Here is a 57,220-nt window from a genome sequence, read left to right as displayed (position 1 = left end):
GAACCCGGCCAGCAGGCCGAGCACCACGCCGATGACGGTGGTCAGGAGGGTCGCGGAGACGGCGATCAGCATCGAGATCCGCGCCCCGTAGGCGATCCGGACCAGGATGTCGCGGCCGTTCTGCGGTTCCACGCCCAGCCAGTGGTCGCCGCTGATGCCGCCGAGCGACCCCTTGGGCAGTCCGCCCAGGTCCTTGTCGACGGCCGCGCTGTCGAAGGTGTCCGGGCCGTGGCCGGTCAGCGTGCCGATCAGCGGCGCGCACAGGGCCATCAGCATGATCAGGACGAGAAACGCGGTGCTGAGCACGGCCCCGATATCGCGCCGCAGTTCGCGCAGCACACGTCGTGCGGTGCCGCCGGGCGGCGCGGCGCCGGTCGACGCCGAGGGCAGTTGCGGCTGCGCCTCGTGGAGGGTGGTGGTCGCCATGCGGGCTACTTCTTCGGGTCGGCGAGGCCGATGCCGACCAGGTCGATTCCGCCGCTGAACGAAATCGAGGTGTGGGCGCCCGCGATATTGCTGCCGACCACCAGCACGGTCTTGGTGTAGTTGAGCGGCACGATCGGGGCGAGCTTCATGATCTCGGCGTCGAGCTTGCCGTAGGCCTCGTTCTGTGCCGTCTCGTCATCCATCCCCGCGATCTCGTCGATGCGCTTCTGGATCTTCTTGTCGTCGAGCATGGAGAGCACCGAGTTGCCCTTGGCTGAGATGAGCCGTCCGTCGAACAGCGGCGGCAGGAAGGTGGTGCCGCCCGGCCAGTCCGGGCACCAGCCGGTGAGCGCCGCGTCGTGCTGCTGCGAGGGCGTGCCGATGACCTCGTAGAAGGTCGAGGTGTCAATGGTGTTGATCTTCACCTTGATGCCCACCCGCTTCAGCCCCTGCTGGACGGCCACCGCCACGGCCTGCTCGGTGGCGGCGGCCCGGGCGTCCACGGTGAGAGTGAAGCCCTTGGACTGGCCGGCCTCGGCCAGCAGTTTGCGGGCGGCGGCCGGATCGCCGGTGCCGTCCTTGGAGGGATACACATCCGTGGCATCGCGGCCGGGAATCGACGGGGGCTGGATGGAGGTGGCCGCGGTCGCCAGGGTGGAGCCGCCGAGCGCGTCCACCGTGGTCTGCTTGTTGACGGCGTACTCGATCGCCTGGCGCACCCGGACGTCCTTGAGCGGCCCCTTGGTGGTGTTCAGGCTCATGTACGTGGTGCAGCCTGTCACATTGCCGAGCGTGCGCGGCTTGAGCTGCGGGGTGCGGAGCCGGGCGATGGTGGCGGGCTGCACCATGGCACCGATGGCGTTGATGTCCTTGCCCTGACCCGCTATCAGGCGCTCGTCCATGGTGGCCGGGTCGAGTCCGAAGGTGAAGACGAAACCGTCGGGGCGGGCGGCGCGCACCGGGTCGGAGGAGCGCTTCCAGTGCTTGTTGCGGACGAGTTCCAGCGTGGCGCCCCGCCGGTAGCTGTCCACCTGGTACGGACCGGACGCGATCGGCTTGGTGTCGAAGGCGGCCTTGGCGCCGGTGCCCTTGGGGAAGGGGGTGAAGTTCGGCTGTGCGACCACGCTGGAGAACTGCGGGTAGGACTTCTTGAGATGGAAGACGATCGTGCGATCGTTCGGGGTCTCGATGGTGTCCAGATCGCCGGACTGGTAGGGGCCCTTGTAGTCGGCGGGTGCGGCGATGACCTGCTTGGCGTACGGCGAGCCGATGCCCGCGTCGGGATCCCATGCCCGCTCCACGCCGAACTTGACGTCCTGGCTGGTGATCGGGGCGCCGTTCTGGAAGAACAGCTCCTTCTTGAGGGTGAAGGTCCAAGTCTTCTGGTCATTGGACGGGCGGCCGGTGTCGGTCGCCAGATCTCCGACGATCTTCGTCCCGTCGCTGTGCGGACCGGCCGCCTCCCGGGTGGTGAGGGTGCGGTAGACCAGACGGTAGAAGTTGTTGACCCCGCCGTCGAAACCGCGTGCCGGATCGAGATGCGAGTAATCGGCCTTCCCCAGGACGTGCACGGTGCCGCCGGTGGCGGGGTCCGCGGTGGGCTTGGCCTGGCCGGAGGCGGCGGGGCCACCTCCGCTGCAGGCGGTGAGGGTCAGGGGAATGGCGGTACAGAGGGCGGCGCAGGACAGGACAGCTCTTCTCATGGCACCTTCTCCGGAAGTGAGGGAGGGCGGACAAGGGACGTACGCAGGGGGACGTACGCGTGGGGGGAGATACAGGCAGGGGGATGTACAGGCGGAGGGATGTACAGGCAGGGGGGGTGATCAGGTGTTTCTGATCCACACCCGCATGGGGCCGGGCTCTCGGTTGCCCCATGCGAAGTACGGGACGAGGGTCAGCTCGGCGGTGTCGGTGTCGGGCCGGTCCTGTTGCGGACCGGTCGCGAGCACGGGGTACAGCTCGAGTGAGGGCGGCGGCGCGACATCCGCGGTGATCCTGATCAGCGGCGCCCCCGCCAAGGCGCCGTCGGATTCCGGGGCGGCGACGGTCCGGGCGGCCGCGATGTGCTCGGCGCCGATCAGCACATCGTCGACTCCGGCCGTGCAGTCCTGCTGCTCCACGCAGTAGACCAACGGCCCCCGGGCCACCGCGACCGTGCCGCGCGTCGCGTCCAGGTAGGGATGGGAGACATGGCCGCGGACCGGCATGGGCAGGCTCAGCCGCAGTTCGTCGCCCGGGTGCCAGCGGCGCTCGACGCTCAGCCAGCCGTCCGCCACGTCCCCGGCCACAGCCTCTTCGACCACCGAGCCCACCGTGAGCCGGACCCGCCCGGTGTCCGCCCAGCCGGGCACCCGGAGCGAGATCCGGTACGGCCGGTCGGGCGCCCGGCGCACGGTGAGCCGCACCTCGCCGTCCCACGGATAGCCGGTCACCATGTCCAGCGCGACCTCCTCCCCGTCCACACCGGCCTCGGCGTACCCCGCGACCAGCAGCTCTCCCTCCCGCTCCGCGACGAGGAAGTCCGCGAGCTGGGCCATCCAGCGCACCACGTTGGGCGGGCAGCAGGGGCAGCCGAACCATGCCTGGCGCAGCGGTTCGCCGCTCTCCTCGGCCCCGCTGCGCTGCTCGTGGTCGGGGCGCCGCTGCAGCGGGTTGTCGTAGAAGAAGGCGCGTCCGTCCGCTGACAGGCCTACGGCGAACGCGTTGTACAGGACGCGTTCCAGCACGTCGGGATAGCGGGCGTCGCCGGTGGCCAGGAACATCCGCCAGGCCCACTGCATGGTGCCGATGGCCGCGCAGGTCTCGCTGTAGGAGCGCTCGGAGGGAAGTTCGTAACGGTCACCGACAGCCTCGTCGGAGTGGCGGCTGCCAAGACCTCCCGTCACATACAGCTTGGTGGCCACCATGTCGTCCCACAGCCGCCGCAGCGCGTCGAGCAGTGTCCGGTCGCCGGTCTCCCGGAACACATCGGTGGCGCCCGCGGCCAGGTAGACCATCCGCACCGCGTGTCCGGTCACCGACGGGAGTTCGCGCAGCGGCAGATGGTCCTGGAAGTACGCGGAGCCCATGCCCCGCGATGGCACGGTGCCCCGGCCGCGGCGGTCGACGAACAGCCGGGCCTGGGTCAGATACCGCTCTTCGCCGGTCTCCCGGTACAACTCCACCAGGGCCATTTCGACTTCGGGGTGGCCGCAGACCGCATCCTCGCCCCGCGGTCCGTAGCGCTCCACCACCAGATCCGCGAAGCGTACGGCCACGTCCAGCAGCCGTCTGTCCCCGAGCTGCCGGTGCGCGGCGACGGCGGCCTGGATGAGGTGACCGAGGTTGTACATTTCATGGCCCCAGGAAAGGTCTTCCCAGGGGGCCTTGGCACAGTCGGGGTCCTGGAAGAAGGAGTTGAGGTAGCCGTCCGGCGCCTGGACGCGCTCCAGCAGGTCCACGGTCTCCTCGTAGAAGTCCCGCATCGTCTGCCGGCCGCCGTCGTCGTCCGGCAGCGCCAGTTCGTAGACCAGCCCCTCCAAGGTCTTGTAGAGGTCGGTGTCCAGGAACGGGTACCGCCCGCGATAGGGCGTGGTGCGCCGCTTCTCCTCGGGCACCTCGGGCAGCAGTCGGCGGAGGTTGTCGAGATTGCCCGCCTTCCTCAGCTGCTCGAGCGTGTGCGGCGCGGTGGCTTCGCGGTTGCGCCGCTGCCAGTCGGCCAGCAGCCCCCCGGTGATGCGCACACGTGAGCCCCGCAGGGGCGCCACGGTCTGGTGACCCATCCGTCCTCCAGTGACATGTAGCATTGCACTGCACCATAAACAGAGTCTCGCGCCCTGCCAAGAGTCGTACGGAAGGGAAACTTCCGTACCCGGCGCCGGTCTGTTTCATCGGACGGAGTGCGGGGAACTCGCTCGGTCACACCAGCGCCTCATCACGCGTTCGGCCTCAGCTGCGAGGTTTCCGCACGTCACAGCTGTGGAGAGGCAGGCCGCCATGACCCTGATCCGGGCTTCGGTCGACATCGATGTGCCGGTCCATATCGCCTACAACCAGTGGACTCAGTTCCCCCTCTTCCCCCGCTTCATGGACGGGGTGAAGCGCGTCGACCGGCCTCAGTCCAGCATGACCCACTGGGTCACCAGGATGTACGGCGTCACCCGCGAGTTCGACGCCGAGACCGTGGAGCAACGTCCGGATGAGCGGCTGAGATGGCGCTCGCTGGAGCATCCCGAGCGTTCGGGCCGCTGGAGAAGCAGACCCAGGCACGTCGGCCGGGTGGAGTTCCAGCCGCTCGAAGGGGACCGCTCCAGGGTGACGCTGGCGATGTCCTTCAAACCCAGCGGAGTGATGGAAAGAGCCGGCGGTGGCCTGGGCATCGTCCGCCGCCATATCCAGGGCGAGCTGGAGAACTTCAAGGAATTCATCGAAGAGGAGGGGAGCGAGACCGGAAGGTGGCGCGGCGCGATCAAGGACGGCTATGTGCAGCCCGAGTCCGGACAGGAGCGCCCACAGGTTCCGAACTGGCCGTGCGGCTGATCCGGCGCAGGCCGACGAAAGGTGCACCGCGATGGAGGACCCGAGGACCGCGGACGGGCAGGATGACAACGCGACGGTGACCCCGCCCAAGACCTGGGCCGTCGGTGTCCCCGGGGTGGCGAACGCGCTCAAGTACTCGCTGAGCCAGACATCGCCCCGGCGTACCGCTCTGACGCTGCTGAATATGAATCAGGTGAAGGGTTTCGACTGCCCCGGCTGTGCGTGGCCGGAGCCCGAACCGGGGATGCGGCACAGAAACGAGTACTGCGAGAACGGCGCCAAACACGTCAATGACGAGGCGACGACACGCCGTATCACCGCAGAATTCTTCCGCCGGTATCCGGTCTCGGAACTCGGCCGCCGATCCGATCAGTGGCTCAATCAACAGGGGCGGCTCACCGTGCCGATGGTGAAGCCGCCCGACGCCGACCACTACGAGCCGATCAGCTGGAGCGGTGCGCTGCAATTGATCGCCGATGAGCTGCGGGGGCTGGATTCGCCGAACGAAGCGGTCTTCTACACCTCCGGACGGGCCAGTAACGAAGCCGCCTTCGTCCTCCAGCTCTTCGCCCGCGCCTTCGGCACCAACAATCTTCCCGACTGCTCCAATATGTGCCATGAGTCCAGCGGCGCGGCGCTGTACGAAACGCTGGGCATCGGCAAGGGAGATGTGAGCCTGACGGATATCTACCACGCCGATCTGATTTTTGTGGTGGGGCAGAATCCGGGCACCAACCATCCGCGGATGCTCTCCGCGCTGGAGGAGTGCAAGCGCAGGGGCGGCCGGATCGTCGCGGTGAACCCCCTCCCCGAGGCCGGGCTGATGCGCTTCAAACACCCTCAGAAGCCCCGCGGCGTGATCGGCCGCGGCACCCCCATCGCCGATCAGTTCCTCCATATCCGCCTCGGCGGCGACCTCGCCCTCTTCCAAGCCCTTGACCTACTGCTTCTGGAGGCCGAGGAAGCCGCGCCCGGTACGGTGCTCAACCGGAACTTCATCGACTCCCACACCAGCGGCTTCGCCGAGTTCGCCGAACACCTCCGCCAGACCGTCTCCTGGCCGGATGTCCTCGCCGCTACCGGGCTGGCCCGCGGCGAGATCGAGGACCTGCGCGATCTGGTGCTGCGCAGCGGCCGGATCGTGGTCTGCTGGGCGATGGGGCTGACCCAGCACAAACACAGCGTTCCCACCATTCGCGAGGTGGTGAACTTTCTTCTGCTGCGCGGGAACATCGGGAAGCTCGGGGCCGGCGTATGCCCGGTGCGGGGTCACAGCAATGTCCAGGGCGACCGGACCATGGGAATCTGGGAGCAGATGCCGCAGGAATTCCTGGACGCGCTGGAAAAGGAATTCTCCTTCACCCCGCCGGCCGCGCACGGCTGGGACACGGTGGCCTCCATCAAGGCCATGCTCGACGGCCGGGCGAAGGTCTTCCTCAGCCTGGCCGGAAACTTCGTCCGGGCCACTCCCGACAGTACGGTCACGGAGCAGGCGATGCGCCAGTGCCGGCTCACGGCGCATATCTCCACGAAGCTGAACCGCTCACACGCGGTCTGCGGCCGAACCGCGCTCATTCTCCCCACCCTTGGCCGCAGCGAACGCGATATCCAGGCGGGCGGGGAGCAGTTCGTCACGGTCGAGGACTCGATGAGCGAGGTGCACGCCTCCTGGGGAAAACTGGAACCCGCCTCCAAGCATCTGCTCAGCGAGGTGACGATTCTCAGCAGACTGGCCCGGCGGACCCTCGGCGACAAAGTGCCGGTCTCCTGGGAGCGCTTCGAGACGAGTTACGAAACGATCCGGGAACACATTTCCCATGTCGTGCCGGGTTTCCACGACTTCAACGCCCGGGTGATCAAACCTGGCGGCTTCAGACTTCCGAGCCTGGTCGACGAGGGAATTTTCGTGACCGCGACCGGAAAGGCAATGTTCACCCGCAATGAGTTCGAGATGCTGAAGGCACCGGAAGGGCATCTCATCCTGCAGAGTCTGCGCTCCCACGACCAGTGGAACACCGTCCCGTACACCTCGAACGACCGCTACCGCGGCATCCACGGCTCCCGCCATGTCGTCTTCGTCAACCCCGCCGATCTGCGTGCGCTCGGTCTGAAGCAGGACGACCGGGTCGATCTGGTGAGCGTCTGGCAGGACGGGACCGAGCGCCGTGCGGAAGACTTCCAAGTGGTCGCCTACCCCACGGCGCCCGGGTGTGCCGCCGCGTACTACCCGGAGACCAACGTCCTGGTGCCGTTGGACAGCATGGCGGACATCAGCAGGACGCCGACGTCGAAGGGGGTCGTGGTCCGTCTGCTCAGGCGGACATGAAGTCGCGCACCGCCAGCGCCCGGTCCACGACCCGGACGTCGCCGATCCAGCCGTTCATGACCTGGTCGATCTTGGTTCTGCGGATAGACGGCCCACTGGAGCGCATGGCCGTCGGACAGCGAGAGGGTGACCACCGGCTCATCCGTGTCGCCGCCCTTCTTTCCCGCATCGCCGCTGCGGCCCCGCCGGCTGAGCAGCGCCGACCAGGCGTTGTGCCCGCTGTCCCAGTCGGCGATAGCGGAAGGACGCCTCCACCGGCGCCGAGTGGATGCTCTCGCCGTCGAAGAGGTACTGGGTGTCCGGCATGACGGCCACGGTGAATCGCGGGCTGTCGGCGTCGGGGCGCCAGGCGGGGGCCTGTTCGGCGGCCGGTTCGGCGGCCCCGGCGGGCGTCGCCTCAAGACCGGTGATCGCCACGCCCGCGCCGACGAGTCCCGTGGTGCGCAGGAAGGTACGGCGGCGGGTTCCGGTCTGCGGCTCACTGAACTGATCGGGTCTTCTGCACATGGCGCTGCTCCACGCGGTGGTACGGGGGTGATGGAGCGCACGCTATGAGCCGCGGGAGTGCGAACACAGGAAGGTGGTCGATAACGGACGGGGAAGTGCATATGAATGCCCCGGTGGGCAGCCGCGGTCAGAAGTGGTCCACGTCGACGACTGCTTGGGCGAAGGCCGTGGGCGCCTCCTGGGGGAGGTTGTGGCCGATGCCCTCCAGGGTGCGGTGCTCGTACGCGCCCGTGAACCTGTCCCGGTAGGTGCTGCCGTTGCCCGGCGCGGTGAAGGGGTCGCGTTCGGGGTCGAGGGTGATGGTGGGCACCTCGATATACGGCCGGGCGGCGAGCCGCTTCTCGAAACCGTCGTAGCGGCGCTCACCGTCGGCGAGACTCAGCCGCCAGCGGTAGTTGTGGATGACGATGTCCGCATAGTCGGGGTTGTCGAAGGCCGCGGCCGTGCGCTCGAAGGTGGCGTCGTCGAAGTCCCATGTCGGCGAGACGGTCTCCCAGACCAGCCTGGTCAGCTCGAGGCGGTGGGTCCGGTCCTCCATGGCCTGCCGGCCTCGTTCCGTGGCGAAGTAATACTGGTACCACCAGGTGTGCTCGGCCTTCGCCGCGATGGGCGCGAGGTTGGCCTTGAGGTTGGTGATGAGGTATCCGCTCACCGACACCAGCGCCTTGCACCGCTCGGGGAAGAGCGCGGCGATGATGTCGGCGGTGCGCGAGCCCCAGTCGAAGCCGGCCAGCACCGCCTTCTCGATCTTGAGGGCGTCCATCAGGGCGATGATGTCGAGGGCGACGGCCGACTGCTGGGCGTTCCGGAACGTGCGGTCCGAGAGGAAGCGCGTCGTGCCGTGGCCGCGCAGATACGGCACGACCACCCGATAGCCCTCCTCGGCCAGGAGCGGAGCGACGTCCACGAAGCTGTGGATGTCGTAGGGCCAGCCGTGCAGACAGATGACCGCGGGGCCGCGCGCGGGGCCCAACTCGGCGTAGCCGACATCGAGCAGACCGGCCCTGATCTGCTTCAGCCGGGGGAAGGCGGTATGCGTACCGGGCACGGCCGCGGGCACGGCCGATGTCGCGGCCTGGTGCGGTGCGGCGGCGTTCGGTGTGGCGGCGGAGGCGGCCGGGAGGCCCAGCGGGCCGGTCAGCGAGGCCGCCGCCGCGCTCGTGCCCAGGGCCTTGCCGAAGGTACGCCTGTTGATCATCTGGAAGCCTCCGCGTCGTCCGGTGTCGGCCTGCTGTCGCAGGAGATCCGCGGGATGACTGTCGCACAGGTCGCGTCACCGGTCAAACGGGTGACGCGATTCCTGCCGTGGAGGCCCTGTCGGCGGCGGTCACAGGGCGACGGTCTTGTACTCGACGTACTGGGCGAGCCCAACAGCCCCGTACTCACGGCCGATCCCGCTCGTCTTGTAGCCGCCGAACGGGCCGTCGAAGGCGATGGGCGCGCCGTTGACGGTGACCGTGCCGGTCCGCAGACGGCGGGCGACGTCGAGCGCGCGGTCGTGGTCGGCGGACCACACCCCACCGGAGAGGCCGTACGCCGAGTCGTTCGCGATCCGTACGGCGTCGCCCTCGTCGTCGTACGCGATGACGACGAGCACCGGGCCGAAGATCTCCTCCTGCGCGATCCGCATCGAGTTGTCGACATCGGCGAACACGGTCGGGGTGACGTAATTGCCCCGTTCGAGCCCCGGCGGGACCTGGGGGCCGCCGGTGACGAGTCGGGCGCCTTCCTCGATGCCGAGTTCGATGTAGTCCCGTACGCGCTGCTGCTGATCGCGGCGGATCATCGGGCCGATGAACGTGTCGGGGTCGCCCGGGTCGCCGACCTTGAGCGATTCCACGAGGTCCTTGAGCGCGGCGACGACCTCTTCGTACCGGCTGCGCGGCGCCAGGATACGGGTCTGCGCGATGCACGCCTCGCCGTTGTTGAGCAGGGAGGCGAACTTGAGCCCCCGCACCGCCGCCTCGACGTCGGCGTCGGACAGGATGACGGCGGCCGACTTGCCGCCCAGCTCCAGGCTGAACCGCTTCAGCTGCTCGCCCGCGATGGAGGCGATCCTGCGGCCGGCCCCGGTCGAGCCGGTGAACGCGATCTTGTCCACGCCGGGGCGTGACACCAGGTACTCACTGGTCTCCCGGTCGGCGGGCAGCACGCTGATCACCCCCTCCGGCAGACCGGTCCGCTCCAGCAGCTCGGCGAGGAATCCCATGCTCAGCGAGTTCTCCGGGCACACCTTGAGGACGACCGTGTTACCGGCGAGCAGCGCAGGGGTGATCTTGGCCATGGCCGCGGAGAACGGAGAGTTCCACGGAATGACGGCGGCCACGACCCCGATGGGCTCGCGGCGCACCACGCTGCGGGTGGGGGAAGCGGGGTCGGAGGGCGTCAGGGCCTCCTCCCAGCCGAACTCCTCGGCCGCCTTGAAGTAGGCGCCCGCCTGCCGGGTGAGCCCTGACTGCCCGGCCCGGGTGAACCATCCGGCCGAACCGTTCTCGGCGGAGATGAGCGCGGCGACCGTCTCGGCGTCGGCCTCGCGCAGCGCGTTGAGCCGCCGGACGGCCGCGATCCGCTCCGCCGGCGTCGTACGGGGCCAGGGACCCTCGTCGAAGGCGGCGCGGGCGGCGGCCACGGCACGGTCCACATCCGCGGGCCGGGCCTGGGCGGCGCGCCCGATGAGCGCCTGGTCGTGCGGTGAGCGGATGTCGAGCAGTTCCGGGCTGCTCGGCGCGGTCCAGGAACCCGCGATGAAGAGTCGGTCGTAGGTGATCATGCGTTCACTCCCGAGGGTCCGAAAGGGGCACTCCAGCTATCTGTCACTCAAATGTAGCACTTAGGGCTTGTATGGCCTCGACGACGAGGCACTACCTGGGCTAGGTTCCACATGCCGGGCTATGCTCACCCCGTGAGAGCAGACGCAGCACGCAACCTGGAAGCCGTCCTGACGACCGGGGCGCGCATGCTCGCCATCGATCCGGCCGCGAGCATCGCCGCCATCGCCGCCGAGGCCGGCGTCGACCGACGTACCGTCTATCGGCGGTTCGCCTCCCGTGAGGAACTGCTGGCGGCCATCTACGAGGCGCGTTACGAGGCCGTCGCGCGGGCCATCGAGGATTCCAGGCTGCGCGAGGCCCCCGTCGCCGTGGCCCTGCACCGGTACGTCGAAGGGATCATCGGCGTCAATCGCACATGGCCCGTGGAGCTCACCCGGTTGCGGGCCGACGAGACGATCCGCGAACGGCGCGACAGCCTGATCCGGGAGGTCGACGCCTTCCTCGAGCGCGCCGCCGCCGAGGGGCTGCTCCGCGCGGACACCCCTGTCGCCTGGGCGAGTTCGCTGCTGCCGCAGCTCATGCACCTGGCCGCACAGCAGCTGCCCCAGCTCAGCGACGCCCAGGCCGCCGACATGGTGGTCGACACCTTTCTGCGCGGGCTCGGCGGGCGGTAACCCGCACGGCAGCCCGCGCGGTAACCCGCAGTCGCCGCGCCATCACCAACACACTTCGGCCCCGGCCAAACGGTAATTCCGAATACTTGGAACGGGCAGCCGGTACGCACCCCGTACTGGAGCTCAAGGCCCGCCCCCGCAGGCAGAGTGCTCTTCATGTGAAAGGTAGTCGGATGCAGCAGGCAGTGCCGGAGGTCCCGCTCACCATCCCGTCGATGATCACGAGTCGGGCCGAAAAGCTGTTTGCCGGCCGGCCGGTGGTCAGCCGGGTCGGGGAGGGCCTTCACCGCTCGACGTGGGGCGAAGTGGTGGAGCGGGCCAGGCGGTTGGCCGGGGCGTTGCGGGAGCTGGGCATCCGGCCGGGCGACCGGGTGGCGACCTTCGCCGGGAGCACACACCGGCACGTCGAGACCTATCTCGCCGTACCGTCGATGGGCGCGGTGCTGCACACGGTGAACACCAGCCTCCCCGCCGAGCAGGTCGCCTACATCGTGGACCATGCCGACGACTCGATCGTGCTCTGTGACCGCAGCCTCCTCTCCGAGTGGCGGCCGGCCGAGAAGCAGCTGAGCCGCCCGCGACGCGTCATCGTCCTGCCGGACTCCACCGACACCTCTCGGGACGGAGACGCGCTGGACTACGAGGCGCTGCTCGCCGCGGCGGAGCCGGTGGAGAGCTGGCCGGTGCTGGAGGAGAGCGCCCCGGCCCACACCAGCTATACGACCGGTACGACCGGGCGCCCCAAGGGCGTGGTCTTCAGCCACCGCAGCACCGTTCTGCAGAGCTTCTGCACGGGCCTCACCGACGCGGAGGGGCTTTCCTCGTCGGAGACCCTGCTGGCCCTGGTGCCGTTGGGGCTCAGCCAGGTCGGGCTGCCCTTCGCCGCCGCGCTGCACGGCTCGGCGCTGGTGCTGCCGGGCCGTGATCTGACCCCGGCCGGGGTGTGCGAGCTGGTGGAGAAGGAACGCCCCACCGTGGCCGTCGGGTTCGGCGCCGCGCTGACCGGGCTGCTCGGCCACTGGCGGGCCCAGCACCCGGACCTGTCGTCGCTCAAGCGCATGGTGTGCGGCGGCTCTCCGGTCGCCCGGCCCATTTCGCGCGCGTTCGACGAAGAGGTGGGGTTCCCGATCGTCCAGGTCTTCGGCATGACCGAGACCAGCGGCCACGGCAGCTTCAGCGGGCTCCCCGCGGAGGTGGGCGACAGCCCGACCGAGGAGACCCGCGGGTACTACGCGACCTCACAAGGCCGTCCGCTGCCGCTGGTGGAGATGAGGATCGCCGACGACGCCGGGACGGAGATGGCGCGGGACGGCCACACCATGGGGGAACTGCAGGCGCGTGGCCCCTGGGTCGCCCGTGAGTACTCCCGTGAAGGCGCCCAGCCCGACAAGTTCATGGACGGCTGGCTGCGCACCGGTGATGTGGCCGTCATCGACGAACTGGGCTACATCCGCATCGTCGACCGGATGAAGGACCTGGTGAAGTCCGACGGCGAGTGGATCTCCTCGCTCAAGCTGGAGGAGCAGCTGCTCAACCACCCCGCCGTGGTGGAGGCCGCGGTCGTCGCGGTCCCCGATGCCAAGACCGGAGAGCGTCCGCTGGCCTGTGTGGTGCTCCGTGCGGAGGACGGCGAGTCGGTGACCGGAGACCAGTTGCGCGAGTTCCTGGCCTCCCGGGTCGCGGCCTCATGGATCCCGGACACCATCGAGCCGGTCGCCGCACTGCCCAAGACCAGCATCGGCAAGATCGACAAGAAGACCCTGCGGGCGCGGTACTCCGAGGGCACCGCCTGAGGTCGCACACACATCAGCCGCACAGAAGCCGAGAAGAGGAAATCCATAGTGGCGCAGTCCGCGACGACCAGCGAGGAAGTGCACCATCAGGTGCCGGCCGCCGACCGGGTGTCGAGCCAGGAGGTGTCCAAACGGCTTGCGGTGCGAGGTCTGTCGCTGCCGGAACCCTGGCGCATCCCGATCAGCCCCGATGTGAAGATTCCGGCCCAGCTGGTGCGGGTGGTCGGCTCCCGGGTTTTCATCTCGGGACATGTCCCGATCAGCAAGGAGGGCCAGCTCACCGGGCCTTACGGCAAGATCGGTGACACCGTCGGCCTCCCCTCGGCACAGGACGCCGCGGTGCGGACGGTCCTGTCCATGGTCGCGAGCGTCGAGCGCACGGTGGGGGACCTGGACCGGGTGAAGGCGTGGTGCCGACTGCACTGCATGGCCAACGCGGTTCCCGGCTTCTTCGACTTCCCCGCCGTCTTCAACCCGGCTTCGCAACTGCTGCTCGACATGTTCGGCGAGGACATCGGCTACCACGCCCGGGTGGCGGTCGGCGTGGCCGGGCTGCCGTGGGACGTACCGGTGGAGATCGCGGCCGAACTCGAATTGCACCCCGAGTGAGAGTGAGGACACCACGATGAAGACACGCATGCTGGGCGGACTCGAGGTCTCCGCCATCGGTCTGGGCTGCATGGGCATGTCGCAGAACTACGGTCCCGCCGACCGGGGTGAGTCGATCGCCTCCATCCACCGGTCGCTCGACATCGGCATGACGTTCCTCGACAGCTCGGACATGTACGGGGTTTCGAGCGTGTCCGGGATGGGCCACAACGAGGAGCTGATCGGCGACGCGATCGCCGGACGCCGGGACGAGGTGACGATCGCCACCAAGTTCGGCATCAAGGGCTGGTCCAAGGACGGCAGCTTCGTTCTCGACTCCAGCCCGGCGTATGCGAAGCAGGCGTGCGAGGCATCCCTGCGTCGGCTGAAGGCCGATGTCATCGACCTCTACTACCTGCATCGCAGGGACCGTTCGATGCCCATTGAGGAGATCATCGGCGGCATGGCCGAGCTGGTGACCGAGGGGAAGGTCCGCCACATCGGGCTGTCCGAGGTCAACGAGGACACGCTCCGGCGGGCGCACGCCACCTATCCCCTGGCTGCCCTGGAGAGCGAGTACTCGCTGTTCGCCCGGCACAACGAGCCCGCCATTCTGCCGGCGTGCCTGGAACTGGGCATCGGACTGGTCGCCTTCTCACCGCTGGGGCGGGGCATGCTCACCGGCACGGTCCGCACCCTGGAGGGGCTGTCCGACGACGACTACCGGCACACCGACCCCCGGTTCCAGGGAGAAAACCTCGTCCGCAACCTCGCCCTGTTCGACCGTATCCAGGCCTTCGCCAAGGAGGCCGGAGCGACCCCCGGGCAGATCGCACTCGCCTGGCTCCTGGCCAAAAATGAGTACATCGTTCCGATCCCCGGCACCAAGCGAGTGCGCTACGTGGAGGAGAACGCGGCGGCGGCCGACGTCGTACTGACCGCCGACCAGGTCGGTGAGCTGGACGCGCTGGTGCCCGGTGACGCGGTGTCGGGAGACCGGTATCCGGAGGGAATCATGCGGACGATCGACGCCTGACCGCCACGGGCGCGGCGTTGCCGCTGAATGGACTGGGGCCTGGTCGATGACGGTGGTCATCGGGCAGGCCCCAGTTCGCACAGTGTCAGACCGAAGGTGTTCCGTAACCCGGCCAGACCGACCCTCGTCGGGGCGACGGTGCGGTCGTCCTTGGAGGCCCGCGTCAGCCATCCGAGGCTGAAAAGACGCTGGGTCAGGGCCGCGGCCAGACCGCCGGCGATGTGGTGGCTCGGCCCGCTCCAGTCGGCGCAGCCACGGACGATGGGCCGCCGGGAGTCCTTCAGCGGCTCACAGGTGATGCCCAGGGGGCGGCGTTCGTCCCATGTCTCGAATTCGACCTCCCATTGCTGGGCATCCCGGCGGATCAGACCCTGTTCCTGCAGTGCTTCGGTGAGCGCCACTCCGAGCTTCCCGCCGAGATGGTCGTAGCACGTTCTTGTCTCGCTCAGAACACTCGGACAGTGAGCCGGCGGGGTGGGCAGCGTCAGATCCGGGGCCACCGAGGCCAAGGCGTCCAGCGCGACGGCGACGTCGTGGCTCGCGAGCCGGTAATAGGCGTGCCGCCCGACGCGCTCGACATGCAATATGCCTCCTTCGACCAGCTTGCCCAGATGTTCGCTGGCGGTCGGCCTGGAAATTCCGACCAGGGCCGCCAGCGAACTGGCTGACAATGGCTGGCCGGTTGTCAACTCACCGACCATGAGGGCACGCGTCCGATCCCCTAACAACTGTGCCACCGTGGCGATATCAGGCCCGAAATCCGGTGATCGTCCCATGTCGATCACCATAACCTCGGCCCCTCCGACGCCAACTGAGCGACACGCCGAAGTAGGGAATTCCACAGTCATTTTCGGCCTTCCCTACAGGAACGGAATCTTTACCTCCAGCGAATCCAGGGAGATCGATGGATTCACTCCCCATCGGAACGGAATAGAGTATTCCGATTGCCTTGTTCGGGTCAACACCCTGTGTTTTCCGCACACTTAGGCGGGTCCCGAACTGTTCTTCAGGTAACTTTTTGGCAGCAGGCGCCGCAAGGGAAACAAGGATCAATCAACCCCCTTGCCCGCGCCCAGGTGCGTTGAGTTTTCCGCTCATTCACGAGAGGATCCACGCGATGGCTGACAGGCTCACCTATCGGGGCACCTACGACGAGAAATTCTACTGGGAGCGCGTCGACCGCAACCTCGGCTGGCTCGGCAACACCCCAGAAGAGCAGCGGGCCCGCCAGGAGAAGCTTCGCGACTCCGTCATCGGAATCGTCGGCACCGGCGGAATCGGCGGTGCGGTCGCCATGCGGCTCGCCCGCATGGGAGTCCGCAATCTCAAGCTCGCCGACCCCGACATCTTCGAGCTCTCCAATGTGCAGCGGCAGATGGGGGCGGATGTCAAGACCATCGGCCGCAACAAGGCCGAGGTCGTCGCGGAAATGACGTACGACCTGACCAAGGACGTGAATATCGACGTGTTCCCCGAGGGGATCACGCCCGATTCGGCCGAAGAGTTCATGGACGGCTGTGACTACGTCATGGACCAGATGGAGTTCTACCAGGTAAAGAATCGGTATGCCCTGCACCGCGCATTCCGGAAGTCCGACCGGTGCAAGTTCATGCTCAAGATACCGACGGTGGGCCACACGGTCATCGTCTACAAGTACACCAAGGACTCGATGACCATCGAGGAGGTGTACGACATCCCCGAGGACGCCGAGTTCACGCCCGAGGTCATCAACAAGCTGGTGGAGCGCGCCATCGCGGTCATGCCGCCCTATCCGGGACGCGAGATGATCGACCACTGGTTCGTCGACATGGAGCGCATGCCCATCTTCGGCGCCTGTCCGCCGATGGCCGAGGGCATCCTGACCGAGCGGCTCGCCCTGGAAATCCTTGAGATCCCGGGTCTCGAACCCCTCCCCGTCCAGCCCGGCTACGCCATCTTCGACGCCGTGAGCTGGACGGCGAAGATGGTCCCGGGGAAGTGGTGGGCTTAAGTGAGCGAGTTACACCCGATCCGGGTCGTACTCTTCTCCGAAGTCAACTCAAAGCTCGGTTCGCCGTTCCTGTCCATTCTCGCCGAGCACCCGCTGGTCCAACTCGTCGGCGTGGTCACCAGCCCGCCCGGAAAGCTCTGCCCCTACTTCATCGGGGAAGAGGATCAGGTCGACCTCGAGAAGCAGGCCAGCGAACGAGGCATTCCGGTGTTTCGCGCGGCCAAGGTCAACGGCCCCGCGGTGATCAGTGAACTGGCGGCCCTGGAGCCGGATTACTTCCTGATCGGCAACTATCAGCAGATCCTCCGGCCCGACATTCTGGCGGTGCCGACCGTCACCACGGTCAACTTTCACCCAAGTCCGCTGCCGCGCTATGCCGGCTGGGCGCCCTTCTTCTGGATGGTCAGAGAAGGAGAGCTCGACAGTGGGGTGACCGCGATCGATGTGACACCGGAAATCGACGGTGGGCCGGTCATCATGCAGAAGCCGATCCGGCTGACCGGCCACGAAACGGCCCTCGAGGTCAGGGAATCCCATACGATGGCCAATGTGGCGCTGCTGCGGCAGCTCCTCCCCCGGCTGATCGCGCGGGAGTACACGACCTCCCCCCAGGTGGCCGACTTGCGCAGCTACTTCAGCAAGCCGGAGGATCGCGACTACTGGCTGGACTTCACCCAGTCGAGTGCGGCGATCGCGAGGACCGTCCGCGCGGGATACCGCAGACCCGGTGCGTATGTCTCCACCGACCACGGGGACCAACTCACCATCCTGACCGTAGAAGACGTGGGCCGTAAATTCCCCGAGCCCGATGCTCCGGGAATGCTGCGCGTCGAATCCGGCGCGGTTTACGCGGCGAGCCGGGACGGCTGGCTGCGACTGTGGTCCATCGACGTCAAGGGTGAAGAAAGGCTCGCCCGAGTTCCGGACGGCGCCGCACGTTTCGACACCCGGTTCCAGGCCCGCGACAACACCTAGCGGCGGCCTTCACCCCAGCGCCTCCGGCCGCGGCCGCGGCCGCGGCCGGACGCGCTGTTCCCCGCCCGCACAGCGGCTGTCACATCCCCCCCTGTTACGTCCCGCCGGCCACTCCCGCCGGCAATTCTCGCCGGCCATTCCCCGGGGCCAGATCCGTGTGGTCGGCAACGAGAGGAACACCCACATGGTTGAACAATCCCCCACTTCCGTCATCGGACTCGACGACCGCGCGTACGCGTCCGGCGCCCCCACCCGCCGTGACGACAGCGTCAGGACATTGGTGGACTTCAACTTTCTGTCCGCCACGACCGGCGAGCAGAAGACGGTCCGCGCGGCTCATCAGATATACGAGCATCTGATAGGTCTCTGGGCGCCCGCGGTCATCGAGGCCGCCCACGACCTCGGGGTCTTCTCCTGGCTGGCCAACCGGTCCGGCACGGTGGAGGAGATGTCCGCCGAGCTCGAAACCGATCAGCGGGCCACCCGGGTCCTCCTGGGCGGACTCCTCGCCTACGGGGTGATCGAGCGTTCCGAGCTCGGCGGCGAGGTCCGCTACTCCCTTCCGAGTGAATTCCGGCAGGCGCTGCTCCCCGGCGGGACCTTCAGCCTGGTGGGCAAGATGCTCCATGACCGGCATGTCGCCTGGGCCGGCTGGCGAAACCTCGGCGACGCCGTCCGGCACGGCACCCGCGACCAGTCGGGCAACGACCGTACGAACCAGATCTCGGAGGCCAACTACGAGGATCTGACCTCCGGCATCAACTTCTGGGCGCCGCCGATCGTGGACGTGCTGTCCGCCGCCCTCGCCGAGACCGGCTGGAAGAAGGACGAAGCCGTCTCGGTGCTCGACGTCGGCTGTGGGACCGGCCTCTACAGCCAGCTGCTGCTCGAGCGGTTCCCCGCCTGGAAGGCGGAGGGCATCGACGCTCCGCGCATCATCCGCCTGGCCACGGCGCAGGCGGAGCGGCTCGGCGTCGGCTCGCGCTTCACCGGCACGGTCCGCGACTTCTGGAAGGACGGCTGGGGCGAGACCGTCGACCTGATCCTGTTCGCCAACATCTTCCATCTGCAGACGCCCGACTCCGTACAGAAGCTGATGCGCAGCGCCGCCGATGTCCTCGCCCCCGACGGCCTCATCTGCATCGCCGACCAGATCGTCGTGGACGAGGCGCGGCCGGTGACGGCGCAGGACCGCTTCGCCATGCTGTTCGCCGCCTCCATGCTGGCCACCGGCGGCGGTGACGCCTACACGCTGAGCGCCTACGACCAGTGGCTGGCGGAGGCAGGGCTCGAACGTGTGGCGGTGCTCGAGGCGCCGATGCACCGTCTCCTCCTGATCGGCCATGCGGGCCGGCACCCGTTGCCCGCCTGACCCCGCGCACCGCGGGGCAGTGACCGACCGCCGCACCCGACGACGGTTAGGCCGCCCCCGAATCACGGAGCATCTAGGCTTATTCGGCAAAACGGAGTGCCCACATACCACCCCCGTCTCCAGCGTCCGAAAGAGTGAGCATGGCAGTCTCCTTATTCGCGGTTGGCGATGTCTTCATCGACCGGGAGAATCCCGAGACCGCGTTTGATGTGGCCAAGAACGTACTGAGCGCCGGGGATGTCGTCTTCGGCAACTGCGAAGGAGTTTTCAGCGACACCTGGGAAAGGGCGCCGAGTTCCGGTTCTCCCGTCGTTGCCCCGACCAAGAACGCCGCACCGCTCGCGGGAGCGGGATTCCATGTGATGTCGCTGGCCAACAACCACAGCGTGGACGGCGGTCACCAGGCGCTGCTCAACACCCGGGACACGCTGCACGACCTGGGCATCGCGACGGCCGGCGCGGGCGCCGACATCGCCGAGGCCCGCACGCCGGCGATCGTCGAGCGGGACGGGCTGCGCATCGCCTTCCTGGCCTACTCCTCGGTCTTCCCCCACGGCTATGAGGCCCGCGCCGGGGTTCCCGGACTCGCCCCGCTGCGCGCCCACACCCGCTATACGCCGTGGGAGCTCAACGAGTGGAATCCCGGGCTGCTGCCCCGCATCACCACGGAGAACTTCCCCGAGGACGTGGAGGCTTTCACCCGTGACGTACGAGCCGCGCGGGAACAGGCGGACATCGTCGCGATCAGCTTCCACTGGGGGGACTTCACCCGCCCGTTCGTACTGACCGACAACGAGCGCCGACTGGCCCGGCTGGCCGTGGACTCCGGGGCGGACATCGTCCTCGGGCACCACCACCACATGCTGCGCGGTATCGAGTGGTACGAGGGCAAGCCGATCTTCTACGGGCTCGGGCACTACGTCTTCGATCTGCCCAACCTGCCGCAGCGCCTGGCCAAGGACGGCTATCTCAGCGCGACGCGGCCGCAGGACGAGATCGAGCTGAGCCGCCGGTTCGGCGAGTTCCGTATCAGCCCCAAGGAGGAATACCCGCTGCTGCCCTTCCACCCGGATGCGCGGATGACCGGCGTGGCCGTGGTCCGCGTCGGCTCCGGGGGAGTGCTCTCCGCCGGGTTCTGCCCGGCGCTGATCGACGCCCGTAACGAACCGGTGCCGGCGGCGCCCGAGAGCGAGACCGGGCGCCGAATCGTCGAATACCTCACGGAATGCTGCTCCCAGGAGCGGCTGCCGACCCGCTTCAGCGCACCGCTGGACGGCTCGGGACTGCCGGCCGACAGCATCCAGGCCCTCCCTGTATCCGAGTCCGAGATCGGAGCCAAGGCATGACCACTGACCGTCGGGAAGCCGGAGCGGCGGCGGATGACGAGGTCGTCCGGTATGTGGAGGTGCCCGGCGTCGGCGATCCGCGCAGGTTCGGGTACGCACAGGCGGTCAGCGCCGGCGGACTGCTCTTCATCTCGGGCCAGCTCGGGATCGACGAGGACTACAAGCCGGTCAGTGACAGCTTCGACGAGCAGGCGTACCGGGCGATGGAGAACATCCGGCGCGTGCTGAGCGCGGCGGGCGGTGGTATGGAACACCTGGTGTCCATGACCATCTATCTGACGGATATGCGCAATGCCCCGCGTTTCTTCGACATTCGAAGGGAGATCCTTGGGGAAATTCTGGTCTCGAGCACCGCGGTGGCCGTTTCCGGGCTACCTCTGCCCAACCTCCAGGTGGAGGTGCAGTGCGTAGCACATATTCCCCCCTCACAACCCACGGCGTGACAACGGAGAAAGCATGCTGGACCCCGGGCAGCCACGGCCCGATATCGCGACCGTAGCCGAGCTTTTGGGTAATACGACACGCGCCACGATGGTCAGCGCGTTGGCGGGAGACTTTGTGATGCCCGCCGGTGAACTCGCCTCGATCGCGGGCGTCTCCAGGCCCACGGCGAGCGAACACCTCTCCCGTCTGGTGGACCGCGGTCTGCTCTCCGTCGACCGCATGGGGCGGCACGCCTACTACCGGATCTCGAGCCCGCAGGTGGCCGAGTTGATCGAGGCGCTGGCGGTCATCGCACCGCTGAGGCCTCCCACCTCGCTGCGGTCCGCGCGGCTGCTGAAGACCCTCAGCCACGCACGTACCTGCTACCGGCACCTGGCCGGGCGCATCGGGGTGGAGCTGGCGGGCGCGTTGCTCGACCGGGGGCTGGTGCGCCGTGAGGAGAGCGGCCTGGAGATCGACACGGAGCGCTGGGACGCGGACAAGCCGCTCGGCCTGGCCTCCGGCCCGTTGGAGATCGAGGGACAGCCGCTGATCAAAGGGTGCGTGGACTGGAGCGAGCGCCGCCACCACCTGGCCGGGACCGCGGCAACGGCCCTGACGGACCAGCTGTTCGAGCTGGGCTGGATCGCCCGAGCGCGTGAGCACAAGCGGGCGGTCGTGGTGACCCCCGCGGGCGCGGAAGGGCTGTCGGACGAGTTCGGATTGAACCTCCTGTGAATCACCCCTCTTGAACCTCCTGTGAATCACCACTCGCCGCCCGGGACGACTCCCGGGCGGCGGGGCGGTGGAGTGTGCGCAGACGGCCGTCCACGCTCCGGGCTGCTGTCCGTCGGTTTGACGCAAGCAACCCATTGGAGAATTGATGGCTGGCCGACGACTCGACATCTGCATCATCGGCATGGGGCCTCGAGGACTCTCGGTGCTGGAGAGAATCTGTGCCAACGCCCGGCACACGGGGTCCGATACGCAGATCACCGTGCATGTCGTGGACCCCCACCCGGCGGGTGCGGGCAAGGTGTGGCGCACCGCGCAGTCGCGACACCTGCTGATGAACACCGTCGCCTCACAGGTGACCATGTTCACCGACGACAGTGTGGACCTCGAGGGCCCGCTGGCGCCCGGTCCGAGCCTGTACGAATGGGCCAGGTTCCTCACGCTGATGGGGCCCTTCGACCGGTACCAGTACCGGCCCTTGATCCTTGAGGAGGCCGCCGCGCTGGGGCCGGACTCGTATCCCAGCCGGGCCTTCTACGGGCACTATCTGGAATGGGTGTTCCACCGCGTCGTGAGCGCGGCACCGGACCATGTCCTGGTCCAGGTCCACGAGGCACGCGTCGTCGCCCTGGACGACGCCGCTCCCCCGACGACGGCGGCCGGGGAGGACATCCGGATCGCGGAGCCCGGGGCCGGCGATCTGCAAACCGTGCAGCTGGACGACGGCAGCTGGCTCGACGGGCTGCACGCGGTGGTGCTCGCCCAGGGCCATCTGCCCACCGCCGCCACCGGACGCGAGGCCGCACTGAGCCGGTTCGCGGCCGAGCGCGAGCTGCTGTACTTCCCGCCGGCCAACCCGGCGGACGCGGATCTCGGCCAGGTGCGCCCGAAGGAGCTCGTCGCCCTGCTCGGCCTCGGCCTCTGCGCCTTCGACTACATCGCCCTGTTCACCGTGGGGCGCGGCGGGCGGTTCGAACGCGAGGAGGACGGCTCCCTCACCTATCTCGCGTCCGGCAACGAGCCGCGTCTGTACGCCGGTTCCCGGCGCGGCATCCCCTTCCACTCCCGGGGCGAGAACGAGAAGGGCCCGCACGGGCGGCACATTCCCGCCATACTTACCCCCGAAGTGATCGACGGTCTGCGCGCACAGGCGTCGAACGGTGGGATCGACTTTCGCCGCGACATATGGCCGCTGGTGGCGAAGGAGGTGGAGACGGTCTACTACGCCACCTCGCTTACGGCGTCACAGGGCGTACGGGCAGCCGAGGCGTTCCGCAGACGCTATCTCGCCCTCCCCTGGGACACGCCGGAGGAGACCCGGCTCCTGGACACCTTCGGCTTCCCCCGCGACCGCAGATGGGACTGGGAGCGGATCGCCCGCCCGTACGGCGACCGGAAGTTCACCAGCCCCACCGACTTCCGCGACTGGCTGCTGGACCATCTGCGCCAGGACATCGCCGAGGCGCGGGCGGGCAATGTCCGCGGCCCGCTGAAGGCCGCGCTGGATGTGCTGCGCGATCTGCGGAACGAGGTGCGGCTGCTGGTCGACCACCGGGGTCTCACCGGCCGCTCCCACCGCCAGGACCTCGAACGGTGGTACACGCCGTTGAACGCCTTCCTCTCCATCGGCCCACCCGTCCAGCGGATCGAGGAGGCCGTGGCCCTGATCGACGCGGGCCTGCTGGAGGTCCTGGGCCCCGACGTGACCGCGCACGCCGACGACGAAGCCGGGGTCTTCGCCGTCAAAGCGGGCTCCGTACCGGGGTCCGAGGTGTGGACCACGGCCCTCATCGACGCCCGGCTGCCCGATATCGACGTACGCAGGACCGCCGATCCCCTGCTGACGTATCTGCTGGTCAGCGGCGCGTGCCGACCGCACCGGATACCCAACCCCGACGGCACGGCCTACCAGACCGGCGGCCTGGACGTGACCGAAGGCCGCTTCCAACTGCTCGACGCGTCGGGCCATCCGCATCCGAGGCGGTTCGCCTTCGGTGTGCCCACGGAAGCGGTGCACTGGGTGACCGCCGCGGGCATCCGTCCTGGCGTCAACTCGGTGACGCTCAGCGATGCCGATACGATCGCGCGGGCCGCACTCTCGCTGGCCACCGAGGTGTCCGAGACGGAAACTCCCGAGACGGAAACCGAGACCACGAAGGCCACGGTATGAGTGCGCAGGACGCCCCCACTCCGGCCGTCGAATGCGGCCTGGACTCCGGACTGCTGTCCCCGGTGCGCGCGGGCGCCCCGGCGGAAACCGCGACCTGTGACGAGGCATGGCTCCAGGCGCTGCTGGACGCGGAAGCGGGCCTGGTCCGGGCCCAGGCCCGGCTGGGTGTCGTGCCCGAGGCGGCCGCCGCGGCCATCACCCGTACCGCGCAGGCCGGCCGGCTCGACCTCGTACGGCTGGCCCGTCGCAGCCGCGGCGCCGCCAACCCGGTGGTGGCGCTGGTGGAGGAGCTGACCGCCGCCGTCGCCCAGACCGACCCGGACTCGGCCGAGTACGTGCATCGGGGCTCCACGAGCCAGGACATCATGGACAGCGCCGCGATGCTGGTCGCGCACCGGACCACGGGGCTGATCCTGGCCGATCTGGACCGGGTGGCCGCGGCGCTGGCCCGGCTCGCCGAGGACCACCGGGACACCGCCATGCCGGGGCGCACCCTCGCGCTGCACGCGGTGCCCGTCACCTTCGGGCTGAAGGCGGCGGGCTGGCTGCAGGCCGTCCTGGAGGCCGGGGAGCGGCTGCGTGTGCTGCGCGCACAGCTGCCCGTCCAGCTCGGCGGCGCGGCGGGCACCCTGGCGGGCTATCTGGAGTACGCCCGCCTCGCGGAGTCGGGGTACGTCGCGGGGTACGGGGAGAAGTTGCTCTCCGCCTTCGCCGCCGAGCTGGGGCTGGCCGAACCGGTGCTGCCCTGGCATACGGCCCGCGCCCCCATCGCCCGGATCGGATCGACGCTCACCGAGGTCACCGGGGCGCTCGGCAAGTTCGCCGTGGACGTCCAGACACTCTCCCGCACCGAGATCGCCGAGGTCTCCGAGCCGGCGGCGGCCGGACGCGGGGTGTCGTCGGCGATGCCGCACAAGCGGAACCCGGCGCTGGCCACGCTCATTCGCTCGGCGGCCCTTCAAGTCCCCGCTCTCGCCATGGTGCTGGCGCAGGCCATGCTGGCCGAGGACGAGCGGCCCGCCGGGGTCTGGCACGCCGAGTGGCAGCCGATGCGGGAGTGTCTGCGGCTGGCGGGAGGCGCCGCGCACACCGCCGTCGAACTGGCCGAAGGGCTGAGCGTGCGCCCCGGGCGGATGCGGGACAACTTGGGGATGACCGGCAGTCTGCTGATCACCGAGCGGCTGGCCGCCGTGCTGGCGCCCGTGGTCGGCAAGGCCACGGCGAAGTCGATGATGAGCCGGGCCGCGGCGGAGACGACACGCACCGGCAGACCACTGAGCGCGGTCCTGCTGGACCTTCCCGAGCTGAACGGCCACGTCGACGCGGCCGAACTGGCCGAACTGCTCGACCCCGGCCACTACACCGGTGCCGCCGGCGAACTCGTCGACCGGGCCCTCGCCCACTACCGGGAGACCCGCCGGCCGGTCTGACGCCGCGACGCTCCCACAGTCCTCCCAGAGTCCGGATCAACGCCCACGCACGCCCGTATCCGCCTACGCACGCCCGTATCCGCACAGGCACGCCCGCATCCGCACAGGCAAAGGGGTATCGCGATGTCTCGGCTCGACCCGGGATCCGGCACGGAGAACCGTGCGCAGATCCGCCGTGTCGTGCTGTCCGGCTGGCTCGGCAGCACGATCGAGTACTACGACTTCCTGCTCTACGGCACTGCCGCATCCCTCGTGTTCGACAAGCTCTTCTTCACCAACCTCTCCCCCGTGGCCGGGACGATCGCCTCCTTCGGCACCTTCGCCGTCGGCTATCTGGCCCGCCCCCTGGGCGGGGCGATCTTCGGCCACTTCGGGGACCGGCTCGGCCGCAAGGCGATGCTGGTGGTCTCGATGGCGATGATGGGCATCGCCAGCACGCTCATCGGGCTGCTCCCCACACATGACCAGGTCGGCAACCTGGCACCCACGCTGCTGATCGTGCTGCGGCTCGTCCAGGGCGTCGCCGTCGGCGGCGAGTGGGGCGGGGCCGCGCTGCTGACCGCCGAGCACGCATCGTCGCGCCGGCGCGGACTGCTGACCAGTCTGGTGCAGATGGGAGGGCCGGCCGGCACGGTGCTGTCCACCCTCGCCCTCATGCTGTTCTCCACCCTGCCCGACGACGAGTTCCTGTCCTGGGGCTGGCGGGTCCCGTTCCTGCTGAGTGCCGCCCTGCTCACGATCGGTCTGTTCGTACGGCTGAAGGTGACCGAGAGCCCGCTGTTCACCGAGGTCCAGCGGAGCGAGTCCGTGGTGCGCAGACCGCTGGTCGAGATCTTTCGCAAGCCGGGGCCCCTGCTTCAGGCGTGTTTCGTGGTCTTCGGAGCCACCGTGTCCCAGGCCCTGACCAGTGTCTTCGCCATCAGCTTCGCGAAGGACGTCGGCTATGGGCGCACCGAGATCCTGATCGGCCAACTCGTCAACGGCGTTGCGGCGGCGATCGCGATACCGGTCTCCGCGGCCTGGTCCGACCGGGTCGGCCGGCGTCCGGTCCTGCTGGGCGCGGCGGTCACCCTCGGCGCCATGGCGTTCCCGGTCTTCGCCCTGATCAACACGGGGTCTCTGCCGCTGATGCTGATCGCGCTGGGAATCCTCGCGCCGCTGCCGATGGGCTCGCTGCTCGGCCCGGTGCCCGCGCTGTTCTCCGAGATGTTCGGCACCAGCACCCGCTACACCGGGGTGTCCATGGGCTACCAGCTGGCCGCCGTCGTCGGCGGCGGTCTCGCGCCGCTGATCGGAGCGCTTCTGCTGTCGGCCGCCGGAGGCGACGACCCCTGGCTGGTCGCGCTGTACATGCTGGCCACCTGCCTGGTCAGCGCCACCGTGGTCTGGCACACCGACGAGACCCGGGGACGGGATCTCGCGCAAGACGGCCCCAAGGAGGATCAACTCTCCGGCCGGTCAGGGCATCTTCACAGTCCGAGGGTGTGACGGGCCCGGGTGGGGAGTTCCGCGAGGTGAGTGTTGAACGCGTCCTGATGTGCGGCGCAGACGCGGACGCTCGCGAATTGATTGGGTAGCGGCGTGTATTGGGAGGGGTATTCACAGCCAGGGCAATCCTGCCTGGCCTTCTCAAGAATCTCAGCGAATCCGGGAAACAGCACTCGGTCTTGACTGGCAAGGATTTCCTGATAGTAGCTGTTTTCCTGTGGGGTCGAGTTGAGTCGGTACCAGAGTTTGACGTTCTTACGCGCCTGGGCGATGGTATCGACCGATTCGGAGTTGCCGATGGTGAGTCCGTCCTCAACGAAACGGTAACGGCGCATCGTCATATGGATGGGACCGGCGATGCCCCGAAGAAAGTTGACGACCGGAGTCCGCTCTGGCGTGTCGCCCCAGTGGGCATCGATTTCCCAAAGCGTCTCACGGTAGCTGCGGTAGGTTCGTTGGCGCAGGTCAGGGCTGGCGTAGGCGAAGGTGTTGCAGATCTCGCCCTCGGCGCGGTGCTTGTGATAGGCGATCGCGTCGTACATCGCGTCGCAAATTTCGGTGAGGACCTGGTTCTGGTCTTCTGACAGCCATGCGCCCTCGACGTCGTTGCAGGCGAGGGCGGCGGCAATAAACAGGCGGGCCTGGGCGTCACAGTCGCGGATTCGGAACCACCGAGCAGGGCTGTGGGCGATCGCCGTGGTGTATCTGCCGAGGAGTTCGGCGTTCCCGCGCGGAGAGGACTTTTCGGCAGTGATCAGGATTGAGGAGTAGTACTCGCGGCGGTCGCCGCAGTGGCGGGACTTCGGGGAGGAGGGGTACGACCCGGGGGACCGGCTGGACCAGGCGATCCTCGCGACCCGCCGGGCGGTCTTCCCCCATCACGGGCTGCTGCCCTGAGACGACCGGGGTCGGCAGCTTGCTCGCCAGCCGGACCGCTGCAGGAGACGGCTCAGGTCCCGCCGGGAAACGACAGACTTTTCCCCAGGTCAGCGCGCGTTGCCGCGCGGCTTCAGCGGCATGTTCGGCAGCTCTGGCGCGGGCAGCCGGTCGCCGTCGTACCCCGTCACCTCGCCGAAGCGCGAGCCCGTCATCCAGTCCTCGCGGGCCTGCGCGATGTCCTCGTGCGACCGCCCGATGAAGTTCCACCACATCACGATCTGCTCCCCGAACGGCGTCCCGCCGAGCAGCACCATCCGGGCGGTGGAGTCCGTGGTGTTCGTCAGCTCGAGCGTCCCGTTCCCGGGGGCGAGGTAGCCGAGTTCGGCGGGGTTCAGGAGCGTATCGGCCATGCGGACCTCACCACGGTCCACGAGGACGCCGTGCTCGAAGCCTGGGTCGATGGCCAGGCGGACCGTGGCGTGCGGCTCGAGGATGATCTCGGCGCCCAGCAGGGGACTGAAGGTGGGCACCGGTGAGGTGTCGCCCGCGAGGGAGCCGAGGAAGACCCTGACCTCGCCCACGGGCCCGTCCGCGACCGCTCCGCCCTCGGCCGCCCCGTCCCCGGCCGCCCCGTCCCCAGCTGCCTGGTTTCCGCCCGCCCGGTTTCCGGGCAGGGCGATGGGGCTCGGCACATAGTGCTGGAAGTCGCGGTCGGTGTGCCGGTGTGCCTCGGGCAGCGCCACCCACAGCTGTACGCCGTGCAGGATCGTGGTCCGGGTGGTGGAGACCTCGGAGTGGCTGATCCCGTGGCCGCCGGTCATCAGGTTCAGCTCACCCGGCCGTACGTAGGCGTGGCTGCCCAGGCTGTCGCGGTGCTCGATCTCCCCGCTGAACAGCCAGCTCACCGTCTGCAGACCGGTGTGCGGATGCGGGGCGACGTCCATCCCGCCGCTGACGGAGACGTCGTCAGGGCCGTAGTGGTCCGCGAAGCACCAGGCGCCGATCAGCGACCTGGCCCGCTGTGGCAGGGTGCGTCGTACGGTCATCGCGCGCGGGCCGCCCAGCGGGACGTCGCGCGGGGTCAGCACCTCCACGCGCGGGGCGGCCTCTCCCTCGGGGGAGGCGCCGCAGCGCTGCACGGCGGGCTGGGTCTCGGTGTTGCTCATGGTGCGACGCCTCCCAAGTGGTGATAGTTGTACGCTCAACAATAATAATAACGATGATAGATCGACACCTCGGTGAGGTGCGCAACATACCGGAAGCGGCCGACGCGGCCCGGTGAAGGAGTGCAGGTGACGGACACGGCAGCGACCTCCGCGGCGACCTCGATCGACAAGGCGGCCTCCGCCGGGGGGCGGGGGAAGCGGATCTTCGTCGACAAGCAGAGCCCGCAGGCCTACGGCGCGCTGGTGCAGACCGCCGAGGCGGTCCGGGAGACCGCCGCCGAGGCGGGGCTCGACCGGACGCTCGTGGAGCTGGTCAATCTGCGCGTGTCCCAGATCAACCGCTGCGCCTTCTGTCTGAACCTGCACACCAAGGCCGCGCTGCGGGCGGGTGAGACGACACAGCGCCTGGGCGTGCTGGCGGCGTGGCGCGACACCGAGGTGTTCACCGCGCGGGAGCGGGCCGCGCTCGGCCTCGCCGAGGCGACCACCACCCCCGCGGACGCCGCCGCGCAGGAGGCGGCCTACGGCGAGGCGCGCCAGGTGCTGTCCGACGACGAGATCTCGGCGGTGATCTGGGTGGCGATCGCCATGAACGCGTTCAACCGGGTCTCGATCATGAGCAAGCACCCGGTACGCCCGGTCCCGGGGCCACGGCAGACGCCCTCCGCCTAGCGCCTGTCGGTCGTCGAAGGGGCGGCCGGACTCCCCTACAGGTGTCCGGCCGCTACACGTGTCCGGCCGCCCTCAGCACCTTCGCCTCCCGCTCCGGGTCGAGACCCACCTGCGGGCGGTCCGGACGCTGGGGCGCCCGGCCGCCCAGCCGCCGCAGCCACTCCCAGGTGGCGGCCACGGTCTCGGCCACGGGGCGGCAGCGCAGGCCCGTGGCGAGCGCCCGGGACACATCCCCGCCGTACATCGTGTCTGACAGCTCCCCCGGCGGCAGCCAGACCGGCAGCTCGGTCCACGGCTCGACACCGGCGGAAAGGACCGCCTCCGGGTCCGTCCAGCACAGCTCGGCATCCGACCCGGTGACGGCCGCGCATGCCTCGAGCAGCTCGCCGAAGGTCGCCTGGCCCGGCGGGCTCACCAGGTTGTACGGGCCGCCGAGCCCGCGCTCGGCCGCGTCCAGCACCCAGCCGGCCAGGTCGCGGACGTCGATGTACTGGAGCGCCAGCTCGCGCGGCCCCGGTGCCAGGACCGGGCCGCCCCGGGAGATACGCGTCAGCCACCACGGCAGCCGCCCGACGTTCTCGTACGGGCCCAGGATCAGCCCCGCCCGGGCCAGCAGCGCCCGCTCGCCGAACGCCGCCTGCGCCGCCAGCTCCCCGCCCCGCTTGGCCTGGGCGTACTCGGCCTCGTCCGCGTCCGGCGACGCCTCCACCAGCGGGCCGTCCTCGTCGAGCCCGGCCGGGGCGGGGTAGGCGTAGACGGACCGGCTGGAGATGTAGACGTACTGCCCCGCCCGCCCGGCCAGCAGCCGGGCCGCGTCGCGCACGGCCGACGGCGCGCCCGTCCAGGTGTCGACCACGACGTCCCACTCCCCCGCCCCGGGCGCCTCCAGGGCCGCCAGGCCGCCCACGGCGCTCCGGTCGCCCCGCAGGGCGGCCACGCCCGGGGGCGGGTCGTGGCGTCCGCGGTTGAACACCGTCACCTGCCAGTCGCGCGCCAGCGCCTCCTCGGCGACGGCGCGCCCCACGAATTCCGTACCGCCCAGCAGCAGAAGTCTCATGACGGTGACTCTGCCCGCCGGGCGGCACCGGCGGAATCGGCGTCTGCTGTGAGCAGACACGCGGTGGGCGGAATCCCGGCTGGGGAGCAGAATCCCGGCTGTCAGCGAATTCCGGGCCGGGAGCGCTAGGGCGCCCCCTTTGACGACAGGCCCTAGGCGCCCGCCAGGGCCGCGCGCAGCGCCTCGGTGCCCGGAGCGCAGGACTTCCGCAAGGCGGACAGCTCGTCCGGGGGGAGGCGGAGGGCGGAGCCGCGCCGGCTGTGGTCGAGCGTGGCCTCGGCCGCCGTCAGCCACTCCTCCGTGGCCTCGACGCCGACGAACTCCGCCAGCCGGGTCAGCTCCGACCGGGGCGCGTCGAGCAGTCCCTCGTAGGACAGGGCCGTACGGGAGCCCTCCGGGACCCGTGACAGCGCCGTCAGGCCCCGGCTGATCAGGCGCGACCACATCTCGCCGAACCTGGCGACCGGCACGGGCGCCGCCATCAGCAGCGCGGGGTCGAACCGTTCGGCGAACAGCCCCGCGAGGTCCGGCGGCAGGGTCTTCAGGTGCTGGTCGGTGAGCCGGGGCACCAGCGGGCCCGCCCCGGACGCGCTCCTGGCGTCCATGGTGCGCAGGATCATCCGGAAGCCCGGGTGGCGGCTCATCGACAGCGCGCAGTCCGGTCCGTCCCGGAACATATGGACGAACCGCGCCTCGGGGAACGCCTCCCGGATCCAGGGCACCCAGCTCAGCGAGCCACCGGAGCGCTCGACGACCACGCCGCCGCCGAACCGGTCGGCCAGCAGCCCGAACAGCGCCTCGTAGTGCCGGGCGACGGGGCGGCCGGGCCAGGCCGAGACGCGCGGCGCGAGCTCGTCGAAGAGCGCGTCCGGGTCGTCGGTGAGATGCGGCAGGACCATCGTGCACAGGGCGGGGATACCGGTGGTCTCGGCCGAGAAGCGGCCGGGGCGCCGGTGGTAGAGGAGTTCCGGCGCCGGGATGCCGCTGCGGATCATCCGGTCGAACTCCTCGTTCGGCCGGGTGACCAGCTGCCAGAAGTCCGCGCCGGTCAGGACCCGCCCGGGCAGCGGATGGCGGTGGGGCTCCGCGCCGAGGGAGGTGAACAGCTCGTTGACGCTGAGGATGCCGGGGTGCAGGTTCAGGACGTGCGACAGCGCGGTGGAGCCGCTGCGTCCGGTGCCGACGACGAACGTCAGGGGCCGCGTGCTGATGTGGTCCACCTCCGGTGTTGGCCTGCCGTCGCGGGAGGGCGGTACGGCGGGGCGGGCGGTGCGGCGATACGGGTGGCGGCCGGCCGTCACGCGGGCGGCCGCCGGGCAGCGATCAAGTAAAGGGCGTGGTGTCGCCGGGGCGCAAGGGCGTTGCCGGGACTGGGGTGTTCACCTGCCGGGGTGTTCACCGGCCGGGGTGGGCCGGTGAACACCCCCGTACGGGACCGGCCGCCCGGCCGTCAGCCGCGGGCGATCGCGAAGACGTGGAGGTCCGCGTTGTCCGGCAGCGTGACGCTCTTGATCGTCTTGCCGTCCGGCGCCCGGAACGCCTTCGTCGCGAAGATGTAGGCGTCCACGACGTCCTTGTCCCCGCCGCTGATGTTGCGGTACGGGGTCCTGGCGACGGTCACGTTGCCGTACTGGACCGTCCCTCCGCCGCCGCCCACCGTCCAGTCGGTGAAGGCCAGCTCGGCGCTGTCCGAACTGCCATCGGTGTAGGTGATCTTGGCGGTGGTCTCCTGGTTGCCGTTGACCGCGCTGCCGACGAACGACAGGGCGGTGGAGGCCGGCAGGCCGATGGTCTGGCCGTCGGCCGAGGCGTTGTCGGGGCGGCCGGCGGGCGAGCCGGGCCAGGTGAACTCCAGGCCCTGGACGGTGCCCCGGGCGCCCGGCGCGAGACCGGCCTCGGTCAGGGCCTGGCGCGAATAGCTCCAGCCGCCGCCGTCGTAGTCGCCCTCGTCGTGCTCGCCCGCGTCGTCGGTGGCGCCGACGTTGTTGTACGCGGCGAGCAGGCTGCCGGGCCCGGCGACGGTCACCGTGACCGGCTGGACGACGTCCGTGCCCTCGCCGGTCACCGTCACCTTGGCGTCGTAGAAGCCCTCGGCGGTGTCCTTCCCGGCCCGCAGGGTGATCTCGGCCGTGCCGTCGGGCCCCACCGTCCCGGAGGCGGGCGAGGCGGTGAGCCCGTCCGGGGCGTCGGCGGTGAAGCGCACCTCGGGGCGGTCACCGTCGCGGACGGGGACGGCGGCCACCTTCACCGTCAGGCTCTCGCCGGGCGCCACGGTGCCGGTGGTGGGCCCCACGCCGATCTGGTACGGCTGCTCGCCGTCACGGAACGACGGGGGCGCGTCGGCCACGGCCGAGCCCCAGGAGCGGTTGGGCTCGGTGCCCAGGGCGTACTCCAGCGTGCCGCCGCGCCCGATGAACGACTCCGGCAGCCAGGGCCGGCCGCTCGCCCGGCCGTCGACCTTCAGCGACTGGACGTACGGCGCGTCCGGCGCCGCCTGCGGGGCCCGGATGGAGATGTCACGGCCGCCGCGCTCGATCTCCACGCGCGGGAACAGCGGCGACGCCAGCACCAGTTCGGCGCGGGAGGGGACCTGCGGATACATGCCGAGGGCCGAGAACACGTACCAGGACGACATCTCGCCGAGGTCGTCGTTGCCCGGGATACCGCCGGGCTCGGTGCTCCACAGCTGCCGCATCGCCGCGCGGACGGTCTCCTGGGTCTTGTACGGCGCTCCGGCGTAGGCGTACAGATACGGCACGTTGATCGACGGCTCGTTGTCCAGTTCGGCCTTCTCGCCGCCCGCCCCGGTGAGCGCCCAGCCGCCGTCGGCGTCGTGGAAGAAGGAGTCCAGGCGCCCCACCGCGGCGTCCCTGCCGCCCAGGGCGGCGAACAGGCCCGCCGGGTTGTGCTGCACCATCCAGGTGTACTGGGCGCTGGTGCCCTCGACGAAACCGTTGCCGGTGGCCGGGGTGAAGCCGGTGACCCAGCTGCCGTCCGCCTTGCGGTTGGCCATGTAGCCACCGGTGTCCGGATCGGCGGCGGCGTTGAAGTTGTTCTGCCACCACTGGGCGCGGGCCGTGAAGGCGCGGGCGGTGTCCGGCTCCCCCGCCGCCTCGGCGAGCTGCGAGATCGCGAAGTCCGCGCCGGACATCTCCAGGGTCTCGGCCGCGCCGCCCCAGGCGTTGGAGACGGACGGCATGTAGTGCAGCTTCAGATACTTGTCGAGGGAGGGCCGCTGGCCCACCGACATGATCGGCTTACCGGCCGGGCTTGTGTCCTTCTCCGTCGGCACGGTGGCGGCCTGGACCAGCGAGTCGAGGGCGCCGTCGAGGTCGAAACGGGTGCCGCCGAAGGCCCGGATCCCGGCGAGGGCGGCGGCCGACGGATCGCCGTTCATGACATGGGTGCCGGAGGAGTTGTGGATCCACCGGTCCCATACGCCGCCGTTCTGGCGCGCGAAGTTCAGCAGCGACTGCGCGATGTCGGAGCCGCGGCCGGGGTCGAGGAGCGTGAGCAGCTGGACCTGGGAGCGGTAGACGTCCCAGCCGGAGAAGGTGCCGTACTGGGCCCGGTGGCCCGGCGTCACCGAGTGGACCTCGCCGTCGCTGCCCCGGTAGCGGCCGTCGGTGTCGCTGATGACGTTGGGGTGCAGCAGCGAGTGGTAGAGCGCGGTGTAGAACGTGGTGCGGTCCGTGTCCGAGCCGCCGCCGACCCTGATGTCGGCCAGCCGGCGGCGCCAGGCGTCGTACGCGGCGTCGCGCACCTGCCCGAAGCCGCGCCCCGGCGGGTTCTCGGCGGCCAGGTTGGCCTTGGCGCCCGCCTGGCCGACGTAGCTGATGCCGACCTTGACCCCGACCCGGCGGGTGCCGTCGGGGAAGCGGAGGTAGCCGCCGGAGCCCTTCCCGGCGACGGGGCGGCCGTCGGTGCCGTACCCGCCGGTGCCGCCCTCGGCGGTCGTGGTGCCGGGGCGCAGCCGGTCGTCCTGCCAGGTGCCGTGGGCGGTGAACGCGGTGTCGAAGGTGGCGGTGAAGTGGAGTGTGTAGTAGCTGCGGCGCCCTTCGGGGTCGAGGTAGCCGCAGAAGTTGCCGCTGGTGACCGAGCCGGAGACGGTGCGGTGCGCCGGGTCGATCGTGATGTCCGCGTCCGTGCTGCCGACTTCGGCCGCGGAGGTGCGGATGAGCAGCGAGGCAGCCTTGCCCTCGGGGTAGGTGAAGCGGGCGGATCCGGTGCGGGCGGTGGCGGTCAGATCGGCTCCGGCGCCGGAGGCGAGGGTGACCTGGTACCCGCCGGGCCGCGCGGTCTCGTCCTCGTGCCGGAAGTCGGACGCGTACACCTCGTCCTTGGTGTCCGCGGCGGGGGACGAGGTGACCTCGCCCGGGAAGGGGAAGAAGGGGATGTCGCCGGAGCCGCCCGCGCAGCCGGTGCCGGACATATGGGTGAGGCTGAAGCCCCGGATGCGGGTCGCGTCGTACTGGTAGCCGCCGGGGGCGGCGGTGCGGGTGGCGTTGCCGCGGGTGTTCTCGGGGCTCCAGGAGAGCATGCCGAAGGGGACGACGGCGCCGGGGTAGGTGTTGCCGCCATTGCGGCTGCCGATGAGCGGATCGACGTAGGCGGCGGGGTCCTTGACGAGTTCGGCCGCCGCGGCGGTCGGCTTGGTGGTCGGCGCGGCCGTCGCGGGGGCGGCGGTCAGCGCGGACGCGAGCAGTCCGGCGGTCAGGGCCGCGGCCGCCAGGGCGGCCGGGGGTCTTGAGGGCATCGCGGTCCCATCTTTCGCGCAGGGCCGCGTTCGCCGGGTCGAGCAAGCCGCAGGGACCGTACCGCACGGGGCGCGTCGGCCGTAAGGGCGCCTCAGGCCGGTCGGCCGCTCGAACTGCGCGCGGTGTGCGGGCACTTGACAGCGCGGGCCGGTTGGCGGCGTACTGATCCCTAGAACCCTTTTGACAACGTTGTCGCGTTCGTGGGTCGACCAAGCCACGTCCACACAACCGACAACACACTTCGCGCGCCCGCCAACCCGCCCGCCATCATGGGTACATGATTGTCCGCCGGCTACGCGACACCGAGGAGGACGCCGAGGCGGTACGGACCGTGGCCGCCGCCGCCTTCGGCGCCTCCCGCACCCTCCCGGGCGAGACCGACGACGAGTGGCCGCCGCGGCGCGTCGCCTCCGTCCACGGCCGCAACCGACACCTCGCCCGCACCGACCCGGACGGCTGCTGGCTCGCCGTGGACGACGCCGGGATGCCGGTCGGCGCGGCGCTGTCCCACAGACGGGAGGGCACCTGGGGGCTGGCGCTGTTCGCGGTGCTCCCGAGGGCGCAGGGGCGCGGCCTGGGCCGGGAGCTGCTGGCGGCGGCGCTCGCGTACGGGCGGGCGTGTCTGCGCGGGATCATCGTCGGCTCCGAGGACCCGCGGGCGGCCGCCACGTACCGGCAGGCGGGTTTCACCCTGCACCCGGCCATCCGCATGCGCGGAATCGTCAACAAGGAGCGGCTGGCCCCACCGGACGGGGCGGTCTTCGAGGGCGGGCCCAGGCAGCGGGACATGATGGACTCCGTCGACCGCCGCACCCGGGGCGGCGCGCACGGCCCCGACCACGAGTTGCTGCTGCGCCAGTGCCGGCTGTTCGTCTCGGACGACCTGGCGGGCAGCGGATACTGCTACGTCGGCGACGACGGCAAGGTCGAACTGCTGGCCGCGACCTCCCGGCGGCTGGCGACGCGGCTGCTGACCGCCGCGCTGCTCAGCCTCCCGGAGGGCACCGAGGCCCGGGTCCAGAACTTGACGGCCGAGCAGGAGTGGGCGGTGGACGTGGGGCTGGCGGCGGGGCTCGAGCTGTCGACGTGGGGCTATGTGTGCCTGCGCGGGATGCGGCCGCCGACTCCGTACATCCCGTCCGGCACCTTTCTCTGAGGTACGTGTCAGTGCCGCCCGATACGATCCACGGCACACATGCTTTCGGGGGGAAGCGAGATGGACGAACGGACGACAGGCGACGGTGACACCGCCGGTGTCGGTGGGGGTGGCGGACGGCGGCGCCGCGCTCTGGCGGCGCGGCGCGTACGCGCGGCGCTGGCGGGTGGGCTTGCCGCCGCGCTGGTGGCGGGATGGCTGGTCATCAGGGCAGGCGACGACGCGGACACCGACTCCGACGCGGCGAAGAGATACTGCTGGGGCGCCTGGTCGCAGGGCGAGAAGCCGTTGCGTTTCAACAACGACAACCGCGCCTTCCGGGAGACGGCCCCGACGCCCGAACGCCCGCGCGGCTCGTGCACGATCACCACGAGTTGGGATAACGGCATCGACGAGGTCCACGAGAAGATCTCCGTCAGCTACGGCACGGCCCCGAAGGACGCGAAGAAGCGCCGCGTCTGGCTGGCCGAGCTCTTCGCCGGCGCGGGAGATCAGCTTCCCGAGGGGCTGCCGGGCTTCGTCAGCGAGGGCTCCGCCACGCTGGTGCTCCCCGAGAAGTGCGATGTCGACGGCCGCCCCTCGGTCGTGACCGTCAGCGGCGTGCAGAGCGACGGCAAAGACGACACCGCCACCCTGCCGGAGGATGTCTCCATCGAGCCTTGGGAGGTGGGGCAGTTGCTCGTGGACGTCGCCAACCGGGGCATGGAGAAGGCCGGTTGCGCGCCGGAGAAGCCGCTGGGCTTCACCGCACCCATACCGCCGGGATACGTGCCTGACGACACCTTCGTCACCGGCTACTCCTCGGGCGCCTGCCGGATTGACGGACTGAGGCCCGCGTCCGGCGGTGGCGAGGGCAGCGGCAAGGGCCTCGACTCAGCCGTGGGTCCGGTCAGCGACGACCTCCAGACCTGTGTCGTCCGCTGGTACGACACGGTGGCCGCCCGGCTCACCATGACCGCCCACCCCCGGCTGGTGAAGCTCTTCGACGGCCTCACCGGCAGCGCCCCGCCCGCCCGGGGCTGGCGCGGCCAGGGCTTTATGGACGCGGATGGCGCGCTCGTCCGGATCCGATGCGCGGGCCGTACGACAGTGATGTCCATGGAGCGGACGGACGTCGCCGACGACACCCCGTTCGCCACCCCGTCCCGTATCTTCCCCGTTTACGCCGCCGCCGTGGCCAAGCGCCTCGGCTGCGCCGCCGTCACACCACACGGAGACTCGATATGAGCAGCCCTGAGGAGTTACGGCGGCAGGACCACATCCGCGTCGCCGCCGAGGTGGCACGCAAGGGCCGGTGGGCGCGGCGTGGCCGACGGGCCTGGGGCCTGCTGCGGTCCCGGCCCGGTCAGCTGATCACCGTGGGAGTCGTGAGCGCGCTCATCGGCGGCCTGCTGACCGCCTGGCAGACCGACAGCCTCCCGTGGTCGGACGAGAAACAAGCCATGTGCTGGGGGGCGCTCCCCAAGAAGGAGGCGGAGGCGTTGTTCCGCCCCGACCGCTCGGTCCGCGCGGAGGAGATCCGCCCGACCCACGGGGGCGCGGATGTCCAGGGCGCCTGTCGGCTCCTGGCGCTGGACGACGGCGGCCCCGTCGCGCATATCGACTTCCGGCTCCACCAGCTCGACGGGCGGTACGACGCGCAGTCCGCGGGCTGGCTGACGGACTTCCTCTCCCCGCTGTCGGTGCCGTTCGGCAAGGGGTTCGTCGGGATGGCCTCGGAGAGCCGGACCTGGCTGGCGCTCCCCAAGGGTTGCGGCGACGGGAGAGGCATCACCGGGCCTGCGGTCGTCGACGCGTCCTGGGGCAGGCCGCCCATGAGCCTGGACGAGGACCGTCACTGGCGGGATCAGACGGCGCGCGCGACCGTCCGGCTGGCCAACGGCGCCATGCGCGCCCTGGGCTGCGACGGCACGTTCCCCCTCCCGGGTCGTCTTCCCGCTGTCCCTCCCCTCAAGGACACCGAGCCGCGAAGGCTCTGCGGCGTCGACGGGCTGACGCTGCCCCGCTCCAAGGACCAGGACCAGCGCTGGGGCTGGCTCGACGAGACGCTGCTCACGCACAGCCCCGGGACGGCCCGCGTCTGCGGCGTCGGCACCAGGGACCTCACGATACGGGGGCGTCCGCGGCTGCGGCTGGTCACCGTCGAGAGCCCGCGGCTCGCCCAGGTCTTGTCCGACCGGACCGATCGCAACGAAGCGCCCGATTACGAGAAGCGAGGCAGGAGTTCAGTCGGCCGGGACCTGGCTCTGTACCAGACCATGTGCCAGACCGGTCTGGTCGTCTTCCTCGTCCAGGACGACGGCACCGGCATGGACGACCTTCCGCGCAAGCTCCTCCCCCGCTACGCCGCCGCCGAGGCGGAGCGGCTGGGGTGCGGCCCGGTGAAGGTCGAGCTGCCGCGCTGATCGCCCGGCACCGAGGAGGCCGACCCGTGACCGCACCGTCCGGACTCGTCGCGCCGTTGGAGTCGAGACACATGGTGAGCAAGCCTGTGTAGACCTGGAGTTCGCTGCTGGAGGCGCGGGCGAACTGCTGGTTGTCAGCGCTGCTGGAGGCCGCGTTGACCAGGGCGCTGTAGGTGGGCGAGGCAAGTTCTTCACCCGTCATATCAGCACCTGCCCCGGCACCTTCCGCCACATCCACCAGGGCCAGTAGCGGTTCCGTGAAGGCCAGGTGGCGGGCGCGGCCATGCTTTCGAAGCGCTTCGACGGCGATGTGCACAGGTGAAGGAAATGTGTCTTCCTGCGCAGAGCCTTGCTGTTCAGAGGCCCCATCATTACTGTCCACGCAGACGCAAGCGCTTCGACACTTCGCCACCTGCGTCCGGCAAGCCCGGTGCTTGAAAGTAAAGGGACCGAGCACCGTTCCCGCAGTTCTTGAGCGCGCCACCTCGACGACACGAGCCACCCCACCATCGCGAGCAGCACCGCATGCGAACGGAGCGAAGGTGTCAACACGTCAGCTGATCGACCGTTTCGGCCGCCTCGCTTTCGGCGGGGGCTCCAACTGCGAGCAGTGGAAGGAACCACTTCACCCAGGGCCGGCCATCAAGCCGATCAGTCGGCCAACTGCGCAAGCACCTCGGATGGGGCTGAGTCGCACCGTCCCGAGCCCGGACTCGCCGGCGAGCGACACCTCGCGGCGCCAGGGTCCGCCACCAGACCGGAGGGTCCGGAACAACCCATCGCCGTCCTTGGAGGGACACATGAGATGGCAAGCCGTGAAATCCATCAGCAGCAAGTCGGCCGGGTTCGGTCGGCTGGCCCTGATAGTCGCCGTGATCGCCGGGTTCCTGAGCTTCGCGTCTCCGGCGCAGGCCCAGGTGAACTCCACCTGCGACCGGTGGGGTCAGTACACCCAGGGCACCTGGACGATCTACAACAACGTCTGGGGCGAAAACGCCGGCACGCAGTGCCAGACCGTCAACAGCATCAAGTCCTGGTATGTCGACGCCAACCACTCCGGCGGCGGGATCAAGTCCTACCCGAACACCTCGGTCCGGCCCCAGACGCCGCTGTCGCAGTTGAACTCGGCGGGCTTCTGGTACAACACGTCGTCGGCTCCCGTCGCCGGCAGTGATCACTGGAACTGGACGAGCGACCTCTGGTCGACCGGCAACCAGGACGAGATCATGGTCTTCACCAGCTGGTCCGGGGGGACGGCAGGCGGCTGGGGAAGGCAGATCGCGTCCAACGTGACCATCGGCGGCGTCCAGTACGCGTCGGTCTGGCAGGCCGATCCCGGCTGGAACGTCCTGCAGCTCATCCCCGCCCAGCAGACCAACACCGGAACCATCGACGCCTCGGCGGTCTGGCGATGGGCCGCGTCGCAGAACCTCCTGCGCAACACCACCTTCGACACGATGCAGTTCGGCCTCGAGATCACCTCGACCAGCGGCGTGCAGAAGCGGTACTCGCTGAACGCCTACAGCGCCTGGTGGAGCAACACCTCCGGCGGCGGATCAAGCATCTAGCCGCAACACACGCGACACGACGGTGCACTCCGTCCGCGCATAGAGACGAACGCCGGAGCGATTCCCAAACGCATACCTTGCCGCCGGGCCTCGAACGACAAATTCCGGCGGCAAGGTCTGCGGAGTCTTCGAATTCAGGCGGGGTGGAGGTGGCCTCGGGCCCGGCGGGTGGTGACGCAGCGTGTGCGTAGGCGTTGGTCGTTGGATCTCGGGCCACCAGCGGTCCCGCCCCTGATCCCAGCAGCGAACGGCGAACGGGCCGCACCCCCTCACCGAGGAGTGCGGCCCGTCGGCCCGTCCTTCAGGCTTCCGCCCGGGACTTACTTCCGGATCAGCGAGCGCAGCACGTACTGCATGATGCCGCCGTTGCGGTAGTAGTCCGCCTCTCCGGGGGTGTCGATGCGCACGACCGCGTCGAACTCGACGCCCGTGTCCGTGGTGACCTTGACGGTGCGCGGGGTGGTGCCGTCGTTCAGCTCGGTGACGCCCGTGATGGAGAAGGTCTCCTCGCCGGTCAGGCCCAGCGACAGCGCCGAGGCGCCCTCCGGGAACTGGAGCGGCAGCACGCCCATGCCGATGAGGTTCGAGCGGTGGATGCGCTCGTACGACTCGGCGATGACGGCCTTGACGCCCAGCAGCGCGGTGCCCTTGGCGGCCCAGTCGCGGGAGGAGCCGGAGCCGTACTCCTTGCCCGCCAGGATCACCAGCGGGATGCCCGCGGCCTGGTAGTTCTGCGACGCGTCGTAGATGAAGGAGACCGGGGAGCCGTCCTGGGTGAAGTCGCGGGTGTAGCCGCCCTCGGTGCCCGGGGCGACCTGGTTGCGCAGCCGGATGTTGGCGAAGGTGCCGCGGATCATGACCTCGTGGTTGCCTCGGCGCGAGCCGTAGGAGTTGAAGTCGCGGCGCTCGACACCGTGCTCGGTGAGGTACTTGCCGGCCGGGGTGTCGGCCTTGATGGCACCGGCCGGGGAGATGTGGTCGGTGGTGACCGAGTCGCCGAGCTTGGCGAGCACCCGGGCGCCGGTGACGTCCTGGACCGGCGCCGGGTCCATCGTCATGCCCTCGAAGTACGGGGGCTTGCGGACGTAGGTGGACTCCGGGTCCCAGTCGAAGGTGTTGCCGGTCGGGATGGGCAGCGCCTGCCACTGCGCGTCGCCCGCGAAGACGTCGGCGTAGCTGGTGCTGAACATCTCCTGGCCGATCGCGGAGGCGACGACCTCCTCGACCTCCTTCTCGGAGGGCCAGATGTCGGTCAGGTGGACCGGGTTGCCGTCCTTGTCGATGCCCAGCGCGTCCTTGGTGATGTCCACCTTCATGGAGCCCGCGATGGCGTACGCGACGACGAGCGGCGGGGACGCCAGGTAGTTCATCTTGACGTCCGGGTTGATCCGGCCCTCGAAGTTGCGGTTGCCGGACAGCACGGAGGTGACGGCGAGGTCGGCCTCGTTGACGGCCTTGGAGACCTCCTCCGGCAGCGGGCCGGAGTTGCCGATGCAGGTGGTGCAGCCGTAGCCGACCAGGTTGAAGCCGAGCTTGTCGAGGTACGGGGTGAGGCCGGCCCGGTCGTAGTAGTCCATGACGACCTTGGACCCGGGGGCCAGGGTGGTCTTGACCCACGGCTTGCGGGTCAGGCCCTTCTCGACGGCCTTCTTGGCCACGAGGGCGGCGGCGACCATGACGTACGGGTTGGAGGTGTTGGTGCAGGAGGTGATCGCGGCGACGGTGACGGCGCCGTGGTCGATCTCGTACTGGCTGCCGTCGGGGGCGATGACCGGGGTCGGCTTGGTCGGCATGCCGTTGTGGTCGATGGCCGGGGCGTCGGAGGCGGGGAAGGACTCCTTGCCCGTCTCCTCGTCCTCGGCCACGTAGTTACGGATGTCCTGGGCGAACTGCTGCGCGGCCTCGGCCAGCACGATCCGGTCCTGCGGGCGCTTGGGGCCGGCGATCGACGGGACGACCGTCGACAGGTCGAGCTCCAGCTTCTCGGAGAAGTCGGGCTCGGCGGCCGGGTCCAGCCACAGGCCCTGCTCCTTGGCGTACGCCTCGACGAGCGCGAGCTGCTGCTCGCTGCGGCCGGTGAGCTTGAGGTAGCTGATCGTCTCACCGTCGATCGGGAAGATCGCGGCGGTGGAGCCGAACTCCGGCGACATGTTGCCGATGGTGGCGCGGTTGGCGAGCGGGATGGACGAGACGCCCTCGCCGTAGAACTCGACGAACTTGCCGACCACCCCGTGCTTGCGCAGCATCTCGGTGATCGTCAGCACCAGGTCGGTGGCGGTGGTGCCGGTCGGCAGCGAGCCGGTCAGCTTGAAGCCGACGACGCGCGGGATCAGCATCGAGACCGGCTGGCCCAGCATCGCGGCCTCGGCCTCGATACCGCCGACGCCCCAGCCCAGCACGCCCAGGCCGTTGACCATGGTGGTGTGCGAGTCGGTGCCGACCAGGGTGTCGGGGTACGCCTGTCCGTTCCGGACCATGACGGTGCGGGCCAGGTGCTCGATGTTGACCTGGTGGACGATGCCGGTGCCCGGCGGGACGACCTTGAACTCGTCGAACGCGGTCTGGCCCCAGCGCAGGAACTGGTAGCGCTCCTTGTTGCGCCCGTACTCCAGCTCCACGTTCTGGGCGAAGGCGTCGGGGGTGCCGAAGCGGTCGGCGATGACCGAGTGGTCGATGACCAGCTCGGCGGGGGCGAGCGGGTTGATACGGGCGGCGTCGCCGCCCAGCTCCTTGACGGCCTCGCGCATGGTGGCGAGGTCCACGACACACGGCACGCCAGTGAAGTCCTGCATGATCACGCGGGCCGGCGTGAACTGGATCTCCTGGCTGGGCTGGGCGCTCGGGTCCCAGTCGCCCAGCGCGCGGATGTGGTCGGCGGTGATGTTCGCGCCGTCCTCGGTACGGAGCAGGTTCTCCAGCAGCACCTTGAGGCTGTACGGCAGACGGGCGGATCCCTCCACCTTGTCCAGCCTGAAGATCTCGTACGACTCGTCGCCCACCTGGAGGGTGCTACGGGCGTCGAAGCTGTTCGCCGACACGACAGTCTCCTTCATGCATGATCTCGCGCGTACTACCGCAATCCTGCCGCCCCGTGTCCTCACCCATCAGGTAAGGTCAGGCTTAGTTAGGCAAGCCTTACCGGCGCGGCCGCGGTGCGCCTTCCGGCGGATATCTCGATGTCAAGATAACCCTAATACATGGACCGCCGCACGGTGGGCTCGCACTGCCGTGATCCGTTTCTCATGCTCGGGCAGCCGTACGCGGCGGACCGCTCTCATCCATCGGGCCGGCGAAGGGTCCAGAGGCATTCCGCGGGGCAGTGACGGCGATGTGCCCGGCCTCGCAGCGAGACCGGGCACCTCCCGGTGATGCCGGGCGATCCGTTCAGGCTCCGGGGCGCCTAGGTGACCGTCAAAGTCACCGGCCCACCCGGCATCGGGGTGCCGTTCGGGAAACCGAAGGACGAGGACTTGCGCGCCTGGTCGGACAGGCGCAGAGCGATGGTGTACGTCCCGGGGGCCACGTCGGAGGGGAGCGTGAAGGAGAAGGTCAACGGGCCGCTGAAGGTCACTGAGGTACCGCCGAACACGGCCGGGATCCACTGCCCCGAGGAATCGATCAAGTAGACGTCGTAGCCGTTGACACCCGCGGTGGTGCCCGAGACGTTGACGGTGAGCCGGATGTCCGTGAAGTGGTCCGTTGCCGGGATGGTGGTGGGCGAGAGCGTGGCCTGGTCGATCTCGGGCAGCACCGTGTCGGGTGCCGAAGCGATCGTCAGACCGGTCTCCGGTGCGCCGAACTCCGAGCCGTACAGGGCGACGTTCCCGGCGTTGTCCGTGATGATCAGGCCGGTGATACGGCAGGTGAAGACCCCCCGCGGCACGCTGTAGTTCACCGAGACGGTCCCGTCAGCCGCGGTCGTCGCCGTGGTGGAGGTCTGCCGGCAGCCGTTGACACTGCCGGTGTTCACGACCGCCGACGCGACCTCGCCCTGGTTCCCGTGGGGCCGGAAACCGACCTTGACCGTCCGGGCGCCGTGCCAGGTGTCGACCGGGTTCGGCGTCGCCGTGAAACCGTCCGCGGAGAGCACGTCGTTGGAGGTGACGTGGACAGGGGCGGCTGAGAGGTTGTTGTAGGTGCTGGTATTGCCCGCGTTGTCGGTGAGCTGGACCTTCGAGACGGTCCACGTGCCCGATGCCGCGTGCGCGGGGAAGGTCACGGACACGCGGCAGGACCCGGCGTACGTCTGGCCCCAGTCGATGTAGCCACACCCCTGGTAGCCCTCGTACCAGGTCCACTCGATCGCGAACGAGCCGGTCAGGTGCTGCCCGCCGGGGCCGGTCACCGTCAGGGTGCCGCCGGAGATGCCGGCCTGGGCGTCGTACACATCGAGCTCGTAGGTCATGCTCGACGAGTCCTCGCCGGCGTAGACGTACGGCTCCTGTTCGCTGTTCACCGCGAGGTCGTCGTACGTCGGACCCTGCGCGTCGGCGAGCGTCTTCGCCTCGAACGTGCTGTGGAACGCACCCAGCTCGGCGGCGCCCCAGTCCAGCGAGGTGCCCTGGTTGTCCCAGGCCTCTAAGCGGGTAACGGCCCAGGTGACCGACGTCCCGGCCGCGTACTGCGGAACGGCCAGGGTCCACTCATAAGTAGCCTCCTGAGGCGTCGAACCGGGCACCACGGTGATGTCCTGGCCAGAGGAGCCCACGTCATAGGTCCCGACCAGCGGCACGCCCAGGTACGTGTCGGCCGTCGCGCCCTGGCGGCGCAGGTAGACCCGCGCGCTCATGCCGTCGGTCTCTGGGGTGGTATCCGTCATCGTCCAGCGGAGCGTGACGGTCTCGCCGCCAGGCGTCGCGTCCACTTCGGACGGGGTGAAGTCCATGTTGGTCACGGCCATGGTGCCCGTCTCCTGCGCCGTCGCGGTCCCCGTGATCGGCGACAGGGCAAGCGCGAGCCCCACCCCGATCGCCGCGATCATCCGTCTCAGTTGTAAGCGCAACTCTGGTCCCCTCATTCTGTTTTCCGTCGTGTCCCCGTACTCGGGGCAAGCGGACTGTAACAGCGCAGTCACTGATCTGTTCGACGTCGCCCGTGCCGGCTCGTCCTTGCCGACGCGACCCAGATGGCGATCAGCCATGCCTCCGCGCACCATGAGGATCATGCGAAGGAGGACCGCATGGACTCCTCGGGCACTCCCTCCGAACCGCCTTCAGAACCGCCGCCCGAACCTCCGCTGAGCGCCACCGAGCGCCAGGAGTACGAGCGGCTGCGCAAGGCGGTCGCTGTCCGCCACCGCCGACTGCGGTACGCGGGAGCGTCGGTGCTGCTGGTGCTTGCCGTGCTGCTCGCACCGCTCGCCGTGGTCGCCACCTGGGCGCATGAGGAGGTCTCCGACACCGGCCGATACGTCCAGACCGTGGCGCCGCTGGCCTCCGACCCCGCCGTACAGAGCGCGGTGACCGACCGGCTCACCAAGCGCGTCGTCGACAACGTCGACGTCGCCGGGGTCACCGCCGCGCTCACCAAGGCCCTCGACCGGGTCGGCGCCCCGCCCCGGGTGGCCGACAGCGCCCGGCTGCTGACCGGGCCGCTGAAGACCGCCCTCACCACGGCCGTCCACGACGTGGTGGCCAAGGTGGTGCACAGCGACCAGTTCGCCCAGGTGTGGACCGCCGCAAACCGCCGGGCGCACACCGCCGTGGTGAAGGTCCTCACCGGCGAGGGGCCCAGCGCCGTCCAGGCCAGGGGGAACACCATCGTCCTGGACATCGGCACCCTGATCGACAACGTCAAACACAGACTGGTCGCCGCGGGATACGAGAAGGCCGCGCACATCCCCACCGTGGAGCGGACGGTCCCGCTGCTGAAGACCGACAAGCTCGACAAGGCGCAGGACGCGATGCGGCTGCTCAATGTGCTGGGCGTCTGGCTGCCGATCACGGCGCTCGTGCTCGCCGCCCTCGCCGTGGGGACGGCCCCCGCGCACCGGGTGGCTCTGATGGGCGTGGGCATCGGCGTCGCGGTGATGATGCTGGTGCTGCTCGTCGGCCTTGCCGTAGTGCGCCGGGTCTATCTGGACTCCGTCCCGCCCACCACGCTGCCCGAGGACGCCGCCGCCACCATCTACGACACCTTCGTGCGCTTTCTGCGCGAGAGCACCCGCACGATCCTGGTCATCGCGGTCGTCACCGTGCTGTCCGGCTATCTGTACGGCCCCGGGCGCGGCGCCCGCGCCATACGCTCCGGGGCCGCCCGCGCCACCGGCGCCACCGGCCGGGCCCTGGCCCGCGCCGGTGTGCGTACGGGCGGTACGGGCCGCTGGCTGGACGGCCACCGCGGCTGGACCACCGGGATCGTCATCGGCGGCGGCGCGCTCGCCCTCGTCCTGTGGAACCACCCCACCCCGGCGTCCGTGGCGCTCGTCCTGGGCCTCGTCGTCCTCGTCCTGGTGCTGCTGGGCATCGCCGCGGCGGCGGCGAACGGGCGCCACGAGCACCCGTTATCGGCGGTGGCGGCAGCCGGGGTGAATTCCTGGGACCGTCCGAGGCCGAGGTGGCAGCCTGGAACGCAGGAGGCAGGCGGTGAGTTCCGACGGAGACGAACACCGGCCACCCCGGTTCGGCGGAGCACGGAGTGTCCTGGCCGCGGCGCGCTCCCCGTCAGTCGCCGGGCCGGTCGCCCGGCTCACGGAGCGGCTGCTGGCGGTCAACACTCTGGAGGCCGCCAGCCGACTGGCCGCGCAGGCGTTCCTGACGGCCTTGCCACTGCTGATGGTGGTGGCGGCCTTCGCTCCCGAGGGCTGGAAGGGCCTGCTGGCGGACTCCGTGCGCTCGGTGGTCGGTGTGCGCGGCAAGACGCTGGAAGAGCTGCGCCGGGCGCTCGCCGCGTCCGGTACGACCAGGAAGCCCACGGGCGCCGTGGGCCTCCTGGTGGCGCTGGTGTCGGCCACGGCCTTCAGCCGGGCCCTGCAGACGGTCTGCGAGCGGTGCTGGAACCTGCCCAGGGCGAGGATGCGCGTGGCGGCGTGGCGCTGGCTGCTGTGGGTGCTGGTCTGGCTGGCGGTGCTGTTCGTCCAGGCGCCGGTGCGCAGGGGCTTCGGCACCGGGATCGTCTCGGGGCTCGTGCTGTCCCTGCTGTCGGCCGTCCTGCTGTGGTGGTGGACCCAGCATCTGCTGCTCGGCGGCCGGGTCGGATGGCTGCCGCTGCTGCCCGGTGCGGTGCTCGCGGGCACCGGCACCGTCGCGCTGGGCTATGCCTCCCGTCTGATCATGCCGCGGGCCATGAACCGCAGCCTCGCCGACTTCGGCCCCCTCGGCCCCGTCTTCACGCTGCTGTCCTGGCTCATCGTGGTGTTTCTGATCGTGGTGGCGGGACTGGCGATCGGCCAGCTGGTGGCCTCCTCCGCCTGGTACGCGCGGCTGGTCGCCCGGCCGCCGGACACCCCGGATTCGAACGCTCGCCCAAGTGACGCTCCCTGAGCGTCAGGCGCCCGGAGATGAGGTCATCGGGTGCCCCACGAGCCGGAATACTGAGGCAATGGATCCGCACCTGCTCCGCACCTTCGTGTCCGTGGCCCGCCGCGCGTCCTTCTCAGAGGCCGCCCGCGACCTGGGGTTCCCCCCGGCAGCCGTGTCCCGGCACATCGCCACGCTCGAAGCCGATCTGCGGACCACGCTGCTGACCCGGCGTCCAGTGGCGCCGACCGCGGCGGGCGCGCGGCTGCTGGAACACGCGGGCCCGCTGCTGCACCGGCTGGACGCGGCCCGCGCGGACGTCGAGCGCCTCGCCGGCGCCACCACCGCGCGTCTTACGCTCGGCGCCTCGCCGCCCGCCCTGACGCCCCGGGTCGCGGCGGCCCTGGCCGAGGTGCGCCGGGCCCACCCGGGCGTACGGACGGCCGTACGGCTCCTGTCCCGCGACGAGATCCCCGCGGCCATGTCCACCGGACAGCTCGACCTCGGCCTGACCGATGGCCTGACGGCGCCAGGCGACCCCCTGCCGCTGCCCGACCTCGGCCCGCTGTCCACCCTGCCCATCGCCGAGGGCTCGCTCGTCGTCCCCCTCCCCCTCGGCCACCCCCTGACCCGGCGCCTCGGCCTGCGCCTGACCGACCTCGCCGCCCCCCGCTGGCGCTGGCTCGACGCCCCCGACGCCGCCGTCCCCCTGCGCCACCTGCGCGCCGCCGGCGGCACCAACGGCTTCCGCGCCGCCCTGCGCTACGAGGGCACCGACGTACGGGCCCTCCTCACCCTCGTCGCGGCGGGCCACGGCCTGACCCTCCTCCCTCACTCCGCCACCAGGGGCGCCCCCGGCATCGTCGCGATCCCCTTGATCTCCCCCCGCCTCGTACACCGCGTCGAACTCCTCCACGGCACACCCCTGGACGACCCGGCGGCGGACTTCGCGGAGCTGGTGGCGGGGATGGTGACGGGGTTGGCGGCGGGGACGGCGGCGGGGGCGGGGACGGGCGGTCACCGGTACGAGTGATCGCCGGGGCGATCAGCCGCCCGTGAGGCCGTTGCGCACCAGGGCCAGCAGTTCGTCGTCCGAGAGCCCGATCGCGCGGGCCTGGGTGACCAGGCCGTGGACGCCCTCGACGAGGCGGGCGCGGCCGGCGGAGGTGGGGGCGCCGGTGACGACTGCGCCGCGGCCGCGGCGCAGTTCGATCAGGCCCTCTTCGCGGAGCCGCTGGTAGCCGCGCAGGACGGTGTGCACATTGACGCCGAGGGAGTCGGCGAGAGCGCGGGCGGCGGGGAGACGTTCGCCGGGGTGGACCGTGCCGTCGGCGACGGCACGGCGTACGGAGGCGGCGATCTGGTCGCCGAGCGGGACCGGGGAGCCGGGATCGACCGTGAACAGCATGTCAGCTCGCGTCCGCCGAGCGGCCCGCGCCGCGGTCCGCCGCCCGGTGGATGAGGGTGTTGAGCAGCGCCGCGGCGGTGCGGGCGTCGTCCACTGTCACCACGAACTCCTTGCCGGTGGTCAGCCGCAGGCACAGCGCGTCCCCGGAGCGCAGCACCAGGCCGCTGCGCCCCGCCCTGATCCGGTAGCCCCAGCCGCCGAAGTCGCCGTACGCGCTCACCTGTCGGCTGGTGGCCTCCTCGATACGGCCGAGCGGCACCCGCAGCCGGGGCAGCCGGACGACGGGCGGGGACACGGTCAGGCCGCGCCGGTCGACGGTGACCCGGCAGCCGGACAGCAACACGGCGATCACCCCCATCACGGCCATCGGCAGCCCGCTTCCTGGGCTCACCGTGAAGGCCAGCACCGCGCCCACGCATGCGAGGGCCAGCCCGACGCCGAGCAGCACGCGTGAGGTGACGGTGCGGGTCCAGCCGGCGACCTCGCTCTCGCGGAGCGGCAGGCGGTGCGGCTCTTCGGCGGGCTCCTCGGCGGGCGTGGCGTCCGCCCCGGCCAGCAGCCAGCCCAGCGCCGCGGCGGGCAGCGCGCAGGCCAGGGCCACGGCCAGTTGCCACATGGGGAGGCGGACGTCGGCGGCGTCGGGGACGTCGGCGTTGGCAAAGAGCGTGGCGGGGAAGAGGTAGCCCAGCAGCCCCGACTCCCCGTACGCGAACGCGGCCATCAGGCGCAGTGAGCCGATGCCCCGGCCACCCCGGCTCGAGCGGTGCACGAGGACGGCGAAGACCACCCCCTGGACCCCGAGCAGGGCCATGGCCACCCAGACGAAGGAGCCCGCGCTGGAGAAGCCGTCGGCCTTGCCGCTCGCCGGGAAGTGGGTGGCGAGCGGGTCGGGGAGCCGGTCGCGCAGGGCCGCGTACGTCGTGAGGACGGCAGCGCAGGCGAGGGCGAAGGGGAGGGCGACCACCAAGGTTCGACGTAACGGTTGCTGCACGGGCGCCTCCTGTTCAGGTGTTCGCATCGTAGTTGTTCGCATGCAACTAGAACAATGGGTTTGCCGGACAGGGCGCCGACGACCCCTCACCCGAACACCACCCCCGTCGCGCACGCATCTCATATTTGAGATAACCTCTGCCGTATGACTGACGACTACCTCTCCCGTATCGGCAAGCTCATCCGCGACGCGCGCCAGCATCGCGGCTGGACCCAAGCGCAGCTCGCGGAAGCGCTCAACACCAGCCAGAGCGCGGTCAATCGCATCGAGCGAGGCAACCAGAACATCAGTCTTGAGATGATTGCCAGGATCGGCGAGGCCCTTGACAGCGAGATCGTCTCGCTCGGATACGCGGGGCCGATGCATCTGCGGGTCGTCGGCGGCCGGCGCCTCTCGGGCGCCATCGACGTCAAGACGAGCAAGAACGCATGCGTCGCTCTGCTGTGCGCCACGCTGCTCAACTCGGGCCGTACGACCCTGAGGAGGGTCGCCCGGATCGAGGAGGTCTACCGCATCCTGGAGGTGCTGGGCAGTATCGGCGTCCGCACCCGCTGGATCAACGACGGGGCCGATCTGGAGATCGTGCCGCCCGCCGAACTGGACCTCGACTCCATGGACACGGAGGCCGCCCGCCGTACCCGCAGCGTCATCATGTTCCTCGGCCCGCTGCTGCACCGTATGCGGCAGTTCAAGATCCCGTACGCGGGCGGCTGCGACCTCGGCACCCGCACCGTGCAGCCCCATATGACCGCGCTGCGCCCCTTCGGCCTCGAAGTCACCGCGACGGACGGGATGTACCACGCGCGGGTGGACCGCGAGGTGTCCCCGACCCGCGCGATCGTGCTGACCGAGCGCGGCGACACCGTCACCGAGAACGCGCTGCTGGCCGCGGCCCGGCACGACGGCGTCACCGTGATCCGCAACGCCTCCCCCAACTACATGGTCCAGGATCTGTGCTTCTTCCTGGAGGAGTTGGGGGTCAAGGTCGAAGGAATAGGGACCACCACGCTCACCGTGCACGGCCTCGCCGATATCGACCGGGACGTGGACTTCGCCCCGTCCGAGGACCCGGTCGAGGCGATGAGCCTGCTGGCCGCCGCGGTGGTCACGGAGTCGGAGCTGACGATCCGACGGGTGCCGGTGGAGTTCCTGGAGATCGAGCTGGCCGTACTGGAGGAGATGGGCCTCGACCACGAGCGCAGCGCCGAGTACGCGGCGGACAACGGCCGTACGCGGCTGATCGACCTGACCGTACGGCCCTCCAAGCTCCAGGCGCCCATCGACAAGATCCACCCGATGCCGTTCCCCGGCGTCAACATCGACAACGTGCCCTTCTTCGCGGCCATCGCCGCGTCCGCGCAGGGCTCCACGCTGATCCACGACTGGGTCTACGACAACCGGGCCATCTACCTCACCGAGTTGAACCGCCTCGGCGCCCACGTCAAGCTCCTCGACCCGCACCGGGTACTGGTCGAGGGCCCGACCCGGTGGCGGGCGGCCGAGATGATGTGCCCGCCGGCGCTCCGCCCCGCGGTGGTGGTGCTGCTGGCGATGATGGCGGCGCCGGGGACGTCGGTGCTGCGCAATGTGTATGTGATCAACCGGGGTTATGAAGACCTGGCGGAGCGGCTGAACTCGATCGGCGCGCAGATCGAGATCTTCCGCGACATCTGACCGGCCGGCGTGCCCCGGCGCCCCGGCCCGTCGATCAGGCGATCAGGCGGGCCGGGCCGATGGTTGGGCCCCTCCTGCGCCGCGGCGCAGGAAGCGGATCACGGGGTGGCCGGGTTCGGTGGTGACCTCGGTGCGGACGGCGTAGACCTGCTCGATGAGGGCGGGGGTCAGGACCTCGGCCGGGGTGCCCTCCGCGACGGCGCGGCCGTCGCGGAGGACCAGCAGCCGGTCGCAGTACATCGCGGCGAGGTTGAGGTCGTGCAGGGCGATCACAGTGGTGACCGGGAGGCCCGCGACCAGTTCCAGCAGGTCGAGTTGGTGCTGGATGTCGAGGTGGTTGGTGGGCTCGTCGAGCAGGAGTTCGCGGGGTTCCTGGGCGAGGGCGCGGGCGATCTGGGTGCGCTGGCGTTCGCCGCCGGACAGGGTGTGCCAGGACTGGGCGGCCCGGCCGGTCAGTCCGGTACGGGCCAGGGCCGCGGTGACGGCCTCGGCGTCGGCCGCCGTGGGCGGGGTCCAGGCGCGGCGGTGCGGGATGCGGCCGAGGGCCACGACGTCGCGGACGGTCAGTTCGGTCTGGGTGTGGGCGTGCTGTTCGACGGTGGCGATACGCCGGGCGGTGGCGCGGCGGCCGGCCTCCGGCAGCGGGCGCCCGTCCAGGGTGACGACCCCGGCGGTGGGGGCGAGGACGCCCGCGAGCAGTCTGAGCAGCGTCGACTTGCCCGAGCCGTTGGGGCCGAGCAGGCCGACCGTCTCGCCGGGGGCGAGGGTGAGGGTGAGACCGTCGACGATGACCTTGTCGGCGGTGCGGCGGCTGACCCGGTCCGCGCGCAGACCGGTCATGCCCGGCTGCGCTCGGCCGGTCATGTCTTGCTCCGCTCGGCCGGTCATGTCCCGCTCCGGCAGGCCCGTCATGCCTTGCTCCGGCCGCGGTAGAGCACGGCCACGAACGCCGGTACGCCGATGAGGGACGTCACCACGCCCACCGGGACCTCCTGGGGATCGAGGGCGGTGCGGGCCAGGGTGTCCACCCACACCAGGAAGACGGCTCCGGTCAGCGCCGTGACGGGCAGGAGGCGGGCGTGGCCGGCGCCGGTGAGGGCGCGCGTGGCGTGCGGGAGGACCAGGCCGACGAAGCCGATCGCCCCGGCACAGCTGACCAGGGCGGCGGTGAGCAGCGCGGTCGCCGAGAGCAGGACCAGGCGGGTACGGGCGACACGGACGCCGAGTCCGGCCGCGGCCTCGTCGCCGAAGGCGAACGCGTCCAGGGTGCGGGCGTATCCGAGGCAGAGGACGAGGACGACGGCCAGGACGAGGGCGCACAGCAGCACCTGCCCCCACCCGGCGCCGGAGAGCGAGCCGAGCAGCCAGAACAGCACGGCCCGGGTGGTGTCGGCGTCGGCGGAGGTCAGCACGGTGAACGAGGTCAGCGCGGAGAACAGTTGCATGGCGGCCACCCCGGACAGCACGACCCGGTCCGTGCTGCCGCCCAGGGTGTGGCTGAGCAGCAGCACCAGCGCGAAGGAGAGCAGCGCGCCGAGAAACGCGCCCGCGGACAGCGACACGGCTCCCCCGCCCACCCCGAGCACGACCACGGCGACCGCCCCCGTGGACGCACCGGAGGACACCCCGAGCACGAACGGATCGGCCAGCGGATTGCGCAGCAGCGACTGCATCACCGCCCCGCATACGGCGAGCCCGGCCCCGCATACGGCGGCGAGCAGGGTGCGCGGCATCCGCAGATTCCACACGATGCCGTCGCGCAGCGGCGTCAGCGTGCTCTCGCCCACACCGAGGTGGGCGGCGACGGAGGCCCACACATCGCCCGTGGAGATGTCGGCGGGTCCGATCGTCACCGCGACGGCGACCGACATCAGCAGCGCGGCCAGCCCGCCGCCGGTCAGCAGCAGCGTACGGGCGCTCATTTGGCGAGCCCGAAGTCGCGCAGCCCCGCGGCGACCTTCTCGATCCCTTCGACCGTGCGGATGGACGGGTTCATCGACTGCCCGCTCAGCAGCACGTACCGCTTCTTCTTCACGGCCGTCAGGTTGCGGGTGGCGGGGTTGGCCTCCAGGAAACGGATCTTGGCCCGGGCGGTCTCCGCGGTCTGCTGCTTACGGGTCAGATCGCCGAGGACGATGACGTCGGGATCGCGGTCGGCGACGGTTTCCCAGTTGATCTGGGGCCACTCGTCATGGGTGTCGGCGAAGGCGTTCTCCGCGCCGACCGCCCGGGTGATCGCGCCCGGCGCCCCGCAGCAGCCGGCCAGGTAGGGCGACTGGGAGTTGGCGAACCAGTACACGAGGGAGACACCGGAGGCGTCGAGCCCGGCGGTGGCCCTGCTCACCCGCCCCTTCAGCTCGGCGATGAGCTTCTTCCCCCGCTCCTCCACCCCGAACGCCCGGGCCAGGTCGGCTATCTCGCCGTAGACGCTGTCGAGGGTGAGCGGGGTGGAGCGCGATCCGTCGCCGCCGCTGTCGTTGTCCTTGCCCGCCGAGCAGTCGGAGGGCGAGACGTACGTGGGCACGCCCAGCTTCTCGAACTGCTCACGGGTGGCCACGCCGCCCTTGCCGAGGGTGGAGACGAACGAGGCGGTGACGAAGTCGGGGTCGGCGTCCAGCACCTTCTCGAACGAGGGCGCGTTGTCCGCCAGCCGCGGCACGGACGCGTTGGCCTTCTCCAGGCCCTTCAGCACCGGGTCCGTCCAGGTCGCCGTACCGGCCATACGGTCGGCGAGGCCGAGGGAGAGCAGGATCTCCGTGGTGCCCTGGTTGAGGGAGACGGCCCGCTCGGGGGCCGACTTCAGGGTGACTTTGCGGCCGCAGTTGTCGATGGTGCGCGGATAGCCCGAACCGGTCGAGCCGGCGGACTCCCCGGCGCCCTCGGCACCGCCTCCCGAACCACCGCACGCGGTGAGCAGGAGGGCGGGGGCGAGCAGCAGAGCCGCGGGACGGAGAGCGGTACGGAGCAGCACGGGCATGCCTCGGTGGTCGGGGCTCGTACGCGGAGCCTGGCCTACGGACGGCCTCCCCGCCGGGGCGCGGAGGTGCCAGCAGGTCTTCGGACTCGGGTTCGCCCGGACGAGGCGCCTTCCCGGTACGGTCCCGCGCCCGCCCTTCGGCCGGCCCGTTCCCCTCCCAGTGGCATGGTGTGCCCCGCCCGTCCCCCTCACCGCTGCGCGTCAGTTCCGGATTCGCACCGGATTCCCTGGCCTCGGATGTGGCTCGACTGGCCCCCAGAGGCTATCAAGCCCGGCCTGCGGTCGGATGTGTGGCAGGTGCGGGCCCACCGGTGGTTACGTATGTGCCGTACCGCCCATGGCACAGGCAGGAGGAGCGACCGCGTGACCAGCCGCGTCACCTTCATCTCAGCCGCGATGAGTCCATCGCTGCGCAAGGCCCGGTTCGACGACGGCACGAGCCCTCTCGAGGACGGCGGCGCGGCGCGGGCCCGCGCCGTGGCCGGGGCGCTGCCCTCGGCCGACCGCGCTGTCACCTCCCCCAGCCTGCGCTGCCGGGAGACCGCCGCCGCGCTGGGGCTCGGCGTGGCCGAGCCCTGTGCGGAGCTGGCCGGTCTGGATACGGGCCGCTGGCGGGGCCTCACCCTCGACGAGGTCGGTGCCGCCGAACCGGAGGCGGTGGCCCGGTGGCTGGCCGACCCGGCGGCCGCGCCCCACGGCGGGGAGTCGGTACGGGACCTGTGCCTGCGGATCGGACGGTGGCTGGACACGGCGTCGCTGACGGACGGCCATACGCTCGCCGTGGTGGAGCCGGACGTGGTGCGGGCCGCGGTGGTGCATGTGCTGGGCGCGCCCGCGGCGGCCTTCTGGCGTGCCGACGTGCGGCCGCTGACCGCGACCGGGATCAGCGGACGCGCCGGACGCTGGAACCTCGGGCTGGGGCGGCCACTCGACCGCCCCTGAGGAGAGCGGCCGCCCCAGTGGGGTCCGGGCGACGGTCGGATCACGGTCGGCTGGGGGTGGCCACCGGCGATGCCGGTGCCCTGGTGGCGGGCTCGGGGCTCAGCAGGCGCTCGGCCAACTCGCCGAAGACCAGCCCGAAGCCTCCCCACAGGGTGACCTGGATGGCCAGCGCGGAGAGCCGGAACCGCCACAGCACGGTGGCCGGGAAATCGGCGGGCACCTCGTTGACGGCCGGCAGGAACGCAAACGCCAGGCCGATCACCAGGGCGAAGGCGGCCACCGCGGCGACGGTGGCGTACCAGGTGCCCAGTTTCGGGGCGAGCCGCTTGCCGAGGATGGTCGCGGCGATCGCGAGGAGCACGCTGAGCACCATCATCAGCAGATACAGATTGGTCCGCTTGGAGATGGTGTCGGGGTCGCCGACGGCGGGCGGGTTGGCCGGGTACTTCAGGAACGGCACGACGTAGACCGCGAGCAGGGCGCAGCCGGACAGCAGCAGCGCGGTGGCCCGCGGGGTGAAGCGGCCGATGCGGCCCAGGGCGAAGCAGTAGGCGAGGGCGGCGATGCCGCCGAAGGCGACCCCGTAGATCAGAACACCGGTGGCCAGGCCGGCGGTGGACTGCAGGCTGCGGGAGACGAGTTCGACCTCGTGATCGTGCCCCGGGGCGTGGGACTCCTCAAAGCCGATCGCCTTGTCGACATTCGGTTCCCCGAGGAGGTAGGCGACGATCAGGGCGAGCACGCCGGCCCCGAGGCCGGCGAGCATGCCACGGACGAGCAGGTTCCGTACCGTTGCGGAATTCATGAGGGTGTCGGCGTCCCTGGCGTCAGTGGCAGGGGAAACCGAGCAGGTGGCGGGCGTCGTGCACCCACTCGTGGACGTCCTCGCCGGAGACGACCGAGGTGGCGCCCTGTTCGGCGCCGACGAAGTACAGCAGGACCAGCATCAGGATGCCGAAGAACACCGCCCACGGGACGATCGCACCGATCGGCAGCTTGGCGGGGAGAGCGGGGGTGGTGGCGGTCGGCTGTGCGACATGCTGCGCCATGGCAGGGCCTCCTTGGGGAATTCGCGTCCCATCTCGGTGGTGCACATGACGACGGCTACGGGTCTGACTCACGAGACGTCCCTTGGAGCGTTTGGAACGTCTCGTTCACAGTGGCGCGACCGTGCCGGGTTCCCACCGGCTTCCGTCCTGCCGTCGTCGATATCGCACCGACGGTACCGCGCCGCGCGGGCATGGCCAATACCCCAACATGTGGGGTGATGCGCTACGGCAGCACCGCGATGCCGTCCAGCTCGACCATCGCCGCCTCGTCCCACAGCCGGACGACTCCGATGACCGCCATCGCGGGGTAGTCGCGGCCCGCCAGCTCCCGCCAGATGCGGCCGAGTTCGGGGGCGGACGCTCGGTAGGCCGCGACATCGGTGGTGTGCACGGTCAGCCGGGCCAGGTCCGCGGGGGTGCCGCCGACCGCGGTCAGGGCGGTGAGCAGGTTGGCCAGTGCGCGCCGGAACTGGGCCGGAAGCGTGGCACCGACG

At 70.1% G+C, this 57,220-nt stretch carries 46 protein-coding genes, 1 pseudogene and 2 riboswitches (2 of these 49 only partly in view); of the genes and pseudogenes, 24 read left to right on the top strand and 23 right to left on the bottom strand.

Annotated elements, in window-relative coordinates; genetic code table 11:
* The 3 genes from ACFV2X_RS18660 to ACFV2X_RS18650 all read right to left on the bottom strand — a co-directional run.
* Positions 1-426, bottom strand: the beginning of a protein-coding gene (locus ACFV2X_RS18660; protein ID WP_385617485.1) for an ABC transporter permease. It extends 534 nt beyond the left edge of the window; 426 of the gene's 960 nt are visible here — the first part of the coding sequence; its start codon is at positions 424-426; its stop codon lies off the left edge, out of view.
* A 5-nt stretch (positions 427-431) separates the two neighbouring features.
* The gene (locus ACFV2X_RS18655) at positions 432-2,129 is read right to left on the bottom strand and encodes an ABC transporter substrate-binding protein (protein ID WP_385617483.1); all 1,698 of its coding nucleotides are present in this window, start codon (positions 2,127-2,129) and stop codon (positions 432-434) included.
* A 120-nt stretch (positions 2,130-2,249) separates the two neighbouring features.
* A complete protein-coding gene (locus ACFV2X_RS18650; protein WP_385617481.1) occupies positions 2,250-4,187 on the bottom strand; it encodes a glycoside hydrolase family 127 protein in 1,938 nt (645 codons plus the stop codon).
* Between the two features lie 214 nt (positions 4,188-4,401).
* On the opposite strand from ACFV2X_RS18650, the gene ACFV2X_RS18645 reads away from it, so the two are divergent.
* Both ACFV2X_RS18645 and ACFV2X_RS18640 read left to right on the top strand, forming a co-directional pair.
* Positions 4,402-4,944, top strand: coding sequence for an SRPBCC family protein (locus ACFV2X_RS18645; RefSeq protein ID WP_385617479.1), 543 nt, complete (start codon positions 4,402-4,404; stop codon positions 4,942-4,944).
* Between the two features lie 31 nt (positions 4,945-4,975).
* The gene (locus ACFV2X_RS18640) at positions 4,976-7,270 is read left to right on the top strand and encodes an FdhF/YdeP family oxidoreductase (RefSeq protein ID WP_385617477.1); all 2,295 of its coding nucleotides are present in this window, start codon (positions 4,976-4,978) and stop codon (positions 7,268-7,270) included.
* A gap of 234 nt (positions 7,271-7,504) precedes the next feature.
* Here ACFV2X_RS18640 and ACFV2X_RS18635 read toward each other — a convergent pair.
* The 3 genes and pseudogenes from ACFV2X_RS18635 to ACFV2X_RS18625 all read right to left on the bottom strand — a co-directional run.
* A pseudogene (locus tag ACFV2X_RS18635) lies at positions 7,505-7,777 on the bottom strand (Tat pathway signal sequence domain protein); the annotation flags it as partial.
* A 127-nt stretch (positions 7,778-7,904) separates the two neighbouring features.
* On the bottom strand, positions 7,905-8,975 hold the full coding sequence (locus ACFV2X_RS18630; RefSeq protein WP_385617476.1) for an alpha/beta fold hydrolase: 1,071 nt from the start codon (positions 8,973-8,975) through the stop codon (positions 7,905-7,907).
* A gap of 129 nt (positions 8,976-9,104) precedes the next feature.
* Positions 9,105-10,547, bottom strand: coding sequence for an aldehyde dehydrogenase (locus tag ACFV2X_RS18625; protein ID WP_385617474.1), 1,443 nt, complete (start codon positions 10,545-10,547; stop codon positions 9,105-9,107).
* A 186-nt stretch (positions 10,548-10,733) separates the two neighbouring features.
* On the opposite strand from ACFV2X_RS18625, the gene ACFV2X_RS18620 reads away from it, so the two are divergent.
* The 4 genes from ACFV2X_RS18620 (at position 10,734) to ACFV2X_RS18605 (ending at position 14,639) form a co-directional block, all read left to right on the top strand.
* Positions 10,734-11,222, top strand: a complete 489-nt coding sequence (locus ACFV2X_RS18620; protein WP_385617587.1) for a TetR/AcrR family transcriptional regulator — start codon at positions 10,734-10,736, stop codon at positions 11,220-11,222.
* 173 nt (positions 11,223-11,395) lie between these two features.
* Positions 11,396-13,015 carry a long-chain-fatty-acid--CoA ligase gene (locus ACFV2X_RS18615; protein WP_385617472.1) on the top strand — a complete coding sequence of 540 codons (1,620 nt, stop codon included), beginning with the start codon at positions 11,396-11,398 and terminating at the stop codon, positions 13,013-13,015.
* 48 nt (positions 13,016-13,063) lie between these two features.
* The gene (locus ACFV2X_RS18610; protein WP_385617470.1) at positions 13,064-13,624 is read left to right on the top strand and encodes a RidA family protein; all 561 of its coding nucleotides are present in this window, start codon (positions 13,064-13,066) and stop codon (positions 13,622-13,624) included.
* A 16-nt stretch (positions 13,625-13,640) separates the two neighbouring features.
* Positions 13,641-14,639, top strand: coding sequence for an aldo/keto reductase (locus ACFV2X_RS18605; protein ID WP_385617468.1), 999 nt, complete (start codon positions 13,641-13,643; stop codon positions 14,637-14,639).
* 56 nt (positions 14,640-14,695) lie between these two features.
* Here the strand turns inward: ACFV2X_RS18605 and ACFV2X_RS18600 are convergent, their stop codons facing one another.
* On the bottom strand, positions 14,696-15,427 hold the full coding sequence (locus tag ACFV2X_RS18600; RefSeq protein WP_385617466.1) for an ArsR/SmtB family transcription factor: 732 nt from the start codon (positions 15,425-15,427) through the stop codon (positions 14,696-14,698).
* 329 nt (positions 15,428-15,756) lie between these two features.
* Between ACFV2X_RS18600 and ACFV2X_RS18595 the strand changes: the two genes are divergently transcribed.
* The 9 genes from ACFV2X_RS18595 (at position 15,757) to ACFV2X_RS18555 (ending at position 26,568) form a co-directional block, all read left to right on the top strand.
* Positions 15,757-16,629 carry a ThiF family adenylyltransferase gene (locus ACFV2X_RS18595; RefSeq protein WP_385617464.1) on the top strand — a complete coding sequence of 291 codons (873 nt, stop codon included), beginning with the start codon at positions 15,757-15,759 and terminating at the stop codon, positions 16,627-16,629.
* The gene (locus tag ACFV2X_RS18590; RefSeq protein WP_385617462.1) at positions 16,630-17,604 is read left to right on the top strand and encodes a methionyl-tRNA formyltransferase; all 975 of its coding nucleotides are present in this window, start codon (positions 16,630-16,632) and stop codon (positions 17,602-17,604) included.
* 184 nt (positions 17,605-17,788) lie between these two features.
* Positions 17,789-18,976, top strand: a complete 1,188-nt coding sequence (locus ACFV2X_RS18585) for a class I SAM-dependent methyltransferase (protein ID WP_385617460.1) — start codon at positions 17,789-17,791, stop codon at positions 18,974-18,976.
* 140 nt (positions 18,977-19,116) lie between these two features.
* On the top strand, positions 19,117-20,322 hold the full coding sequence (locus tag ACFV2X_RS18580; RefSeq protein WP_385617458.1) for a CapA family protein: 1,206 nt from the start codon (positions 19,117-19,119) through the stop codon (positions 20,320-20,322).
* The gene (locus ACFV2X_RS18575; protein ID WP_385617456.1) at positions 20,319-20,765 is read left to right on the top strand and encodes a RidA family protein; all 447 of its coding nucleotides are present in this window, start codon (positions 20,319-20,321) and stop codon (positions 20,763-20,765) included. Before ACFV2X_RS18580 ends, ACFV2X_RS18575 begins: the two co-directional genes overlap by 4 nt.
* Before the next feature lie 13 nt (positions 20,766-20,778).
* Positions 20,779-21,483, top strand: a complete 705-nt coding sequence (locus tag ACFV2X_RS18570; protein ID WP_385617454.1) for an ArsR/SmtB family transcription factor — start codon at positions 20,779-20,781, stop codon at positions 21,481-21,483.
* Between the two features lie 145 nt (positions 21,484-21,628).
* Positions 21,629-23,650, top strand: coding sequence for an FAD/NAD(P)-binding protein (locus tag ACFV2X_RS18565; protein ID WP_385617452.1), 2,022 nt, complete (start codon positions 21,629-21,631; stop codon positions 23,648-23,650).
* Positions 23,647-25,080: a 3-carboxy-cis,cis-muconate cycloisomerase gene (gene pcaB, locus ACFV2X_RS18560; protein WP_385617450.1), complete on the top strand. Its 1,434-nt coding sequence runs from the start codon at positions 23,647-23,649 to the stop codon at positions 25,078-25,080. The genes ACFV2X_RS18565 and pcaB overlap by 4 nt, the downstream gene beginning before the upstream one ends.
* Before the next feature lie 123 nt (positions 25,081-25,203).
* Positions 25,204-26,568, top strand: a complete 1,365-nt coding sequence (locus ACFV2X_RS18555) for an MFS transporter (RefSeq protein ID WP_385617447.1) — start codon at positions 25,204-25,206, stop codon at positions 26,566-26,568.
* On the opposite strand, the gene ACFV2X_RS18550 is transcribed toward ACFV2X_RS18555, so the two are convergent.
* Positions 26,550-27,110 carry a hypothetical protein gene (locus ACFV2X_RS18550; RefSeq protein WP_385617445.1) on the bottom strand — a complete coding sequence of 187 codons (561 nt, stop codon included), beginning with the start codon at positions 27,108-27,110 and terminating at the stop codon, positions 26,550-26,552. The two genes, ACFV2X_RS18555 and ACFV2X_RS18550, sit on opposite strands and share 19 nt — an antisense overlap.
* 444 nt (positions 27,111-27,554) lie before the next feature.
* A complete protein-coding gene (locus tag ACFV2X_RS18545) occupies positions 27,555-28,613 on the bottom strand; it encodes a pirin family protein (protein WP_385617443.1) in 1,059 nt (352 codons plus the stop codon).
* A 162-nt stretch (positions 28,614-28,775) separates the two neighbouring features.
* On the opposite strand from ACFV2X_RS18545, the gene ACFV2X_RS18540 reads away from it, so the two are divergent.
* Positions 28,776-29,285, top strand: coding sequence for a carboxymuconolactone decarboxylase family protein (locus tag ACFV2X_RS18540; RefSeq protein ID WP_385617585.1), 510 nt, complete (start codon positions 28,776-28,778; stop codon positions 29,283-29,285).
* A 52-nt stretch (positions 29,286-29,337) separates the two neighbouring features.
* Here the strand turns inward: ACFV2X_RS18540 and ACFV2X_RS18535 are convergent, their stop codons facing one another.
* The 3 genes from ACFV2X_RS18535 to ACFV2X_RS18525 form a co-directional block, all read right to left on the bottom strand.
* Positions 29,338-30,342 (bottom strand): NAD-dependent epimerase/dehydratase family protein, encoded by a 1,005-nt coding sequence (locus tag ACFV2X_RS18535; protein ID WP_385617441.1) that lies wholly within the window; start codon positions 30,340-30,342, stop codon positions 29,338-29,340.
* A 152-nt stretch (positions 30,343-30,494) separates the two neighbouring features.
* Complete coding sequence (locus ACFV2X_RS18530) at positions 30,495-31,643, bottom strand: sulfotransferase (RefSeq protein WP_385617439.1); 1,149 nt, start codon at positions 31,641-31,643, stop codon at positions 30,495-30,497.
* 149 nt (positions 31,644-31,792) lie between these two features.
* The gene (locus tag ACFV2X_RS18525; protein ID WP_385617437.1) at positions 31,793-35,098 is read right to left on the bottom strand and encodes a GH92 family glycosyl hydrolase; all 3,306 of its coding nucleotides are present in this window, start codon (positions 35,096-35,098) and stop codon (positions 31,793-31,795) included.
* A gap of 278 nt (positions 35,099-35,376) precedes the next feature.
* On the opposite strand from ACFV2X_RS18525, the gene ACFV2X_RS18520 reads away from it, so the two are divergent.
* The 4 genes from ACFV2X_RS18520 to ACFV2X_RS18505 all read left to right on the top strand — a co-directional run bounded on the left by ACFV2X_RS18520 (position 35,377) and on the right by ACFV2X_RS18505 (position 40,228).
* Positions 35,377-36,255 carry a GNAT family N-acetyltransferase gene (locus ACFV2X_RS18520; RefSeq protein ID WP_385617435.1) on the top strand — a complete coding sequence of 293 codons (879 nt, stop codon included), beginning with the start codon at positions 35,377-35,379 and terminating at the stop codon, positions 36,253-36,255.
* 60 nt (positions 36,256-36,315) lie between these two features.
* Positions 36,316-37,482, top strand: a complete 1,167-nt coding sequence (locus tag ACFV2X_RS18515; RefSeq protein WP_385617433.1) for a hypothetical protein — start codon at positions 36,316-36,318, stop codon at positions 37,480-37,482.
* Complete coding sequence (locus tag ACFV2X_RS18510) at positions 37,479-38,660, top strand: hypothetical protein (RefSeq protein ID WP_385617431.1); 1,182 nt, start codon at positions 37,479-37,481, stop codon at positions 38,658-38,660. Before ACFV2X_RS18515 ends, ACFV2X_RS18510 begins: the two co-directional genes overlap by 4 nt.
* A gap of 815 nt (positions 38,661-39,475) precedes the next feature.
* Entirely contained in the window at positions 39,476-40,228 is a 753-nt protein-coding gene (locus ACFV2X_RS18505; protein WP_385617429.1) for a hypothetical protein, read from the top strand.
* A 320-nt stretch (positions 40,229-40,548) separates the two neighbouring features.
* On the opposite strand, the gene acnA is transcribed toward ACFV2X_RS18505, so the two are convergent.
* From acnA to ACFV2X_RS18490, 3 genes are all read right to left on the bottom strand, one after another.
* Positions 40,549-43,266, bottom strand: coding sequence for an aconitate hydratase AcnA (gene acnA / locus ACFV2X_RS18500; protein WP_385617427.1), 2,718 nt, complete (start codon positions 43,264-43,266; stop codon positions 40,549-40,551).
* A gap of 362 nt (positions 43,267-43,628) precedes the next feature.
* The gene (locus tag ACFV2X_RS18495; protein WP_385617425.1) at positions 43,629-45,209 is read right to left on the bottom strand and encodes a hypothetical protein; all 1,581 of its coding nucleotides are present in this window, start codon (positions 45,207-45,209) and stop codon (positions 43,629-43,631) included.
* A gap of 231 nt (positions 45,210-45,440) precedes the next feature.
* Positions 45,441-46,721, bottom strand: coding sequence for a hypothetical protein (locus ACFV2X_RS18490; RefSeq protein ID WP_385617423.1), 1,281 nt, complete (start codon positions 46,719-46,721; stop codon positions 45,441-45,443).
* Between the two features lie 91 nt (positions 46,722-46,812).
* Here ACFV2X_RS18490 and ACFV2X_RS18485 point away from each other — a divergent pair, with 91 nt between their 5' ends.
* Positions 46,813-47,709 carry a YhjD/YihY/BrkB family envelope integrity protein gene (locus ACFV2X_RS18485; RefSeq protein ID WP_385617421.1) on the top strand — a complete coding sequence of 299 codons (897 nt, stop codon included), beginning with the start codon at positions 46,813-46,815 and terminating at the stop codon, positions 47,707-47,709.
* A gap of 58 nt (positions 47,710-47,767) precedes the next feature.
* Positions 47,768-48,718 carry a LysR family transcriptional regulator gene (locus tag ACFV2X_RS18480; RefSeq protein WP_385617419.1) on the top strand — a complete coding sequence of 317 codons (951 nt, stop codon included), beginning with the start codon at positions 47,768-47,770 and terminating at the stop codon, positions 48,716-48,718.
* 12 nt (positions 48,719-48,730) lie between these two features.
* Here ACFV2X_RS18480 and ACFV2X_RS18475 read toward each other — a convergent pair whose 3' ends face one another.
* Together ACFV2X_RS18475 and ACFV2X_RS18470 are read right to left on the bottom strand one after the other, a co-directional pair.
* A complete protein-coding gene (locus ACFV2X_RS18475; RefSeq protein WP_385617417.1) occupies positions 48,731-49,093 on the bottom strand; it encodes a GntR family transcriptional regulator in 363 nt (120 codons plus the stop codon).
* A 1-nt stretch (position 49,094) separates the two neighbouring features.
* The gene (locus ACFV2X_RS18470) at positions 49,095-50,084 is read right to left on the bottom strand and encodes a DUF1648 domain-containing protein (RefSeq protein ID WP_385617415.1); all 990 of its coding nucleotides are present in this window, start codon (positions 50,082-50,084) and stop codon (positions 49,095-49,097) included.
* Between the two features lie 144 nt (positions 50,085-50,228).
* On the opposite strand from ACFV2X_RS18470, the gene ACFV2X_RS18465 reads away from it, so the two are divergent.
* A complete protein-coding gene (locus ACFV2X_RS18465; protein WP_014175793.1) occupies positions 50,229-51,758 on the top strand; it encodes a UDP-N-acetylglucosamine 1-carboxyvinyltransferase in 1,530 nt (509 codons plus the stop codon).
* A gap of 42 nt (positions 51,759-51,800) precedes the next feature.
* Here the strand turns inward: ACFV2X_RS18465 and ACFV2X_RS18460 are convergent, their stop codons facing one another.
* From ACFV2X_RS18460 to ACFV2X_RS18450, 3 genes are all read right to left on the bottom strand, one after another.
* Positions 51,801-52,598 carry an ABC transporter ATP-binding protein gene (locus tag ACFV2X_RS18460; RefSeq protein WP_385617583.1) on the bottom strand — a complete coding sequence of 266 codons (798 nt, stop codon included), beginning with the start codon at positions 52,596-52,598 and terminating at the stop codon, positions 51,801-51,803.
* Positions 52,599-52,666: 68 nt separating this feature from the next.
* Complete coding sequence (locus ACFV2X_RS18455) at positions 52,667-53,680, bottom strand: FecCD family ABC transporter permease (protein ID WP_385617412.1); 1,014 nt, start codon at positions 53,678-53,680, stop codon at positions 52,667-52,669.
* Positions 53,677-54,735, bottom strand: a complete 1,059-nt coding sequence (locus tag ACFV2X_RS18450) for an ABC transporter substrate-binding protein (protein WP_385617410.1) — start codon at positions 54,733-54,735, stop codon at positions 53,677-53,679. Before ACFV2X_RS18450 ends, ACFV2X_RS18455 begins: the two co-directional genes overlap by 4 nt.
* Positions 54,736-54,788: 53 nt before the next feature.
* Positions 54,789-55,003: riboswitch (cobalamin riboswitch) on the bottom strand.
* A gap of 95 nt (positions 55,004-55,098) precedes the next feature.
* Between ACFV2X_RS18450 and ACFV2X_RS18445 the strand changes: the two genes are divergently transcribed.
* Entirely contained in the window at positions 55,099-55,677 is a 579-nt protein-coding gene (locus ACFV2X_RS18445; RefSeq protein ID WP_385617408.1) for a histidine phosphatase family protein, read from the top strand.
* 40 nt (positions 55,678-55,717) lie between these two features.
* Here the strand turns inward: ACFV2X_RS18445 and ACFV2X_RS18440 are convergent, their stop codons facing one another.
* The 3 genes from ACFV2X_RS18440 to ACFV2X_RS18430 all read right to left on the bottom strand — a co-directional run.
* The gene (locus ACFV2X_RS18440; protein WP_385617405.1) at positions 55,718-56,482 is read right to left on the bottom strand and encodes a CbtA family protein; all 765 of its coding nucleotides are present in this window, start codon (positions 56,480-56,482) and stop codon (positions 55,718-55,720) included.
* A gap of 22 nt (positions 56,483-56,504) precedes the next feature.
* Positions 56,505-56,726, bottom strand: coding sequence for a CbtB-domain containing protein (locus ACFV2X_RS18435; protein ID WP_147998663.1), 222 nt, complete (start codon positions 56,724-56,726; stop codon positions 56,505-56,507).
* A 35-nt stretch (positions 56,727-56,761) separates the two neighbouring features.
* A riboswitch (cobalamin riboswitch) is annotated at positions 56,762-56,913 on the bottom strand.
* A gap of 36 nt (positions 56,914-56,949) precedes the next feature.
* Positions 56,950-57,220, bottom strand: partial view of a RidA family protein gene (locus ACFV2X_RS18430; RefSeq protein WP_385617403.1) — the 3' portion only. The gene runs 143 nt beyond the window's last position; 271 of the gene's 414 nt are visible here — the last part of the coding sequence; its start codon lies beyond the right edge, outside the window; it ends in the stop codon at positions 56,950-56,952.

Source organism: Streptomyces sp. NPDC059679, assembly GCF_042734105.1.
Classification (GTDB): Bacteria; Actinomycetota; Actinomycetes; order Streptomycetales; family Streptomycetaceae; genus Streptomyces.
Note: the sequence above shows the minus strand (reverse complement) of the source record. Positions and strands in the feature narration are given on the sequence as shown.

What these genes read in the sequence shown, in the direction of transcription:
- ACFV2X_RS18655 (WP_385617483.1), bottom strand. Translation starts at nt 2,129, where the DNA reads ATGAGAAGAGCTGTCCTGTCCTGCGCCGCCCTCTGTACCGCCATTCCC.
- ACFV2X_RS18650 (WP_385617481.1), bottom strand. Translation starts at nt 4,187, where the DNA reads ATGGGTCACCAGACCGTGGCGCCCCTGCGGGGCTCACGTGTGCGCATC.
- ACFV2X_RS18645 (WP_385617479.1), top strand. Translation starts at nt 4,402, where the DNA reads ATGACCCTGATCCGGGCTTCGGTCGACATCGATGTGCCGGTCCATATC.
- ACFV2X_RS18640 (WP_385617477.1), top strand. Translation starts at nt 4,976, where the DNA reads ATGGAGGACCCGAGGACCGCGGACGGGCAGGATGACAACGCGACGGTG.
- ACFV2X_RS18630 (WP_385617476.1), bottom strand. Translation starts at nt 8,975, where the DNA reads ATGATCAACAGGCGTACCTTCGGCAAGGCCCTGGGCACGAGCGCGGCG.
- ACFV2X_RS18625 (WP_385617474.1), bottom strand. Translation starts at nt 10,547, where the DNA reads ATGATCACCTACGACCGACTCTTCATCGCGGGTTCCTGGACCGCGCCG.
- ACFV2X_RS18620 (WP_385617587.1), top strand. Translation starts at nt 10,734, where the DNA reads ATGCTCGCCATCGATCCGGCCGCGAGCATCGCCGCCATCGCCGCCGAG.
- ACFV2X_RS18615 (WP_385617472.1), top strand. Translation starts at nt 11,396, where the DNA reads ATGCAGCAGGCAGTGCCGGAGGTCCCGCTCACCATCCCGTCGATGATC.
- ACFV2X_RS18605 (WP_385617468.1), top strand. Translation starts at nt 13,641, where the DNA reads ATGAAGACACGCATGCTGGGCGGACTCGAGGTCTCCGCCATCGGTCTG.
- ACFV2X_RS18600 (WP_385617466.1), bottom strand. Translation starts at nt 15,427, where the DNA reads ATGGTGATCGACATGGGACGATCACCGGATTTCGGGCCTGATATCGCC.
- ACFV2X_RS18595 (WP_385617464.1), top strand. Translation starts at nt 15,757, where the DNA reads ATGGCTGACAGGCTCACCTATCGGGGCACCTACGACGAGAAATTCTAC.
- ACFV2X_RS18585 (WP_385617460.1), top strand. Translation starts at nt 17,789, where the DNA reads ATGGTTGAACAATCCCCCACTTCCGTCATCGGACTCGACGACCGCGCG.
- ACFV2X_RS18580 (WP_385617458.1), top strand. Translation starts at nt 19,117, where the DNA reads ATGGCAGTCTCCTTATTCGCGGTTGGCGATGTCTTCATCGACCGGGAG.
- ACFV2X_RS18575 (WP_385617456.1), top strand. Translation starts at nt 20,319, where the DNA reads ATGACCACTGACCGTCGGGAAGCCGGAGCGGCGGCGGATGACGAGGTC.
- ACFV2X_RS18570 (WP_385617454.1), top strand. Translation starts at nt 20,779, where the DNA reads ATGCTGGACCCCGGGCAGCCACGGCCCGATATCGCGACCGTAGCCGAG.
- ACFV2X_RS18565 (WP_385617452.1), top strand. Translation starts at nt 21,629, where the DNA reads ATGGCTGGCCGACGACTCGACATCTGCATCATCGGCATGGGGCCTCGA.
- pcaB (WP_385617450.1), top strand. Translation starts at nt 23,647, where the DNA reads ATGAGTGCGCAGGACGCCCCCACTCCGGCCGTCGAATGCGGCCTGGAC.
- ACFV2X_RS18555 (WP_385617447.1), top strand. Translation starts at nt 25,204, where the DNA reads ATGTCTCGGCTCGACCCGGGATCCGGCACGGAGAACCGTGCGCAGATC.
- ACFV2X_RS18550 (WP_385617445.1), bottom strand. Translation starts at nt 27,110, where the DNA reads ATGTACGACGCGATCGCCTATCACAAGCACCGCGCCGAGGGCGAGATC.
- ACFV2X_RS18545 (WP_385617443.1), bottom strand. Translation starts at nt 28,613, where the DNA reads ATGAGCAACACCGAGACCCAGCCCGCCGTGCAGCGCTGCGGCGCCTCC.
- ACFV2X_RS18535 (WP_385617441.1), bottom strand. Translation starts at nt 30,342, where the DNA reads ATGAGACTTCTGCTGCTGGGCGGTACGGAATTCGTGGGGCGCGCCGTC.
- ACFV2X_RS18525 (WP_385617437.1), bottom strand. Translation starts at nt 35,098, where the DNA reads ATGCCCTCAAGACCCCCGGCCGCCCTGGCGGCCGCGGCCCTGACCGCC.
- ACFV2X_RS18520 (WP_385617435.1), top strand. Translation starts at nt 35,377, where the DNA reads ATGATTGTCCGCCGGCTACGCGACACCGAGGAGGACGCCGAGGCGGTA.
- ACFV2X_RS18515 (WP_385617433.1), top strand. Translation starts at nt 36,316, where the DNA reads ATGGACGAACGGACGACAGGCGACGGTGACACCGCCGGTGTCGGTGGG.
- ACFV2X_RS18510 (WP_385617431.1), top strand. Translation starts at nt 37,479, where the DNA reads ATGAGCAGCCCTGAGGAGTTACGGCGGCAGGACCACATCCGCGTCGCC.
- ACFV2X_RS18495 (WP_385617425.1), bottom strand. Translation starts at nt 45,209, where the DNA reads ATGATCGCGGCGATCGGGGTGGGGCTCGCGCTTGCCCTGTCGCCGATC.
- ACFV2X_RS18480 (WP_385617419.1), top strand. Translation starts at nt 47,768, where the DNA reads ATGGATCCGCACCTGCTCCGCACCTTCGTGTCCGTGGCCCGCCGCGCG.
- ACFV2X_RS18475 (WP_385617417.1), bottom strand. Translation starts at nt 49,093, where the DNA reads ATGCTGTTCACGGTCGATCCCGGCTCCCCGGTCCCGCTCGGCGACCAG.
- ACFV2X_RS18465 (WP_014175793.1), top strand. Translation starts at nt 50,229, where the DNA reads ATGACTGACGACTACCTCTCCCGTATCGGCAAGCTCATCCGCGACGCG.
- ACFV2X_RS18460 (WP_385617583.1), bottom strand. Translation starts at nt 52,598, where the DNA reads ATGACCGGTCTGCGCGCGGACCGGGTCAGCCGCCGCACCGCCGACAAG.
- ACFV2X_RS18455 (WP_385617412.1), bottom strand. Translation starts at nt 53,680, where the DNA reads ATGAGCGCCCGTACGCTGCTGCTGACCGGCGGCGGGCTGGCCGCGCTG.
- ACFV2X_RS18450 (WP_385617410.1), bottom strand. Translation starts at nt 54,735, where the DNA reads ATGCCCGTGCTGCTCCGTACCGCTCTCCGTCCCGCGGCTCTGCTGCTC.
- ACFV2X_RS18440 (WP_385617405.1), bottom strand. Translation starts at nt 56,482, where the DNA reads ATGAATTCCGCAACGGTACGGAACCTGCTCGTCCGTGGCATGCTCGCC.
- ACFV2X_RS18435 (WP_147998663.1), bottom strand. Translation starts at nt 56,726, where the DNA reads ATGGCGCAGCATGTCGCACAGCCGACCGCCACCACCCCCGCTCTCCCC.